This is a genomic window from Pseudomonas sp. R2-37-08W (assembly GCF_003851705.1).
Lineage (GTDB): Bacteria > Pseudomonadota > Gammaproteobacteria > Pseudomonadales > Pseudomonadaceae > Aquipseudomonas.
On sequence record NZ_CP027728.1, the window covers coordinates 470030 to 527283 of the forward strand.

Annotated in this window: 49 protein-coding genes and 1 pseudogene (2 of these 50 running past the window's edge); 15 read left to right on the forward strand and 35 right to left on the reverse strand. The window is 62.0% G+C overall.

Annotation, left to right across the window (positions count from 1 at the left end; genetic code table 11):
• From ligB to C4J93_RS01990, 3 genes are all read right to left on the reverse strand, one after another.
• Positions 1–970, reverse strand: the 5' portion of a protein-coding gene (gene ligB / locus C4J93_RS01980; protein ID WP_124428457.1) for an NAD-dependent DNA ligase LigB. Its footprint begins 692 nt before the window's first position; the window shows 970 of its 1662 coding nt (coding positions 1–970); it begins with the start codon at positions 968–970; its stop codon lies off the left edge, out of view.
• A gap of 270 nt (positions 971–1240) precedes the next feature.
• Positions 1241–2431 (reverse strand): methionine adenosyltransferase, encoded by a 1191-nt coding sequence (gene metK / locus C4J93_RS01985; protein WP_124365518.1) that lies wholly within the window; start codon positions 2429–2431, stop codon positions 1241–1243.
• Between the two features lie 19 nt (positions 2432–2450).
• Positions 2451–3446, reverse strand: coding sequence for a metalloregulator ArsR/SmtB family transcription factor (locus C4J93_RS01990; protein ID WP_124360903.1), 996 nt, complete (start codon positions 3444–3446; stop codon positions 2451–2453).
• A 259-nt stretch (positions 3447–3705) separates the two neighbouring features.
• Here C4J93_RS01990 and tkt point away from each other — a divergent pair, with 259 nt between their 5' ends.
• From tkt to fba, 6 genes and pseudogenes are all read left to right on the forward strand, one after another.
• Positions 3706–5703, forward strand: coding sequence for a transketolase (gene tkt / locus C4J93_RS01995; RefSeq protein WP_124360904.1), 1998 nt, complete (start codon positions 3706–3708; stop codon positions 5701–5703).
• 138 nt (positions 5704–5841) lie between these two features.
• Positions 5842–6896: pseudogene (epd, locus tag C4J93_RS02000) on the forward strand (erythrose-4-phosphate dehydrogenase).
• A gap of 17 nt (positions 6897–6913) precedes the next feature.
• Positions 6914–8077, forward strand: a complete 1164-nt coding sequence (locus C4J93_RS02005; protein ID WP_057014011.1) for a phosphoglycerate kinase — start codon at positions 6914–6916, stop codon at positions 8075–8077.
• A gap of 31 nt (positions 8078–8108) precedes the next feature.
• Positions 8109–8336, forward strand: coding sequence for a hypothetical protein (locus tag C4J93_RS02010; RefSeq protein WP_124365520.1), 228 nt, complete (start codon positions 8109–8111; stop codon positions 8334–8336).
• Positions 8337–8396: 60 nt separating this feature from the next.
• The gene (locus C4J93_RS02015) at positions 8397–8729 is read left to right on the forward strand and encodes an MliC family protein (RefSeq protein ID WP_124428458.1); all 333 of its coding nucleotides are present in this window, start codon (positions 8397–8399) and stop codon (positions 8727–8729) included.
• Between the two features lie 272 nt (positions 8730–9001).
• Positions 9002–10066, forward strand: coding sequence for a class II fructose-bisphosphate aldolase (gene fba / locus C4J93_RS02020; RefSeq protein ID WP_003177554.1), 1065 nt, complete (start codon positions 9002–9004; stop codon positions 10064–10066).
• 231 nt (positions 10067–10297) lie between these two features.
• Here the strand turns inward: fba and C4J93_RS02025 are convergent, their stop codons facing one another.
• Together C4J93_RS02025 and C4J93_RS02030 are read right to left on the reverse strand one after the other, a co-directional pair.
• The gene (locus tag C4J93_RS02025) at positions 10298–11446 is read right to left on the reverse strand and encodes a DDE-type integrase/transposase/recombinase (protein ID WP_124428459.1); all 1149 of its coding nucleotides are present in this window, start codon (positions 11444–11446) and stop codon (positions 10298–10300) included.
• A 133-nt stretch (positions 11447–11579) separates the two neighbouring features.
• Positions 11580–12245: a polysaccharide lyase family 7 protein gene (locus tag C4J93_RS02030; RefSeq protein ID WP_124360908.1), complete on the reverse strand. Its 666-nt coding sequence runs from the start codon at positions 12243–12245 to the stop codon at positions 11580–11582.
• A gap of 310 nt (positions 12246–12555) precedes the next feature.
• Here C4J93_RS02030 and C4J93_RS02035 point away from each other — a divergent pair, with 310 nt between their 5' ends.
• The 3 genes from C4J93_RS02035 to C4J93_RS02045 are packed head-to-tail and all read left to right on the forward strand — an operon-like array spanning position 12556 to position 15518.
• On the forward strand, positions 12556–14661 hold the full coding sequence (locus tag C4J93_RS02035; protein ID WP_124369299.1) for a bifunctional diguanylate cyclase/phosphodiesterase: 2106 nt from the start codon (positions 12556–12558) through the stop codon (positions 14659–14661).
• Positions 14662–14703: 42 nt separating this feature from the next.
• Positions 14704–15204: a M48 family metallopeptidase gene (locus C4J93_RS02040; protein WP_065937088.1), complete on the forward strand. Its 501-nt coding sequence runs from the start codon at positions 14704–14706 to the stop codon at positions 15202–15204.
• A 17-nt stretch (positions 15205–15221) separates the two neighbouring features.
• Positions 15222–15518, forward strand: a complete 297-nt coding sequence (locus tag C4J93_RS02045) for a helix-turn-helix domain-containing protein (protein ID WP_124369301.1) — start codon at positions 15222–15224, stop codon at positions 15516–15518.
• A gap of 104 nt (positions 15519–15622) precedes the next feature.
• Here the strand turns inward: C4J93_RS02045 and C4J93_RS02050 are convergent, their stop codons facing one another.
• Complete coding sequence (locus C4J93_RS02050; protein ID WP_124369302.1) at positions 15623–16075, reverse strand: GNAT family N-acetyltransferase; 453 nt, start codon at positions 16073–16075, stop codon at positions 15623–15625.
• Between the two features lie 199 nt (positions 16076–16274).
• On the opposite strand from C4J93_RS02050, the gene C4J93_RS02055 reads away from it, so the two are divergent.
• Positions 16275–17012: an ABC transporter substrate-binding protein gene (locus C4J93_RS02055; RefSeq protein ID WP_124365528.1), complete on the forward strand. Its 738-nt coding sequence runs from the start codon at positions 16275–16277 to the stop codon at positions 17010–17012.
• A gap of 96 nt (positions 17013–17108) precedes the next feature.
• Here the strand turns inward: C4J93_RS02055 and yccS are convergent, their stop codons facing one another.
• The 7 genes from yccS to C4J93_RS02090 form a co-directional block, all read right to left on the reverse strand.
• The gene (gene yccS, locus C4J93_RS02060) at positions 17109–19292 is read right to left on the reverse strand and encodes a YccS family putative transporter (RefSeq protein WP_124369304.1); all 2184 of its coding nucleotides are present in this window, start codon (positions 19290–19292) and stop codon (positions 17109–17111) included.
• A gap of 222 nt (positions 19293–19514) precedes the next feature.
• Positions 19515–20693, reverse strand: a complete 1179-nt coding sequence (locus C4J93_RS02065) for an NAD(P)/FAD-dependent oxidoreductase (RefSeq protein WP_124428460.1) — start codon at positions 20691–20693, stop codon at positions 19515–19517.
• A 159-nt stretch (positions 20694–20852) separates the two neighbouring features.
• Positions 20853–22190, reverse strand: coding sequence for an ATP-dependent RNA helicase DbpA (dbpA, locus tag C4J93_RS02070; protein WP_256660179.1), 1338 nt, complete (start codon positions 22188–22190; stop codon positions 20853–20855).
• A gap of 130 nt (positions 22191–22320) precedes the next feature.
• On the reverse strand, positions 22321–23748 hold the full coding sequence (gene mdtD, locus C4J93_RS02075; protein ID WP_124428462.1) for a multidrug transporter subunit MdtD: 1428 nt from the start codon (positions 23746–23748) through the stop codon (positions 22321–22323).
• Between the two features lie 35 nt (positions 23749–23783).
• Positions 23784–24674 (reverse strand): alpha/beta fold hydrolase, encoded by an 891-nt coding sequence (locus C4J93_RS02080; protein ID WP_124428463.1) that lies wholly within the window; start codon positions 24672–24674, stop codon positions 23784–23786.
• Positions 24675–24856: 182 nt separating this feature from the next.
• On the reverse strand, positions 24857–26173 hold the full coding sequence (locus C4J93_RS02085; protein ID WP_124428464.1) for a TldD/PmbA family protein: 1317 nt from the start codon (positions 26171–26173) through the stop codon (positions 24857–24859).
• Positions 26173–27615, reverse strand: coding sequence for a TldD/PmbA family protein (locus C4J93_RS02090; RefSeq protein WP_124428465.1), 1443 nt, complete (start codon positions 27613–27615; stop codon positions 26173–26175). The genes C4J93_RS02085 and C4J93_RS02090 overlap by 1 nt, the downstream gene beginning before the upstream one ends.
• A 177-nt stretch (positions 27616–27792) precedes the next feature.
• On the opposite strand from C4J93_RS02090, the gene C4J93_RS27270 reads away from it, so the two are divergent.
• On the forward strand, positions 27793–28101 hold the full coding sequence (locus C4J93_RS27270) for a transposase (RefSeq protein WP_256658866.1): 309 nt from the start codon (positions 27793–27795) through the stop codon (positions 28099–28101).
• 8 nt (positions 28102–28109) lie between these two features.
• The gene (locus C4J93_RS02095) at positions 28110–28940 is read left to right on the forward strand and encodes an IS3 family transposase (RefSeq protein ID WP_256660180.1); all 831 of its coding nucleotides are present in this window, start codon (positions 28110–28112) and stop codon (positions 28938–28940) included.
• 102 nt (positions 28941–29042) lie between these two features.
• On the opposite strand, the gene betA is transcribed toward C4J93_RS02095, so the two are convergent.
• From betA to betI, 3 genes are all read right to left on the reverse strand, one after another.
• The gene (betA, locus tag C4J93_RS02100; RefSeq protein ID WP_124428466.1) at positions 29043–30749 is read right to left on the reverse strand and encodes a choline dehydrogenase; all 1707 of its coding nucleotides are present in this window, start codon (positions 30747–30749) and stop codon (positions 29043–29045) included.
• A gap of 160 nt (positions 30750–30909) precedes the next feature.
• Positions 30910–32382 carry a betaine-aldehyde dehydrogenase gene (gene betB / locus C4J93_RS02105; protein ID WP_124369310.1) on the reverse strand — a complete coding sequence of 491 codons (1473 nt, stop codon included), beginning with the start codon at positions 32380–32382 and terminating at the stop codon, positions 30910–30912.
• 110 nt (positions 32383–32492) lie between these two features.
• Complete coding sequence (gene betI, locus C4J93_RS02110) at positions 32493–33086, reverse strand: transcriptional regulator BetI (RefSeq protein WP_124360922.1); 594 nt, start codon at positions 33084–33086, stop codon at positions 32493–32495.
• 390 nt (positions 33087–33476) lie between these two features.
• Between betI and C4J93_RS02115 the strand changes: the two genes are divergently transcribed.
• Positions 33477–35411, forward strand: coding sequence for a BCCT family transporter (locus C4J93_RS02115; RefSeq protein ID WP_256660181.1), 1935 nt, complete (start codon positions 33477–33479; stop codon positions 35409–35411).
• A gap of 143 nt (positions 35412–35554) precedes the next feature.
• Here C4J93_RS02115 and choV read toward each other — a convergent pair whose 3' ends face one another.
• From choV to C4J93_RS02130, 3 genes are all read right to left on the reverse strand, one after another.
• Entirely contained in the window at positions 35555–36733 is a 1179-nt protein-coding gene (gene choV / locus C4J93_RS02120; protein WP_124428467.1) for a choline ABC transporter ATP-binding protein, read from the reverse strand.
• Positions 36730–37575 (reverse strand): choline ABC transporter permease subunit, encoded by an 846-nt coding sequence (gene choW, locus C4J93_RS02125; RefSeq protein WP_003194913.1) that lies wholly within the window; start codon positions 37573–37575, stop codon positions 36730–36732. The genes choV and choW overlap by 4 nt, the downstream gene beginning before the upstream one ends.
• A 69-nt stretch (positions 37576–37644) precedes the next feature.
• Complete coding sequence (locus tag C4J93_RS02130; protein ID WP_124365538.1) at positions 37645–38592, reverse strand: choline ABC transporter substrate-binding protein; 948 nt, start codon at positions 38590–38592, stop codon at positions 37645–37647.
• Positions 38593–39008: 416 nt separating this feature from the next.
• Between C4J93_RS02130 and C4J93_RS02135 the strand changes: the two genes are divergently transcribed.
• A complete protein-coding gene (locus C4J93_RS02135) occupies positions 39009–40385 on the forward strand; it encodes an L-serine ammonia-lyase (protein WP_124369313.1) in 1377 nt (458 codons plus the stop codon).
• A gap of 35 nt (positions 40386–40420) precedes the next feature.
• Here the strand turns inward: C4J93_RS02135 and C4J93_RS02140 are convergent, their stop codons facing one another.
• Complete coding sequence (locus C4J93_RS02140) at positions 40421–41647, reverse strand: MFS transporter (RefSeq protein WP_372238168.1); 1227 nt, start codon at positions 41645–41647, stop codon at positions 40421–40423.
• A 171-nt stretch (positions 41648–41818) separates the two neighbouring features.
• Here C4J93_RS02140 and C4J93_RS02145 point away from each other — a divergent pair, with 171 nt between their 5' ends.
• Positions 41819–42712, forward strand: coding sequence for a LysR family transcriptional regulator (locus C4J93_RS02145; protein WP_124428469.1), 894 nt, complete (start codon positions 41819–41821; stop codon positions 42710–42712).
• Between the two features lie 164 nt (positions 42713–42876).
• Here C4J93_RS02145 and C4J93_RS02155 read toward each other — a convergent pair whose 3' ends face one another.
• The 15 genes from C4J93_RS02155 to C4J93_RS02225 form a co-directional block, all read right to left on the reverse strand.
• Positions 42877–43272 carry a hypothetical protein gene (locus tag C4J93_RS02155; RefSeq protein WP_124428470.1) on the reverse strand — a complete coding sequence of 132 codons (396 nt, stop codon included), beginning with the start codon at positions 43270–43272 and terminating at the stop codon, positions 42877–42879.
• A gap of 26 nt (positions 43273–43298) precedes the next feature.
• Positions 43299–44525: a beta-ketoacyl-ACP synthase gene (locus C4J93_RS02160; protein ID WP_124402829.1), complete on the reverse strand. Its 1227-nt coding sequence runs from the start codon at positions 44523–44525 to the stop codon at positions 43299–43301.
• Complete coding sequence (gene fabG, locus C4J93_RS02165) at positions 44525–45253, reverse strand: 3-oxoacyl-ACP reductase FabG (RefSeq protein ID WP_124369317.1); 729 nt, start codon at positions 45251–45253, stop codon at positions 44525–44527. The genes C4J93_RS02160 and fabG overlap by 1 nt, the downstream gene beginning before the upstream one ends.
• Entirely contained in the window at positions 45250–45711 is a 462-nt protein-coding gene (locus tag C4J93_RS02170) for a hotdog family protein (RefSeq protein WP_124428471.1), read from the reverse strand. The genes fabG and C4J93_RS02170 overlap by 4 nt, the downstream gene beginning before the upstream one ends.
• Positions 45708–46874: a beta-ketoacyl-[acyl-carrier-protein] synthase family protein gene (locus C4J93_RS02175; RefSeq protein WP_124428472.1), complete on the reverse strand. Its 1167-nt coding sequence runs from the start codon at positions 46872–46874 to the stop codon at positions 45708–45710. The genes C4J93_RS02170 and C4J93_RS02175 overlap by 4 nt, the downstream gene beginning before the upstream one ends.
• A complete protein-coding gene (locus C4J93_RS02180) occupies positions 46871–47353 on the reverse strand; it encodes a hypothetical protein (RefSeq protein ID WP_124428473.1) in 483 nt (160 codons plus the stop codon). The genes C4J93_RS02175 and C4J93_RS02180 overlap by 4 nt, the downstream gene beginning before the upstream one ends.
• Positions 47350–48099, reverse strand: coding sequence for a class I SAM-dependent methyltransferase (locus C4J93_RS02185; protein WP_124428474.1), 750 nt, complete (start codon positions 48097–48099; stop codon positions 47350–47352). The genes C4J93_RS02180 and C4J93_RS02185 overlap by 4 nt, the downstream gene beginning before the upstream one ends.
• Complete coding sequence (locus C4J93_RS02190; protein ID WP_124428475.1) at positions 48096–49343, reverse strand: NAD(P)/FAD-dependent oxidoreductase; 1248 nt, start codon at positions 49341–49343, stop codon at positions 48096–48098. The genes C4J93_RS02185 and C4J93_RS02190 overlap by 4 nt, the downstream gene beginning before the upstream one ends.
• A 33-nt stretch (positions 49344–49376) precedes the next feature.
• The gene (locus C4J93_RS02195; RefSeq protein WP_124428476.1) at positions 49377–51695 is read right to left on the reverse strand and encodes an MMPL family transporter; all 2319 of its coding nucleotides are present in this window, start codon (positions 51693–51695) and stop codon (positions 49377–49379) included.
• Positions 51679–52362 (reverse strand): outer membrane lipoprotein carrier protein LolA, encoded by a 684-nt coding sequence (locus tag C4J93_RS02200; protein WP_124428477.1) that lies wholly within the window; start codon positions 52360–52362, stop codon positions 51679–51681. Before C4J93_RS02200 ends, C4J93_RS02195 begins: the two co-directional genes overlap by 17 nt.
• Positions 52359–52784, reverse strand: a complete 426-nt coding sequence (locus tag C4J93_RS02205) for a thioesterase family protein (RefSeq protein ID WP_124360939.1) — start codon at positions 52782–52784, stop codon at positions 52359–52361. Before C4J93_RS02205 ends, C4J93_RS02200 begins: the two co-directional genes overlap by 4 nt.
• Positions 52777–54318 carry a histidine ammonia-lyase gene (gene hutH / locus C4J93_RS02210; protein WP_124428478.1) on the reverse strand — a complete coding sequence of 514 codons (1542 nt, stop codon included), beginning with the start codon at positions 54316–54318 and terminating at the stop codon, positions 52777–52779. Before hutH ends, C4J93_RS02205 begins: the two co-directional genes overlap by 8 nt.
• Positions 54302–55237 (reverse strand): glycosyl transferase, encoded by a 936-nt coding sequence (locus C4J93_RS02215; RefSeq protein WP_124428479.1) that lies wholly within the window; start codon positions 55235–55237, stop codon positions 54302–54304. The genes hutH and C4J93_RS02215 overlap by 17 nt, the downstream gene beginning before the upstream one ends.
• Entirely contained in the window at positions 55234–55968 is a 735-nt protein-coding gene (locus C4J93_RS02220; RefSeq protein WP_124369328.1) for a glycosyltransferase family 2 protein, read from the reverse strand. The genes C4J93_RS02215 and C4J93_RS02220 overlap by 4 nt, the downstream gene beginning before the upstream one ends.
• 171 nt (positions 55969–56139) lie before the next feature.
• Positions 56140–57254, reverse strand: partial view of an acyl-CoA synthetase family protein gene (locus tag C4J93_RS02225; protein ID WP_124428480.1) — the 3' portion only. Its footprint extends 553 nt past the window's final position; the window shows 1115 of its 1668 coding nt (coding positions 554–1668); the start codon falls outside the window, past its right edge — the gene reads right to left on this strand; its stop codon occupies positions 56140–56142.

The following is a 57254-nucleotide window of genomic DNA, read 5'->3' on the forward strand; positions in this document are numbered from 1 at the left end:
TACGCCCGGTACGCCCGATCCTGAACTGCACTTTGCGCACCAGCGCCAGCGCTTTGGTCGCTGGGTACTTCCAGGCCACCGCCCAGTAAGGTGCACTGGCTTGCCAGCGCTTGGCGGGTGCGCGCGCAGCCTGGTGCAACACCACCCCGTCGCTGGCGAACGGCAACGGATGGTTGTACCAATGTGTACGCCAGCGCGTGGCATCGCTGATGCTGTCGATGGACTGGCTATACCGCTGGCTGTCGGTGAACCCCCACCGTGCCAGCGTGGCCAGGCGCTCGGTGAAGCTCGCCGGGCCTTCGGGCCAGGCCCAGACGAACAACCCGATCCCGCCCGCCTCGGTGTCGCTCAATTGGCGTCGGTTCATCAAGCCAGCCACCTTGCTGCGCGCGTTTAGCCCGCCGTTTGCCGACTGTACGTGGCCGTCGAGGCGCCAGTACAGCTCGCCTTGCAGTACAGCGTCGACGGGGTCCGGCAGTTGCTGGACGATACCCGGCATCTTGCGCGCGGAAACTGTCCAATCGTGACCGAGCAGACCGTCGCCGCGGCTGATGAGTTGGTGCAATTGGCCTTTGCGATACACCAGGGTCACGGCTACCCCGTCGACCTTGGGTTGAATCCAGACGTCCTGGCGGGTGCTGAGCCACTCACCCACATCGGCCGCGTCCAGCAGCTTCTCCAGGCCGGTATGCGCGACCGGGTGGCGCAGTGTGCCGCGTGAGCTTGCCAGCGGGTTGTCATCCCTGGGTGTGGGTTGAAGGTCACATTTGCGCCAATGAGTCAGGCGTTGGCGGGCCTGGTCGTACAGTTCATCGCTGATGGGGGATTGACCCTGTCGATGGTAGACGTCATCCCACTGGCTGACCTGCCTGGACAACGTGTCGATTTGGGATCGGGCGTCCTCGGGACAGTCATCGGCCCAGGCCCAGCACGGCAGAAAGCCAATCAGGAGAACCATTAACGCGCGCATCGGGAGCATCCTTGCTCGAAAAGGGCGTTCAGCCTAAGTGATCCGCACGGCCACAAAAAAGCCCTGACCGAGCGGGGCTTTTTACCGGGTGTTTCTGCCTGCTTGAACCAGCCGTCCAACGCGTCCGGCGCGTCGTGGTTATCAGCCTCGGCCGCCCGATTTGCTGGCCCGCGTCGACTTCGGCCTCGGTTTCAACGATTTTGTTGCAACCTTTGAAAATCAAAAAGCCCCGCCGGGCGAACCTGGCGGGGCTTTGGCAGCCGCGAACGATTACAGACCGGCAGCGGTACGCAGGTCGTTGGCGCGGTCGGTTTTTTCCCAGGTGAAGGTGGTGAAGGTGTCGTCGCCGACCGTCTTCTGCGCAGGGGTACGACCGAAGTGGCCGTAGGCTGCGGTTTCCTGGTACATCGGATGCAGCAGGTCGAGCATGGTAGTGATCGCGTAAGGGCGCAGGTCGAAGATCTCGCGCACCAGCTTGACGATCTTGTCATCGCTGATCTTGCCGGTACCGAAGGTATTCAGCGAGATCGAAGTAGGCTGGGCCACACCAATGGCGTAGGACACCTGAATCTCGCAACGTTCAGCCAAGCCGGCGGCGACGATGTTCTTGGCCACGTAACGACCGGCGTAGGCAGCGGAACGGTCGACCTTGGATGGATCCTTGCCGGAGAACGCGCCACCGCCGTGACGGGCCATGCCGCCGTAGCTGTCGACGATGATCTTGCGACCGGTCAGGCCGCAGTCGCCCACCGGGCCGCCGATGATGAACTGGCCGGTCGGGTTGATGTGGAATTGGGTGTCCTTGCTCAGCAGCTCGGCAGGCAGTACGTGCTTGACGATCAGCTCCATCACGCCTTCGCGCAGGTCTTTGTAGGAGACATCCGGGTTGTGCTGGGTGGACAGTACGACGGCGTCGATACCCACCACTTTGCCGCCTTCGTAGCGGCAGGTGACCTGGGACTTGGCGTCCGGGCGCAGCCACGGCAGCAGGCCGGATTTACGTGCTTCGGCCTGGCGCTGTACCAACTGGTGAGAGAAGGTGATCGGCGCGGGCATCAGCACCTCGGTTTCGTTGCTGGCGTAGCCGAACATCAGGCCCTGGTCGCCAGCGCCTTGATCTTCAGGCTTGGCGCGGTCGACGCCCTGGTTGATGTCAGGGGACTGCTTGCCGATGATGTTCATCACGCCACAGGTCGCGCCGTCAAAGCCGACGTCGGAGCTGTTGTAGCCGATGTCGGTGATCACGTCGCGCACGATCTGTTCCAGGTCGACCCAGGCCGTGGTGGTGACTTCGCCGGCGATGATCGCCACGCCCGTTTTCACCAGAGTCTCGCACGCCACACGGGCGAACTTGTCTTCAGCAATGATGGCGTCCAGCACCGCGTCAGAAATCTGGTCGGCGATTTTGTCCGGATGCCCTTCAGACACGGACTCGGAGGTGAAAAGGGAGTATTCGCTCATCTCGATGTTTTCCTGATATTTACCGATGGTGAGTGTCGCCAGCCGGTCGCTGAAAATGGCGGACCTGAATCTGGAAACCATTACGTAAACCTACATAGAGGCTTTCCCCGGGAACGAGTCCCGCAGCGGTGGCCCAACGGGCCAGATCGTCCTGTTCAAAACCCAACCAGAGATCACCGCAGGCCTCCCTGGCCCAATTCTGGTTGTGGCTGCATAAATCCGTTACCAGCAGGCTGCCGCCGGGGTGCAGCAACCCGGCCATTTGCTTGAGCGCGTCGGCGGGGACGGCAAAGTGGTGCAAGACCATGTTCAGCACCACGCAATCGGCCCGCAGGCGGGTGTCGCTCAGGGCGTCGGCCAGTTGCAGGCGGACATTGCCCAACGCCTCGCGTTCACACAGCTGGCGCGCCAGTTCAAGCATCGCCGGGCTGTTGTCCAGTGCCGTCACCTGGCCAAAGCGCCGCGCCAGGTCCGGCAGGAAACCGCCGTCGCCAGGGCCGACTTCCAGGGCCGTGGCCTCATTGCTGAAGCTCAGCTTGTCCAGCAGCGCCAGTACGCTTTCGCGGTATTGGGGCAAGCCGGCGATCAGGTCTTGCTGAGCACGAAATTTCTCGGCAACCCGTGCGAAAAAATCCTGGCTGGCAGCGGCGCGTTGCCCATGAACCTGACTGACGCGCGACTGTACGTCGCTCGGCAGGTCCAGGCTGTCCACTTCGTCAAGCAGGGCGGCGTGCAGTTTGCCGCCGAGCAACTCGGTGTGGGGCAGGGCGCGACGGTAAAAAATTGCATTGCCTTCGCGGCGGGTCGCCACCAGGTCGGCCTGGGCCAGTACCTTCAGATGATGGCTCATGCCGGACTGGCCGATGGCGAAGATCTGCGCCAGTTCCAATACGCCGAAGGAATCGTTGGCCAGTGCGCGCAATACGTTCAAGCGCAACGGATCACCTGCAGCCTTGCAAAGGGCAGCCAGTTCATCGCCGTCGTCAGGACGCAGGGAGGGCACGGGTAGGTTCATAAGGCCAGCAGTCTAGTGACGGGTGATAATCGCCGCAAGGCCAATATCAAAAAGTTTTGATATTGATCGATAAGTGGCAGTTATAAGCGGGCGCTATAACCTTTGGACGAACCGGCATCCGAGTTCTGCAAGGGATTGGCGGGCAAACCACAGGAAAAACCGCTTCAAGTGACTATCTGTCATTGCCCGCAGGCGGTGGCTGAGGGAAAATGCCGGTCCTTTTTTCCGTTTCTTTGTTCAAGCCCCCAGGAGATCAGCGATGCCCAGCCGTCGTGAGCGTGCCAACGCCATTCGTGCCCTCAGCATGGATGCCGTGCAAAAAGCCAACAGCGGCCATCCCGGTGCCCCGATGGGCATGGCGGATATCGCCGAAGTACTTTGGCGTGACTACCTGAAGCACAACCCGAGCAACCCGTCGTTCGCCGACCGTGACCGTTTCGTACTGTCCAACGGCCACGGCTCGATGCTGATCTATTCGCTGCTGCACCTGAGCGGCTACGACGTCACCATCGATGACCTCAAGAGCTTCCGCCAGTTGCACAGCCGCACCCCGGGCCACCCGGAATTCGGCTACACCCCAGGCGTCGAGACCACCACCGGTCCCCTGGGCCAGGGCCTCGCTAACGCGGTTGGCTTCGCGCTGGCTGAAAAAGTCTTGGGCGCGCAGTTCAACCGCCCCGGCCACGATATCGTCGATCACCACACCTACGTATTTTTGGGTGATGGCTGCATGATGGAAGGCATTTCCCACGAAGTCGCTTCCCTGGCCGGCACCCTGGGCCTGGGCAAGCTGATTGCCTTCTACGATGACAACGGCATTTCCATCGACGGCGAAGTCGAAGGCTGGTTCACCGATGACACCCCCAAGCGTTTCGAAGCCTACAACTGGCAGGTGATCCGCAACGTCGACGGCCACGATCCGGAAGAAATCAAGATCGCCATCGACACCGCTCGCAAGAGCGCGCAGCCGACCCTGATCTGCTGCAAGACCACCATCGGCTTCGGCTCGCCGAACAAGCAAGGCAAGGAAGACTGCCACGGCGCCCCGCTGGGTGACGCGGAAATCGCCCTGACCCGCGAAGCGCTGAAGTGGAACCACGGCCCGTTCGAGATCCCGGCCGACATCTACGCCGAGTGGGACGCCAAGGAAAAAGGCCTGGCCACCGAAGCCGAGTGGGACCAGCGCTTCGCTGCCTACTCCGCCGAATTCCCTGAGCTTGCCAATGAGCTGGTACGCCGCCTGGCCGGTGACCTGCCGGCCGATTTCTCGGAAAAAGCCTCGGCCTACATCGCCGAAGTCGCCGCCAAGGGCGAGACCATCGCCAGCCGTAAAGCCAGCCAGAACACCCTGAACGCCTTTGGCCCGCTGCTGCCTGAGTTCCTCGGCGGTTCGGCCGACCTGGCCGGTTCCAACCTGACCTTGTGGAAAGGCTGCAAAGGCGTGTCGGCCGAAGACGCCAGCGGCAACTACATGTACTACGGCGTGCGCGAGTTCGGCATGAGTGCCATCATGAACGGCGTGTCCCTGCACGGCGGCCTGGTGCCTTACGGCGCGACCTTCCTGATGTTCATGGAGTACGCCCGCAACGCGGTACGCATGGCCGCGCTGATGAAGAAGCGCGTGATCCATGTCTATACCCATGACTCCATCGGCCTGGGCGAAGACGGCCCGACGCACCAGCCGGTCGAACAATTGACCAGCCTGCGCACTACGCCGAACCTGGATTGCTGGCGCCCTGCCGACGCGGTGGAATCCGCCGTGGCCTGGAAGCACGCGATCGAGCGCAAGGACGGCCCTTCGGCGCTGATCTTCTCGCGCCAGAACTTGCAACACCAGGTGCGTACCGACGCACAGATCGCCGACATCAGCCGTGGTGGCTACGTGCTCAAGGACTGCATCGGCGAGCCGGAGCTGATCCTGATCTCTACCGGTTCCGAAGTGGGCCTGACCGTTCAGGCGTACGACAAGCTGACCGCGCAGGGCCGCAACGTTCGCGTGGTGTCCATGCCGTGCACCAGCGTGTTCGAAGCCCAGGACGCCGGCTACAAGCAATCGGTATTGCCGTTGCAGGTCAGCGCGCGTATCGCCATTGAGGCGGCTCACGCCGACTACTGGTACAAGTACGTAGGCCTGGAAGGCCGCGTGATCGGCATGACCACCTACGGTGAGTCGGCGCCGGCGCCCGCCTTGTTCGAAGAGTTCGGTTTCACCCTGGAAAACATCCTGGGCCAGGCTGAAGAGTTGTTGGAAGACTAAGCCAGTCTGCGTTGTCTGCACTGACGCCATCGCGGGCAAGCCCACTCCCACATTTGGATTGCGGTCCAATGTGGGAGGGGGCTTGCCCGCGATGGCGTCAGAACATTCAACACCGAACTAACCTTGATCGAGAACCCCATGCCCCAACCGCGTCCCTACAAAGTTGCACTCAACGGCTACGGCCGCATTGGTCGTTGCGTCTTGCGTGCTCTGTTCGAGCGAGGGGCGGCGGCAGGGTTTGAAATTGTTGCGATCAACGACTTGGCCGACATGGCCAGCATCGAATACCTGACACGTTTCGACTCCACCCATGGCCGCTTCCCTGGCGAAGTGCGGGTCGAGGACGATTGTCTGCATATCAATGGCGACTGCGTAAAAGTACTGCGCAGTGCCACCCCGAGGGCATCGACTGGGCGGCGTTAGGCGTCGACCTGGTGTTGGAATGCTCCGGTGCCTACCACACCCGTGCCGACGGCCAGCGTTTTCTTGATGCCGGCGCTCCGCGCGTGCTGTTTTCCCAGCCGATGGCCAGCGAGGCGGATGTGGACGCCACCGTCGTCTACGGCATCAATCAGGACTGCCTGACCGGCGCCGAGCTGCTGGTGTCCAATGCCTCGTGCACCACCAACTGCAGCGTGCCGTTATTGCGCCTGCTGGACCAGGCGATCGGCCTGGACTACGTGTCGATCACCACGATCCACTCGGCCATGAACGACCAACCGGTGATCGACGCCTATCACCACGAGGACCTGCGCCGCACGCGTTCGGCGTTCCAGTCAGTGATTCCGGTGTCCACCGGCCTGGCGCGTGGCATCGAGCGATTGCTGCCGGAACTTGCCGGGCGAATCCAGGCCAAAGCGGTACGGGTGCCGACGGTGAACGTGTCCTGTCTGGACATCACCATGCAAACCGTGAGCGATACCGATGCGGCGCAGGTCAACCGGATATTGCGCGACGCCGCCACCAGCGGCCCGCTGAAAGGCTTGCTGGCCTACACCGAGTTGCCCCACGCCAGCTGCGATTTCAACCATGACCCGCATTCGGCGATTGTCGATGCCAGCCAGACCCGCGTTTCCGGCCCGAGGCTGGTGAACATCCTGGCCTGGTTCGACAACGAATGGGGCTTTGCCAACCGAATGCTCGATGTTGCAGAACACTATCTGCAAGTAGCTTCCAAACAACCTCAACAGTAATTCAGGAACTGCGACCCATGACCGTGTTGAAGATGACCGACCTCGATCTGCAAGGTAAGCGCGTACTGATTCGCGAAGACCTCAACGTCCCAGTCAAGGACGGTGTTGTCACCAGCGATGCGCGAATCCTGGCCTCGCTGCCGACCATCAAGCTGGCCCTGGAAAAAGGCGCGGCCGTGATGGTCTGCTCCCACCTGGGTCGTCCGACCGAAGGTGAGTTCTCCGCCGAAAACAGCCTCAAGCCGGTGGCCGAATACCTGAGCAAGGCCCTGGGCCGCGACGTACCGTTGGTGGCTGACTACCTGGGCGGCGTTGACGTCAAGCCTGGCGACATCGTGCTGTTCGAAAACGTGCGCTTCAACAAGGGCGAGAAAAAGAACAGCGACGAGCTTGCCCAGCAATACGCGGCGCTGTGCGACGTGTTCGTGATGGACGCCTTCGGCACCGCCCACCGCGCCGAAGGCTCGACTCACGGCGTGGCCAAGTTCGCCAAGGTCGCCGCTGCCGGCCCTCTGCTGGCCGCTGAGCTGGATGCGCTGGGCAAGGCCCTGGGCGCTCCGGCGCAACCGATGGCCGCCATCGTGGCCGGTTCCAAAGTCTCCACCAAGCTGGACGTACTCAACAGCCTCAGCCAGATCTGCAATCAGCTGATCGTCGGCGGCGGCATTGCCAACACCTTCCTGGCCGCAGCCGGCCATCCGGTGGGCAAGTCGCTGTACGAGCCGGACCTGCTCGACACCGCCCGCGCCATCGCCGCCAAGGTCAGCGTGCCGCTGCCGGTGGACGTGGTGGTCGCCAAGGAATTCGCCGAAAGCGCCGAAGCCACCGTCAAGCTCATCGCTGACGTGGCCGACGACGACATGATCCTGGATATCGGCCCGCAAACCGCAGCCAACTTCGCTGAGCTGTTGAAAGCCTCCCAGACCATCCTGTGGAACGGCCCGGTCGGCGTATTCGAGTTCGATCAGTTCGGCAATGGCACCAAGGTGTTGGCCAAAGCCATCGCTGAAAGCTCGGCGTTCTCCATCGCGGGGGGTGGCGACACTCTGGCGGCCATCGATAAATATGGCGTTGCTGATCAGATCTCCTACATTTCTACCGGTGGCGGTGCGTTCCTCGAGTTCGTCGAGGGCAAAGTGCTGCCGGCCGTGGAAGTGCTGGAAACCCGAGCCAAAGGTTAAGGCGCGCGTGATCAGGAAAAAGGAGCGTCCCATGATCAAGTCGTTGGCACTGGTGATAGCAGTGGGCCTGTTGGCCGGCTGCAGCAGCACGCCAAGCGCGGCGCCGGAAGCTGAAAAGCCGGGGCCGGTGCAGAAGAAAAGCTGCTACCAGGCCGACTGGCAAGCGGAAACCATGCCGGTGATCAACAAGCGCATGGGCAATGACCGGCTGGAGAAATACGACTCCGCGCCCAACGGTCAGGAACAGGGTTGCCCTTGACGGGTCTGATCCACTAACCCACAGCAATGGCGGCCTCAGGTCGCCCTGCGAGGATTGGCAATGAAAGGCGCTATCGCCCTGGCAACCCTGGCTTTGTTAGCCGGTTGCAGCAGCATGAACATGTTCGACAAGGCTGGGCCGGAAGGTAAATGGACGACGTGGACCTGCGACAGCAAGGCCGAGGTCAATTGGCGCTTCGCCAACCCGGCCCGCACTGAGTTGGATGTACGCCTCGGCGGTTCCGACCAGGTTTATCGCCTCAAGCAGGACGTGGCGGCTTCGGGCGTGCTGTACAGCGATGGCCAACTGGCCTTTCATACCAAGGGTGAGGAAGGCCTGGTCTACTGGGTGGCCACAGATGATCTGATTGGGCGCGGCTGCAAGGCCCAATAAGATTTCGAATTTGATGAGATCCAAATGTGGGAGGGGGCTTGCCCCCGATTACGGTAGGTCAGCCAGCACACAGGTGTCTGGCAAACCGCTATCGGGAGCAAGCCCCCTCCCACATTAAATCCGGTTCCAAAGTGACATAGGTTGTGAGCCGGACACTGCAATAACGATTCAGCAGCACAAGCTCAACCCCTTGATCTGCAATAACTTGAATAGCAGCCGCCGCTACGGCAGGCTTGCACGATTAACGACCCTCGACCGGGAGAGACAACACAATGGCACTTATCAGCATGCGTCAAATGCTGGACCACGCAGCCGAGTTCGGCTACGGCGTCCCAGCCTTTAACGTCAACAACCTTGAGCAGATGCGCGCCATCATGGAAGCCGCTGACAAGACCGACTCCCCCGTGATCGTCCAGGCTTCGGCCGGTGCCCGCAAATACGCCGGTGCGCCGTTCCTGCGTCACCTGATCCTCGCAGCCATCGAAGAATTCCCGCACATCCCGGTGTGCATGCACCAGGACCACGGCACCAGCCCTGACGTGTGCCAGCGCTCGATCCAGCTGGGCTTCAGCTCGGTGATGATGGACGGCTCCCTTGGCGAAGACGGCAAGACCCCAACCGACTACGAGTACAACGTACGCGTTACCCAACAAACCGTGGCCATGGCTCACGCCTGCGGCGTATCGGTTGAAGGCGAGCTGGGCTGCCTGGGTTCCCTGGAAACCGGCATGGCCGGCGAAGAAGACGGCATCGGCGCCGAAGGCGTGCTGGATCACAGCCAGATGCTGACCGACCCGGAAGAAGCCGCCGACTTCGTCAAGAAGACCCAGGTAGATGCCCTGGCCATCGCCATCGGCACCAGCCACGGCGCCTACAAGTTCACCAAGCCACCGACCGGCGACGTGCTGGCCATCGACCGCATCAAGGAAATCCACAAACGCATCCCCAACACCCACCTGGTGATGCACGGTTCTTCCTCGGTACCGCAAGAGTGGCTGGCGATCATCAACCAGTACGGCGGCGACATCAAAGAAACCTACGGCGTACCGGTTGAAGAAATCGTCGAAGGCATCAAGTACGGCGTGCGCAAGGTCAACATCGACACCGACCTGCGCCTGGCCTCCACGGGCGCGATGCGTCGCCTGATGGCGACCAACCCGAGTGAGTTCGACCCGCGTAAATTCTTCGGCGCCACCGTGACTGCAATGCGTGATGTGTGTATTGCACGTTATGAAGCGTTTGGTACTGCCGGTAATGCTTCGAAGATCAAGCCGATCTCGTTGGAAGCGATGTACCAGCGGTATTTGAAAGGTGAGTTGAACGCTAAGGTCAATTAAGCCTCAGCGTTTAAAAGGAAGCCCGCAGTGATGCGGGCTTTTTTGTGCTTGGAGAGGGCCGGCCGCAACGGAGCCGTAGGACGAGCGCCGCATGCTCAGGCTACGCGATCCAAATGTGGGAGGGGGCTTGCCCCCGATGGCTGTGTATCAGCTAACACATTCAGAGACTGACCCACCGCTATCGGGTGTAGAGCCGTAGACATCGTTTACATCTGAAACCGGGGACATCGTTTACACATTTGAGGCTTGGACGCGGGTCATACCTCGCCCAAGCCTTCCCAGGGGATAATCACACAAGTACAAATCCCAAACATCATCCTCAGCCTCTTTAAGCCCTATCTGCTCCCCTGACAGCGCCTCGCTGATAAATACCAACTTGCCTTTCCACTTGATCGACCCGTCCTGCCTGACGCTTCGAACCTTCATTTCGGACGGATACGCCACATCCGGCAAGCATCCTGGGTAAATCCGGGTAGACGGCACATACACGTCCCCTGGACGCTTCATACCGAGCGCTTCATGAGGGCGCACGTAATTGAACTCATGCCTGAAATGCTCCAGCAAAAGCTGCTGCTCGATTAAGTTTTCTCCTAAGGGCAGCTCCAGTTTCAAGCTACGGTGCATCCGCTCATGGCGACCATTTTGGGCCGGTCTTCCTGGCATGGTGCGCTCCGGATAGATGCCCAGACGTATCCACCAAACTGCCAGCGTGGACATTCTTGCCAGGCCAGGAGAGGCAAACGGAACACCGTTGTCCGACCGAATAACTTCGGGCATGCCGTACTCCTCAAATAGTCTCTCAAAGGCGTGTTTAACAGGTTCAGTCTTGATCTTTGAATGAGCCCTGCACGCCAAAATCATCCGGGACGCGTGGTCTGTGATGGTCAAAGGGAAGCACATCTGCGCGTTATGCATTTTGAATTGCCCTTTGTAGTCGGCGCACCATGTCTGGTTAGGTTCGTTGGCCTCGCGCATTACTACAGGGGAAGTACCGTGTCTGCGCTTGAAGCGCCGCTTTTGGACGAGCCCAAGTCGATCAAGCCATTGGCCTGCTGTACTTGGGGAAGGCCAGGCGATGGAGGGATCTTCAAGTCGCAATAGCTCGAGAAGCTTCTTCGGACCCCATTTATCGTGCGCCTCCTTCATCGCCACCACACGGGCCAGGATTTCATCGTCGGTTTTATTGGGGCTGTTGTGAGGGCGTCGGGACAGTTCGGCTAACGACTTTAAATCGCCATTGTGCCGGCCGATCCATTTGTCGACGGTAGGCCGACTTACGTTAAAGCGGCGCGCCAGCTGGCTTTTGGTGTAATTACCAGAAAGCCAGTCAGCGACCAGTCTGATTCGTTGATTCATCGGAGACTCTTGGTTCCAGGGCATGATCAGTTACCTCCTGATCATGCGTATTAACCTGTAAACCATGTCCCCGGTTAGAAATGTAAACGATGTCCCCGGTTTGTACCGGGGCAAGCCCCCTCCCACAGGGTTCATCGGAACTTGCCTACTCACGATTTTACTCGTGATCAATATCCAACTTCGCAAACGTCACCTTAGCCCCTTCCTTGCTATCGCCACTGTTGTCCTGCACATACACCCCCGCCTTGAAGTACAGCGGCTTGTCGGCCCAGGCTGCGCCGATGCGTTCATTCCACTCACTGTCGGCCGCGTACACGCTGAGCAGCCCGGCTTTGTTGAGGTTGATCACATAGGTGAAGGTCTTTTCCAGTGGCACATTGGAGGCGACGATGATTACCCGGCTTTCAGATTCGTCCGGGCGCATGCGCACTTTGGCGACGATGTTGCCGGTCTGGGTTTTTTCCTTGAACTGGTACTCCAGTTTGATCAGCGGTTTCTGGCTGTCGTAGGCGTGGATCTGGCCGATCACCACCTTGCCGGTGGACGGTACCTGGTTGACGGTGAGCGTGGCGCGCAGGAAGTTATCGGCTTCGGGGTAGGTCCAGTTGCGCAAGCGCCCGTCGGCGTAGGTTTCGCGCAGTTCGCTGCGCGGGTAGATGGCGTTTTCCGTGCGGGTGCCGGTGACAGGGGTCCAGAACTGCACATCGCTGCCTTCGGCCTGGAAATACTGGTCATTGAAGCCGTTGAGCAGCTTCGGGGTTTCGATGGTCGTGGGCGGGGAGCCGACCGGAATGCTCAGGTTCCAGGTGGAAAGGTCGATCATGGTGTTGGCCTTTTACGAGGGGTGAAAGCTTTAGCCCGAGGGCTGCACAGGTTCTTTATAGGTGGTGTTAACCAAGTTGTTAACACTGACTGGCAATTTATTGGCGTCAGAGGAATGCCAAAAAGCCATGTTGCCCATGGTACGCGGGCTACAGAGCCTGACCGTTAGTCGGCTGACTCGGCTTTGGCGCAATGATGGCATCGACGTTACTTCTGCTTTTTTATAACCGGGGCTAGAGTGAGGCCTCATTATTTGTCCGGTTTAAAGTACCCGAAGTGACCGGTGCAGTTCCTTAAGGAAGAGACGTAGCATGGATTGCGCTCCAAACCTCGGCGACGGCAGTTCAGTTCTCTTGGTGGTCGATGACTACCCGGAAAATCTCGTCAGCATGCGTGCAGTGTTGCAGCGCGAAGACTGGCGAATCATTACCGCCGCTTCCGGTATGGAGGCCCTGGAATTGCTACTGGTCCACGACGTCGATCTGGTATTGCTGGACGTGCGGATGCCCGGTATGGATGGCTTCGAGGTGGCACGCCTGATGCGGGGCAGCCAGCGTACGAGCATGACGCCGATCATCTTTCTCACCGCCGATGCACAGTCGCCCGACGCGGTGCTCAAAGGCTATGCCAGCGGTGCGATCGACTACCTGTTCAAGCCCTTCGACCCGCATATCCTCAAGCCCAAGGTGCAGGCGCTGTTGGAGCATCAGCATAATCGCCGCGCCCTGCAGCGGTTGAGTCATGACTTGGAAGCCGCCCGCGCCTTCAATGCCTCGGTGTTGGACAACGCCGCCGAAGGCATTCTGGTGGTGGGCGAGGGCAGCGTGATTGAGTATGCCAACCCTGCGATCTCCAGGCTGCTCAACGCCACGATGGCGGAGTTGCAAGGCGAGAGTTTCTTGAGCTTCCTGCAAAAACCCCATGTGCCCGCCTGGTTGGGGTTCCCGATGTACGAGGCCTATCGCAAAGGCGAAACGTGGCGCTTGCACGATGCCATCTTGCGCACCAGCCGTGGTCAACAGGTGCCGGTGGCGTTGTCCTGCGCGCCGTTGCCCGCAGAGCAGAAGGCGATGGTGGTGACGGTGCTGGACATGTCCGAGGTGCGTCACTTGCACCAGCAACTGGAGTTCCAGGCGGTGACCGACCCGTTGACCGGGCTGCTGAATCGTCGCGGCTTCTACCAGACAGTGGGCAACATGTTGTCGCGCAGCGAGCGCAATGAGCAGTCGCTGGTGTTGCTGTACCTGGATCTGGATGGCTTCAAACGAGTCAACGACACCTTGGGCCACGACGCCGGTGATCGCGTGCTGCGCTGGGTCTCCGAGCAGATGCAGGCGTGCCTGCGCTCCTACGACATTCTGGGACGCATGGGCGGGGATGAATTCACTGCCTTGCTGGAGCTGGAGTTCCCGGAGCAGGCGGCGAAGATTGCGGAAAAACTGATCGAACGGGTGTCGGTGTGCCAGCAGGTCGACGGTCTGGAGGTGATGCTTGGGGTCAGCATCGGTATTGCGACCTTCCCCGACTGTGGCTCGGACCTGAGCGGCCTGTTGCGAGCGGCGGACATCGCCATGTACGAAGCCAAGCGCGCCGGCCGTCAGCAGTATCGCTATTACGACCAGGAAATGAACGGCCGAGCCCGTTCACGCCTGATGCTGGAAGACAGTGTGCGCACCGCGATTCAAAACAAGGAATTTACCTTGGTGTACCAGCCGCAGGTGTCGCTGGAGGACGGGCGCTTGCGCGGTGTCGAGGCGTTGCTGCGCTGGCAGCACCCGAGCGTCGGCGATGTGTCGCCGGGTCTGTTTTTGCCGTTGCTGGAAGAGGCGCGCTTGATCAGCCAGTTGAGCACGTGGATTTACCAGCAAGTCGCCGCCCAACGCCAGGCCTGGCAAGCGGCGTTCGATGAAGAGCTGGTGCTGAGCGTGAGCCTGAGCAGCAGCCAGTTCAATATGCCCAACCTGGCCAGTCAACTGCGCCAGGTCCTCGAAAGGCACGGGTTACAGGGGCGGCAGTTGGAAGTGGAAATCAGTGAAGACTGCCTGATGAGTAACCTTGAGGAATCGACCAAGCAGCTCAAGCTGTTGCGTGGGCTTGGGGTGCGTATCGCCCTGGATGACTTTGGCTCAGGGCGGTGTTCCCTGGCGCATTTGCGCGACCTGGCGTTCGACACCCTCAAGCTGGACCCGCAATTGGTGGCTCGCCTGCCAGGCTCGGCACGGGATGCAGCGATGGCGCGCAGCATCATCGAGCTGTGCGGGCATTTTGATGTGCTGGTGATCGCCGAGGGCGTGGAAACCCTTGAACAGTCGCAGTGGCTCAAGGCCCATGGCTGCTCGTTCATCCAGGGCACCTGGGCGGCGGCGCCGCTGATGGCCGAGGACGTTGTCGGTTGGTCGCACCCTCACGCGCTTTGAATTCGCTACACTGGCGCCCGTCCGAACCACGTTGCAGACCCCATGACCGCGTTGAAATACCTCCAGGCCTATCCCGCTGCCCTTCAGGAGCAAGTTCGCCAACTGATCGCCAAGGATCAGTTGGGCGCCTACCTGGAGCAGCGTTATCCCGAGCGGCACGCCGTGCAGAGCGACAAGGCCCTGTACAGCTACGCCCTGGCCTTGAAGCAGGAACACCTGCGCAATGCGCCGTCGATCGACAAGGTGCTGTTCGATAACCGCCTGGACCTGACCCACCGCGCCCTGGGCCTGCACACCACGATTTCCCGAGTGCAGGGCGGCAATCTCAAGTCCAAGAAAGAGATCCGCATCGCTTCGTTGTTCAAGGAAGCGGCCCCCGAATTCCTGCGCATGATCGTGGTGCACGAGCTGGCGCACTTCAAGGAATCGGACCACAACAAGGCGTTCTACAAACTCTGTGAACACATGATGCCCGGCTACCACCAGGTGGAATTCGACCTGCGGGTGTACCTCACCTGGCGCGATCTGCAAGGCAAGCCCTAATCACAAGGCGATTGACCATGGATGTGAGCAAGACCAAGAGCAGCTTCTACCGCCGCCTGTATGTGGCGTATTTGATCGACAGCGGGCTGGCCAGCAGCGTCCCCGCCCTGACCGATGCCACTGGCATGCCCCGGCGCACGGCGCAGGACACGATTGCGGCGTTGGCCGATCTGGATATTGTGTGCGAGTTCGAGCAGGAGGATGGCGCCCGTAACCATGCCGGGCGTTATCGGATTCGTGATTGGGGGGCGATTGATCGACGGTGGATCGAGGGGAATCTGGTGTCGATCAAGCGGGTATTGGGTTATCCCTGAAGGCTTGCAGTGCCTGGCCTGACGCTATCGGGGGCAAGCCCCCTCCCACACTTGATTTGTGAATACATTCAAATGTGGGAGGGGGCTTGCCCCCGATGAGGCCCTCAAACCCGCCGCATCCCGATATGTGGAATATCGTCTTCCAGGTATTCCTCTCCCGCCACCACAAACCCGTACCGTCCGTAATACCCCTGCAAGTGCGCCTGGGCTGACAGAAAAATCGGTGTCTCGGGCCAGATATCCTCGATCTGCTTGAGGGCTTTTTCCATCATCAAATGCCCCAGCCCGGTGCCGCGTGCCGATGGTGCGACGATCACTCGACCGATCACCACATCGCCGCCCTGGGTCTCTGGGTCCAGCAGCCGCAGGTAGGCCACCAGCTCATTGTCGTTCCAGGCCATCAAGTGGTGGGTATCGCCTGACAGGTCCTGCCCGTCAATGTCCTGGTAAACGCATTTCTGTTCAACGACAAACACCTCGCCGCGCAGGCGCAGGATGGCGTAAAGCTGTTCTTTGCCCAGATCGTCGTGATGTTTGCAGACCCAATCAACCGTCATGATGTGCGCTCTTGTCAAAGGCTTGGCAGGGATAGTAAGCGCGACCGGCGCTGCTGTCTAAAACCGGCTATTTTGTGAATGGCGTCAATTTGCCATCATTCAGTGCATGCACGGCCGACTTCTTTGTGTAATAAGCAATGCACGCTCATTGATGAGCTACTGTTATCAGGCCATCGCCTGCCCGCCAAGGATTTTAAGCATGCCGCGATTGTCTCGTGCCGTTGCTTTGATTGCAGTGTTACTGCTGGCTCAACCGGTGGTGGCGCAGCGTCTGCGCCTGGTGGCGGATGGCTGGCCACCGTTCACCGATGTCACCTTGGTCAACGGCGGGCTGGCCACGGATATCGTCAGCACCGCGCTGGCTCGGGCGGGGTACGCCAGTGATTTTGAGCAGGTGCCTTGGGCGCGCGCGCTGAAGGGTGTAGGCGATGGGCGCTACGACGTGCTGATCAACGCGTGGTACGACGATGCCCGCACGCAGCTGGGGCAGTTTTCCGAGCAATATCTGGTCAACCGTGTGCGTTTTATCAAGCGTCGCGACGACGCTATCGATTATCAGAGCCTGGAACAGTTGCACGACGAAAGCATCGCCGTGGTGCGCGGCTATGCCTATTCGGCGGCGTTCGACCAGGATGCGCTGTTACAGAAAGTCCCGGTGCATAACTTTGCCATGGCCGTGCGCATGCTGGCGGCGGGCCGTGTGCGGCTGACCCTGGAAGACGAGTACGTGGCGCGTTACTACCTGGCGCGGGAGTCGCCGAGGGTGCGCAATGCCGTGGAGTTCCTGGGCAAGCCGCTGAGCGAGAACAGCCTGCATATTCTGGTCAGCCTGAAGAACCCCGAGCATGCGCAGATCGTGGCCGGCTTTGATCGGGAGATTGCCAGGATGAAGGCCGATGGCAGTTATGCCAGGTTGATGAAGGCCCATGGGATGTAGTGCCTGTGAGGGCCTCATCGGGGGCAAGCCCCCTCCCACACTTTTGATTTGTGAACACAGTCAAAATGTGGGAGGGGGCTTGCCCCCGATGGCGTTCTAAGCCGCGCGGGTATCCTTGATCAAATGCGCCGCCAACGTCCGCAACGGCCCCAACTGCCGACAGATCAACGCCAACTGCGTCTGCACCAGCCGCTGGCCTTCGTCGATCTCATCCGGCATCTGCTCAAGCTGCGCCGCCAGTGCTTCCTCCTCATCACTCTGAATCGCAATCGGCTGTTTATTCGCCAGCCCACTGGCGATCTCGTCGATGCTCAACGCCAGGGCGTGCCCGGCACCGTCGATCAACTGCTCCCGCACCTCGGCCGGCAGCTGGGTGTCGCGGTGTGCGCCAAGGCCCGACAAGTAGCTGAGCAGGGTGTGCGACAGCACCAGGAACCTGAAGCCCACATCCGCTTCCTTACGGAAATGCCCCGGTTCCATCAGCATGTTCGCCAGGGTGGTGGACAGCGCCGCATCGGCGTTGTGCGCGTTGCGACGGGCCAGGCGGTAGGCCAGGTCGTCGCTCTTGCCAGCGGCATACTGCTGCATGATCTGGCGCAGGTAGATGCTGTTGCAGGTCAGGGTATTGGCCAGCACTTTGTTTAGGCGCCGGCCTTGCCAGTCCGGCAGGAACAGGAACACCGCCAGGCCCGCGATCAGGCTGCCGAGCAGGGTATCGAACAGGCGTGGCAGGAACAGTCCGTAGCCATCGCCCACTTGGTTGAAGCAGAACAGCACCATCAGGGTGATCGCTGCTGTGGCCAGGGTGTAGCGCGTGGTGCGGTTGATAAAGAACACCAGGCCGGCGGCGATGGCGAACATCGACTGCACCACCGGGCTGGGGAACAGGTCGAACAGCGCCCAGGCCACCGTGAGCCCGATGGCGGTGCCGATGATCCGCTGGCCGAGCTTGCGTCGCGTCGCGCCGTAGTTCGGTTGGCAAACAAATAGCGTGGTGAGGATGATCCAGTAGCCTTGGGACGCGTGGATGGCATGCAGCGTGGCGTAGCCGACGGTCAGTGCCAGGGACAGGCGCAGGGCGTGGCGAAACAGCAGCGAGGTCGGCGTGAGCTGGGTGCGCAGGCGCGTCCACATTTCCTTGAGGTTGCGCGGGGCGCGGTCCAGCAGGTTGCTGTCGGTGGCGTCGGCCAGGGCGTCGGGGTTGCTCGCGTCGCCGAGCAGGCGGTCGAGGGTGGACAAGTTGGCGGCCAGGGCGCGCAACGAGCGCAGCAGGCCGCGCCAGGCCGGGTTGCTCTGGATGCGCAGGTGTTCCAGGGAGGCGTTCAAATCGCCCAGGGCTTCGGCGAAGCTGTCGTCATAAATGAACGGCTGGCGCAGCTGGATCGACTCGGCCAGGGCCTGGCACGCCTTGCCTTGCTGGCGCAGCAGGCGTTGGCAGCGGAACAGCACGTCGCTGTGGAAGAAGGCTTCGGCCAGGGCGTTATACGGGTAATGGGACGAACTGGCGCGCTCGTGGATGTCTTGCGCCAGGAAGTACAGCTTCAGGTACCGGCTGACCTTCGAGCCTGGGCGACCATTGCCGACGCGGTGCAGGATAATTTCCTTGGCGGCGTTCAAGGCGGCGACGACCCGGCCATTTTGCTGGGCCAATTCCAGGCGCCGCGCCTCTACGTCCAGCTGGCGGATCGGTTCGAACAGCGACGACTTGAGCTTGAGATAACGCCCCAGCTCGCGGAACAACCGCGCCAGGCTCTGCTGCACCGGCTGGTTGGAAAACAGCGCCTGCCACAGCACCGACAGCACGCCGTACCAGGCCGCACCCGCCACCAGCAGCAAGGGCTCGTGCCAGAAATCACTGACGGCACCGCCACGCTGGTCCACGCCGATCATGGTGTAGACCGACAGAATCAATGTGGCCGAGGCAATCGCGCCATAGCGTTCGCCGAGCGCGCCGAGCATGGTCAGGCCGAACGTGGCCAGGGCCAGGGAGGCCGCGAAAATCCAGGGGTAAGGGAACAGCAGTTCCACCGACAGCGCCGCGATGCTGAAGCACACCAGCGTCACCGCCAGGGCGTTGAGGCGGCCTTGCCAACTGTCATCGGTCTCGGCCAGGGCGCTGGCGATAATCCCCAGGAACAGCGGGATCAACAGCGTCATTTCATCCTGATACCAGCACAGCGCCATGCTGCCGGTGAGGGCGATGAATACCCGAATGCTGTAGCTGAATTTATCCAGTGCCCACAGGCGCCGCAGGGACTGCTTGAACGAGGTCGATGACATGAAGTCGGGAGTCTTCCGGGACGATGCCGCTAAATTGAGCTATCAAGGACGCCACGGCAAGGGTGGTGATCACATCGATGCGCAAAATATTTCCCTGGCTCACCGCCAAACAAAAGGTGGGAGGGGGCTTGCTCCCGATGGCGGTGTATCAGTCAGCTAATGAGTTGACTGTGCTGCCGCTATCGGGAGCAAGCCCCCTCCCACATTTTTTACCGTGTCGTGTCAGACATATTGCGCAGCCGCATAGCCTGACGCCCAGGCCCACTGGAAGTTGAACCCGCCCAAGTGCCCGGTTACATCCAGCACTTCACCGATAAAGTACAACCCTGGGCTTTTCAGCGACTCCATGGTCTTGGATGACACTTCCCGCGTGTCCACCCCGCCCAATGTTACCTCGGCAGTGCGATAACCCTCCGTGCCCGCCGGTACCAACTGCCAGTTGCCGAGCATCGAAGCGATGTCGGCAATTTCGGCATGGGTGTACTGCTTCATCGGCTTGGACGCGAACCAGGTCTCCGCCAGCAGATTGGCCATCTTCTTGGTGAAAATCTCGCCCAGCAGGGTTTTCAGCTCGCTGTTGGGGCGCTCGGCCTGTTGCTGTTGCAGCCAGGCGTGGGCGTCGTGGTCGGGTAGCAAATTGATTTCCACGGTGTCGCCGGATTCCCAGTAGGAGGAAATCTGCAGGATCGCCGGCCCGCTCAGACCGCGATGGGTAAACAGAATATTTTCGCGAAAGCTCTGGCCGTTGCAGCTGACCAGGCAGTCCACCGAGGTGCCCGACAGCTCGCCGCACAAGTCCTTGAGCTGATCGGTGATGGTGAACGGCACCAGTCCCGCGCGGGTCGGCAGCAGCTCATGGCCAAATTGCCTGGCCACTTGATAACCGAAGCCGGTAGCGCCGAGGGTCGGGATCGACAGGCCGCCCGTGGCGATCACCAAGGACTCGCAGCGCAGTTCGCCCAGGGTGGTCTGCAACTGGTAGCCGTTGTCGACCTTGGCGATGGCTTCAATCGAGGTGTCCAGGTGCAGGCTCACGCCGGTCTGGATGCATTCGTCGAGCAGCATGCCGAGAATGTCGCTGGACTTGTTGTCGCAGAACAGCTGGCCGAGTTTCTTTTCGTGGTACGGCACGCCGTGCTTGGTTACCAACCCGATGAAATCCCACTGGGTATAGCGCGCCAGTGCCGACTTGCAGAAGTGCGCGTTGTGCGAGAGGAAGTTGGCCGGCTCGGTGTACAGGTTGGTGAAATTGCAGCGGCCACCGCCGGACATCAGGATCTTTTTGCCGGCCTTGTTCGCGTGGTCGATCAGCATTACCTTGCGCCCCCGCCCGGCGGCGGTCAGCGCACACATCAAGCCTGCGGCGCCGGCGCCAATGATCACAACTTCGGTCGAGCGCACAGCAATGTCCTCATACAAATTCTGAATTGGAATACAGTCAAATGTGGGAGGGGGCTTGCTCCCGATGGCGGTGTGTCAGTAACAGATGTACTGACTGACACACCGTAATCGGGAGCAAGCCCCCTCCCACATTGGATCTTCATTGGATCAACGGTTGTGTTACAGAATCCGCACGCGCAACGAACGGCCCTTGATCTTGCCGTCGTTCAAACGCTGCAGCGCCTGCTTGGCGATTCCGCGCTCCACGGCGACGAAGGCCTGGAAGTCAAAGATCGCGATCTTGCCGACCTGGGCCCCCGGAATGCCGGCATCGCCGGTCAGTGCGCCAAGGATGTCGCCTGGGCGAACCTTGTCTTTACGCCCGGCGGCGATGCACAGGGTGCTCATCTGCGGCAGCAGCGGGCCGCCGCTCTGCGGCTTGAGGTTGTCCAGCTGGTCCCAGTTCAAGGGCGACTTTTGCAACTGCTCGATGGCTTGGGCACGGTGCGCTTCGGACGGCGCCACCAGGCTGATGGCGATGCCGGTCTCACCCGCGCGACCGGTACGGCCGACACGGTGAATATGGATTTCCGAGTCGCGGGCCAGTTCGACGTTGATCACCATGTCCAGTGCGTCGATGTCCAGGCCACGGGCGGCCACGTCGGTGGCGACCAGTACCGAGGTGCTGCGGTTGGCAAACATGGCCAGCACCTGGTCACGGTCACGCTGCTCGAGGTCGCCATGCAGGCCCACGGCGGAAATGCCCTTGGACGTCAGGTGATCGACGGTCTCCTGCACTTGCTGCTTGGTAAAGCAGAACGCCACGCACGACGCCGGGCGGAAATGCGCCAGCACCTTGGTCACGGCGTCCATGCGCTCTTCCGGCGAGATCTCGTAGAAACGCTGCTCGATCTGGTCGTCGGAGTGGAAGGCTTCGGCTTTCACCTGTTGCGGCGCGCGCATGAACTTGGAGGCCAGCTGCTTGATGCTCACCGGGTAGGTGGCCGAGAACAGCAGAGTCTGGCGGCGCGGCGGGGTCTTGCTGATGATGTCTTCGATGGCGTCGTAGAAACCCATGTCGAGCATGCGGTCGGCTTCATCGAGGATCAGCGTGTTCAATCCGTCCAGTACCAGCGAGCCTTTGCGCAAGTGCTGCTGGATACGCCCCGGGGTGCCGACGATCACGTGGGCACCGTGCTCAAGGGAGGCGATCTGTGGGCCGAGGGACACGCCACCGCACAGGGTCAGCACCTTGATGTTGTCTTCGGCGCGGGCCAGGCGACGGATTTCCTTGGCAACCTGGTCGGCCAGCTCGCGCGTCGGGCACATCACCAGGGCCTGGCAACCGAAGTAGCGCGGGTTGATCGGGTTCAGCAGGCCGATACCGAACGCGGCGGTCTTGCCGCTGCCGGTCTTGGCCTGGGCTATCAGGTCCAGCCCCTTGAGGATCACCGGCAAGCTCTGCGCCTGGATCTGCGTCATCTCGACATAACCCAGCGAGTCGAGGTTAGCCAGCATGGCGGCGGACAGGGGCAAAGTATTAAAAGCGGTGGCGATGGTGGTCACGGGACTGGCTCTGCAAAACAAAATGTCGCGCAGTGTACCAGTCTCGTGGGAATTTCCCCGCAAGTTCTAGACGAGCCGCCGTTCAATGCTCCAGGTCGTGCTCGCGGCTGACCACGCGTTTGCCGTCTTTTGGCGACAATTGCAGGAAGATCGCCGCCGCCAGCATGGCCATGATGCCCACCGTGAGGAACGTCAGCTGGAACGCGCCCAGTACCGTATTCACCCCATCGTTGCCGGTCTCCAAGGTAAAACCGCCGAGCAGCGCACCGGCACAGGCCACACCCAGGCTCAGGGACAGTTGCGCCACCACCGACAGCAAACTGTTGCCGCTGCTGGCCTGGGCGTCGTCGAGGTCGATCAGCGTCACGGTGTTCATCGCGGTGAATTGCAGGGAGTTGATCGCGCCCAGCACCGCGAGCATGCCCAGTAGCACGGGATAGGGCGTCTGCTCGCTGACCAGGCCCATGCTCGCCAGCATCGCGCCCAAGGCCAGGGTGTTGCCGGTGAGCACCACGCGATAACCCAGGCGCTCGATCAGCGGCCGGGCGATGGACTTGGCAAACATCGCCGCCGCCGCAAGCGGCAGCATGCTCATGCCGGCTTCCGACGGTGAATAACCCAACGCCACCTGCAACAGCAAGGGCACCAGAAACGGCAGGGCGCCGCTGCCCAGGCGTGCGAACAGGTTGCCGAGGATGCCCACGGCAAAGGTGCGGGTCTTGAACAGCACCGGCGAGAACAGCGGGTTATCGATATGCCCGGCGCGCAGCCAATATGCCGCCAGGCACGCCAAGCCACCGAACAGCAGCAGCATCACCCGCAGGTGCGGCAAGTGCAGTTCGCCCAGGCCTTCCATGGCGATGGTGATCAGCACCATCGCCGCGCCGAACAGCACAAAACCCAGGCCATCGAAGCGCGTGCGCTCGCTGCCGCGCAGGTCGGGAATGAATTTCCACACGGCATAGCAGCCGATCATGCCCACCGGCAGGTTGAGCAGGAAGATCCAGTGCCAGGTCAGGTATTGCACCATCCAGCCGCCCATGGTCGGGCCGAGCAACGGGCCGAGCAGGCCGGGGATTGTGATGAAACCCATGATCCGCACCAGCTCGGAACGGGGATAGGCGCGCAGTACCACCAGGCGCCCGACCGGCAGCATCAGCGCCCCGCCCAAACCCTGGATCACCCGCGCACCCACCAGCATGCTCAAGCTGCTCGACAGCGCGCACAGTAATGATCCGATGCTGAACAGCAAGATGGCGCCAAAGAAGATTTTCTTGGTGCCGAAGCGGTCGGCGATCCAGCCTGACGCCGGAATCAGCAAGGCGACGGTGAGCATGTAGGCAATGACTACGCCCTGCATGCGCAGCGGGTTTTCCGCCAGGTCCCGGGCCATGGCCGGCAAAGCCGTATTGAGGATCGTCCCGTCCAGCGACTGCATGAAGAAGGCAATCGCTACCACCCAGGGGAGCCAGCGGGCGGTCTTGGCGTCGAGAGGGGCACGATTCGGCATGGGAACCCTTTTGTTAGCAGGCTATGTGTTGGCGATTATGCGCCATCCGTCGCTGCTTTTCCCACTGGCGGTTCGTCTAAGTCCGACATTGAAGCGTGCTCGCCCACCAGAAAATCCAGCAAGACGCGATGCACTGCCAGCGCCGCCTCGCGGGATTCCAGGTCAAGCAAATGGCCAGTATGTTCGGCCACGGCGAAACTGCTGCGCCTCACGTAACTGCCGAACAGTTGTGCATCGGCGGCGGGGGTGTATTCGTCCAGCGTACCGTTGAGAAAGTGCACCGGCGTTTCAATCTGCCTGAGCGCCGGCAGGTAGTTGCCGTCGCCCAATGCCAGCACCTGATGGATATGAAAGCGCGCCTGGCGATACTCGGTGGTGGCCATGTTCGCCAGATGGCGGTGGTTGTTGCGCTTGAGGCGGGGCGACAAGTATTTCCCGACCGTCTCGTTGAGCAGATGGCCGACGGCGGATTTGTCATCGGCCTCGATCAACACGCGTACGCGCTCCACATACTCGAGCATCGCCTGGTTGAGGTTGGGCGCCAGGGCCATCACCACCGAGCTTTCGATGGAGGGCGGGTTATGGGCCAGGGTCAGCAGCGTGGAGATGCCACCCCATGAGGCCGAGACCAGATGGTTGACCGCAAAGCGCTGCACCAGCGCCCGCAGGATCTGCACTTCGTCATCCTTGGTGACCAGGTCGAGGTCGGTATTGTGCTCGCGGGAAAAGCCGGAGAAGGGCAGGTCGAACAGCAGCACATTGAAATGCTCGGCCAGGCATTTACTGGTGCGGGCAAAGGAGCGCGTGGTGGACAGGGCGCCATTGACCATCAGCACGGTTTTTCTGTGTGGGTCGTTGCCCAGTTGCTCTACGTGGACGTTGTAGTGCTTGTACAGCTTGTCTATGACAAAACTTGCCTGGGTCATCGCAACACTCCCTGTCGTGTGGCGGTATGCCATTAGCTTTTATAACGAGGTTTATTGCGGGCGACAACAGGCTGCCCGGAGTATGGGATTGAACGGTAGGAAGGGGCTCAGCGAAGTGTCCGAAATCAACACAGGACAATGTGGGAGGGGGCTGGCCCCCTCCCACAGGGGATTTTCTTGGATTACAAGGTCAGTGTCAGGCGCTTGACCAAGGCGCCTGGCAGCAGGTTGGACGCGGTGTTGCGCTGGCCATACGTACTCGCCGACAGCAGCAGTTCCCGATCAGCGGTCAGCGCTTCCAACTGCGAGCCCAGCAGGCTGTACACGCTGTCATCAAAGCGCATGGTGCTGACCGGCGCCTTGATCTCGCCGTCTTCCACCCAGAACGTGGCGAAGCGGGTCATGCCGGTCAGGCGCGCCGCCGGCAGGTCGGAGTAGTTCAGGTACCACAGGTTGCTGATGTACAACCCGGTGCCCAACTGCTTGAGGATATCGGCCTGGGCCAGGTTGCCGGCAGCCATTTGCAAGGCGCTGGGGGACTCGTCGCTGCTGGCGCCATTGGCGCTCAGGCCATATTCGGCGGCGCTGCGCGAGTTGACCAATTGGCCTTCGGCCTGGCCGGCATGGATCAACGTGACGTCATTGCGCGGGTAGCCTTCGGTGGAAAATGCCTGGCTCAGCGAACCGCTGATCTGCTCGGTTACGGTTACCAGCGGGCTCAGGTGTTGTTCCCCGGCATACAGGCGTTGCAGCGAACTGCCTTTGCTGGCGATGGCCTGCGCGGAAAAACCGCCCCAGGTCACGATGCTGATGATTTCTTCGAGTGCCGCTGGAGCGAGGTAGGCGCGGTATTGTCCGGGTGCCAGCGAGTGCAACGGTCGGCCGAGGAAGTGAAGCTGGTCGCGGGCCTGCTGGACGCGCCGGGCGAACTCGGCACTGTCCCAGGTGTGCCCGGCGTAGCTGGCCTTGACCGCTTCGCCATTGGCATGGAACAGACTGAAGTCGAAGTTGAAGCTGTTGGCCTGGTGCCAGCCGAACGCGCCGTCGGAGCTGGCAAAGCCACGGCTGATCGGGCCGGCGGCATAGAAGCCGACCAGGTCCACGCCTTCGGCGGCCTGGCTGATGTCTTGCAGCACCTGGGTCAGTTCCGGCAAGGGTCGCAGTTGTTCGTTGTGGCTTTGCCAGGCGTTGTGGTTCAGCAGCAGGTAGGGGTCTGGCGGCAGCAGCGGCAAGGTTTCGCGCAACTGTTGCAGGCCTGTGGCGAGGCGTTGGCGGTCCAGTTGCGGATCACCCGCCAGGGTAATGCCGAGGTCGGCATGGCGACCGGCGTTGATCAGCTTGAGGTTGAGGCTGGCCTGTTGCACCTGGCCGGCCTGGCGTACCTGGGCGTGGTTGAAACGCACGAACTCGGACGCTTCAGCAGCATAGCCGAGGTGAAACTGTTCCTGCTCGGTGATGGCCTGTTTAAGCCAGTCCACCAGTGCCTTGAAGTCGTTCATCAGGCATCTCCCCCAAATACGTCGACGTTACTGAACACACACGCCGGCGAAGCATGGCCGACGCGGATCACCTGGTTGGGTTCGCCTTTGCCGCAGTTCGGTGTGCCCAGCACCTTGAAGGTACTGGCATCGCCGACCGCGCTGAGCTTGCGCCAGAACTGCGCGGAAATGGCGCGGTAGTTGGGGTTCTTGACCACGCCTTTGAGTTCGCCGTTTTCGATCAGTTGGCCCCATTCGCAGCCGAACTGGAATTTATTGCGCGCGTCGTCGATGGACCAGGAGCGATTGGTCGACATCAGGATGCCGTGTTCGATACCGCCAATCAGCTGGGCCAGGCTCTGGTCACCCGCCTCGATATTGAGGTTGGCCATGCGGTCGATCGGCGGACGGTTCCAACTGCTGGCACGGCTGTTGGCTACACCGCCGAGCCCCGCGCGAAATTGCGACAGCGCGCCGCCCAGGGGCTTGAGCAGCAGCCCTTCGCGGATCAGGAACTGCTTGCTGGCGCGGGTGCCGTCATCGTCATGGCTGTAGCTGGCGAGCTGTTCGGGGATGTCCGGGTCGAACGTCACGTTGAGCAGGTTGGAGCCGTATTGCAGATGGCCGAAGTCGCTGGCCTTCACGAAGCTGGTGCCGGCGTAGTTGCGCTCATCGCCGAGAATCCGGTCCAGCTCCAGCGGGTGGCCGATGGACTCGTGGATCTGCAGGATCATCTGGTCGGGCATCAGCAACAAGTCACGCGGACCCTGGGGCGTGTTCGGTGCCAGCAGCAGTTGCAGGGCCTCATCGGCCACACGCGGCGCGGCGCCGATCAGGCCGAAGCGGCTGATCACGTCAAACCCGCCTTGCTGGCCGAAGTTGCTGCCGCCAAGGGTGCGGGTCTGGCTGTCGTTGCCATCGAAGGCGGTGACGTTGACGCCGGGAAACACAAAGCGCTGGGCCTGGCGCAGTTGCGCGCCGGCGGTGTTGAGGTAGATCTGTTCGACCGTGGTCTGGCCGAGGCTGACGTCCCAGCTCACCAGGCGCTCATCCCTGGGCACGGCGGCCGACTCATCGCCGAGCAGTTGGTAGCAGTCGCTCAGGGACGGGAAGGGCTGGTCGAAGTCGGGAGACAGGTAGTCGGCAACGTCACTCGACACCGCTTGCTCGCGCAGGTCGAGCAGGGCGTGGGGCTTGATCCGCCGGGCCTGCTGCTCGGCACGTTCGAGGGCGGCTTGCAGGCCGGCCAGGGACAGATCATTGGTCGCGGCGTAAGCTTCGACGCCGTTGAGACGCACGGTGAGCATGGCGCCTTCGTCATGGCTCAGGTGTGGCGGCTCGGCGACGTTCTTGCGCACCGACAGGTACCGGCCGGATTCGCGCACATAGCGCAGGGAGAAGAATTGGGCGGTGGTGCGCAGGGCACTGAAGTGTTGTTTGAGCGTGGCGTGGTGTTCGAACATGGGTCCTTCCTTGTGGGCAGCTCAGCGCGGGGCAGGCCAACAGAGTAGGCCGGGGCTGGGGGGCTGATCAAGGAGGTGTGTGGTGTTTGTTGGGGCCTCATCGGGGGCAAGCTGAACTGGCCTAATGATCCCGGACACCTCTTAAGGGCGATATGATTCGCCCAATCAGGAGGTTCCATGCAACAGCGAAAGACCTACACCCACGAGTTCAAGCAACGTGCTGCAAGCATGGTTCTTGATGATAACTGCTCAGTTCCCGACGTCTGTGCATCGATGGACGTTGGCCCTACGGCTCTGCGCCGCTGGGTTGATCAGGTTCGTAAAGAGCGTCACAAAGGGCAGCCAGTGGCAGGTACCAAGGCTATCAGCGACGAACAGCGAGAGCTTCAACAGCTACGAGCCAAGGTCAAGCGCCTGGAGAGTGAGGCTGAAATCTTAAAAAAGGCTACGGCTCTCTTGATGTCGGATCCCGATCGTTTTTCCTGATCGAGGAACTGAGAGAGTCGAACTCATATCCGACCAGCCTGCTTTGCAGTGCGCTAGGCGTTTCTCGCAGCGCGTTTTATGACTGGATTAAGCGTCGCTCAGCGCCAAATACCAAGCGTGACGCGCTTAGAGCAAAAGTCGTGCAACTGCATGTCGAAAGCCGAGAAAGCGCAGGCGCGCGGATGATCTCTCAGCGCCTGAAGGCCCAGCAGATCAAGGTGGGAAGGTATTTAGTCGCAAGACTCATGGCGGAAGCAAATCTGGCCAGCAGGCAGCGCCGCCGCCATCAGTATCGCTCTAGAGGCGTCGAAGCATTTGTGGCCAAAAACCTGCTTGAGCGTAACTTCGAGCCAACCGCAATTAATCAAGTCTGGTGCGGCGACGTTACCAGCCTAATGGTTGGGAAACGCTGGTATCACTTGGCAGTGGTCATTGATCTGTTCGCCCGCCGAATCGTTGGCTGGGCGTTTTCTCTGATCAATGACGCCAACCTGGTTAGCAAGGCGCTGAGAATGGCGGTGGAGGTTCGAGGCAAACATGCAGGCTTGATGTTTCATTCGGATCAAGGCTGCCAATACACCAGCCAGCACTTTCAGTCCGAGCTGCTGGGACATGGGATAACGCAAAGCATGAGCCGTAGGGGGCAGTGCTGGGACAACGCGCCAACGGAGCGTTTCTTCGGGACGCTCAAATCAGAGTGGGTGCCCACCAAGGGCTATATGACAGTTGAAGAAGCCAAGCAGGATATGACCAGCTTCTTCATGCGATACAACCGAATCAGGCTCCACAGCTACAACAACTACCTGTCGCCAATAGCCATGGAGCAGGAGGCGGCTTGATCACCGTAATCGGTGTCCGGAAAAACTTGACCAGAACAAGCCCCCTCCCACAGGGGAACGCATTCCAAATGTGGGAGGGGGCTTGCCCCCGATGGCGGTGTATCAGTTATTGCGCAGCGGCCCCACTTCACGCAGCGGCTTGCCACGCACTGGCGCATCGCCTGCTACGTAGTAGTCGGCGGTGCTGCGCGGCAGCGGCTGGCGGCCGCGGATCTTGTCGGCGATTTTCTCGGCGATCATGATCGTGGGGGCGTTCAGGTTGCCGGTGGTGATGATCGGCATGATCGACGCATCCACCACACGCAGGCCCTGCATGCCATGCACGCGACCCTCGCCATCCACCACCGCCATCTCGTCGGTGCCCATCTTGCACGAGCAGGACGGGTGGAACGCGGTCTCGGCGTGCTCGCGGATAAACTGGTCGAGCTGTTCATCGGTTTGCACCTCGACACCCGGGCTGATTTCGCGGCCACGGTACGGGTCCAGCGCCGGCTGCTGCATGATTTCACGGGTCAGGCGGATGCCGTCGCGAAATTCCTGCCAGTCCTGCTCGGTGGCCATGTAGTTGAAGAGGATGCTCGGGTAGTCCCGTGGGTTCTTCGACTTCAACTGCACACGGCCACGGCTCGGCGAACGCATGGAGCCCATGTGTGCCTGGAAACCGTGCTCTTTCACCCCGTTGCTGCCGTTGTAGTTAATCGCGACCGGCAGGAAGTGATACTGGATGTTCGGCCATTCGAATTCCGGACGCGAACGGATAAAACCGCCGGCTTCGAACTGGTTGCTGGCGCCAATGCCCGTGCCGTTGAACAGCCACTCGGCACCGATGGCCGGCTGGTTGTACCAAAGCAGCGAGGGGTACAGCGACACGGGCTGAGTGCACGCATATTGCAGGTACAACTCAAGGTGGTCCTGCAGGTTTTCGCCGACGCCTGGCAGGTCGTGGACCACCGGGATGTCGAGGCTTTCCAGCAGTTTGGCCGGGCCGACGCCAGAGCGTTGCAGCAGCTGCGGCGAAGCGATCGCGCCGCTGCAGACCAGCACTTCTTTACGCGCACGGGCTTCGACACGCTCTTCAGCGGCGCCGATCAGGTAACGCACGCCGACCGCACGCTTGCCTTCGAACAACACTTTGTCGGTGAGGGCGTGGGTAACGATGGTCAGGGTCGAACGCTTCTTGGCGACGTCCAGGTAACCGCGTGCGGTGCTGGCGCGACGACCGTTCGGCGTGACGGTGCGGTCCATCGGGCCGAAGCCTTCTTGCTGGTAACCGTTCAAGTCTTCGGTACGCGGGTAGCCGGCCTGCACGCCGGCTTCAACCATGGCGTGGAACAGCGGGTTGTTGCCGGCTTTGGGCGTGGTCACGCTGACCGGGCCTTCGCCACCGTGGTAGTCGTTGGGGCCGATGTCGCGGGTTTCGGCTTTGCGGAAATACGGCAGGCAGTCCAGGTAGGTCCAGTCTTCCAGGCCCGGCAATTTCGCCCAGTTGTCGTAGTCCATGGCGTTGCCGCGGATGTAGCACATGCCGTTGATCAGGGAAGAGCCACCCAGGCCCTTGCCGCGACCGCATTCCATCCGGCGCCCGTCCATGTGTGGCTCAGGATCGGTCTCGTAGGCCCAGTTGTAGCGACGGCCTTGCAGCGGGAACGCCAGGGCGGCGGGCATCTGGGTACGGAAGTCGAGGCGGTAGTCCGGGCCACCGGCTTCCAGCAACAGGACGGTGACGCCTTCGTCTTCGGTCAGACGGGTCGCCAGGGTGTTACCGGCAGAGCCGGCACCCACAATGATGTAGTCGTATTCTTGGGACATTGAATGCACCCTCTTTGATGTGTGGTCAGGTCGGGCCTCATCGGGAGCAAGCCCCCTCCCACATTTGACTGTATTTACACATCTAGACTTGTGAACACAGTCAGTGTGGGAGGGGGCTTGCCCCCGATGGCGGCCTCAAAGGCACTACAAGGCTCGGTTCTTAAAACACCGAGGCGTAATCGCCCAACTCAACCTGTACCGATTTAATGCGCGTAAAGTTATTCAGCGAACTGATCCCGTTCTCACGGCCCACACCGGATTGCTTGTAGCCGCCGACCGGCATCTTCGCGTCGGACTCGCCCCAGGCGTTGATCCAGCAGATACCCGCTTCCAACTGGTGAATCACACGGTGCGCGCGGTTCAGGTCTTTGGTCACAAGGCCCGCAGCCAAACCGAAATCGGTGTCGTTGGCACGGCGGATCACTTCTTCTTCGGTTTCATAGGTGAGGATGCTCATCACCGGGCCGAAGATTTCTTCACGCACGATGGTCATGTCATCGGTGCAGTCGGTGAACACGGTCGGTGCCACGAACGCGCCCTTGGCCAAGTCGCCGTCGGTCAGGCGGTCGCCGCCGCACAGCAGGCGTGCGCCTTGCTCTTTGCCTTTGGCGATGTAGCCCAGCACGCTCTCCATGTGCGCGAAGCTGACCAGCGGGCCGAAGTTGGTGTTGTCATCTTGCGGGTCGCCCACACGGATGCGCGCAACACGTTCAAGAATCTTGGCTTCGAACGCCGCTTGCAGGTGCTTGGGCACGAACACACGGGTGCCGTTGGTGCAGACCTGGCCGGAGCTGTAGAAGTTGGCCATCATCGCGATGTCGGCGGCGCGATCCAGATCGGCGTCTTCGAACACGATCAGCGGCGACTTGCCGCCCAGTTCCATGGTCACTTCCTTGAGCGACGAGCTCGAAGCGCTGGCCATGACCTTTTTGCCGGTGTCGGTGCCACCGGTGAACGAGACTTTCTCGATGCGCGGGTGCTCGGTCAGCCAGGTGCCGACTTCACGGCCGCTGCCGGTCAGTACGTTGAACACACCGGCTGGAACGCCGGCTTCGGTGTAGATCTCGGCCAGTTTCAGGGTGGTCAGCGAGGTGACTTCGCTTGGCTTGAAGATCATCGCGTTGCCGGCGGCCAGGGCCGGTGCGGATTTCCACAGGGCGATCTGGATCGGGTAGTTCCACGCGCCGATACCGGCGACCACGCCCAGCGGCTCGCGGCGGGTGTAGACGAAGGACGTGTCGCGCAGCGGAATCTGCTCGCCTTCGATGGCCGGCACCAGGCCCGCGTAGTATTCCAGCACGTCGGCGCCGGTGACGATGTCCACGTACTTGGTTTCGGAGAAGGCTTTGCCGGTGTCCAGGGTTTCCAGGGCGGCCAGCTCATCGTTGCGCTCGCGCAGGATGTCGACGGCGCGACGCAGGATGCGCGAACGCTCCATGGCGGTCATGGCGGCCCAGATCTTCTGGCCTTTTTCAGCGCTGACCACGGCACGCTCGACGTCTTCCTTGGTGGCGCGTTGCACTTGGGCGAGAACTTCACCGTTAGCCGGGTTGATGGCTTCGAAGGTGGCATCGCTGCCAGCGTCGCTGTAGCCGCCGTCAATGTAGAGTTTTTGCAGGTCGAAACGGGCCATAAAGTCCTCGCAAGTGCGTAAGTGGTTGGCGTTACCCGTCGAACAGTGGGCCATGGGGATGTGGCAATACTGCGCGGCGGACGTTCAGGGGTTGAGCGTTTATAAGGGCTCTAACTCACCTGCTTGGCCAATTGGAAATCCATGTAGTCGTAAGCGATCCGTTGCGCCTGTTCCGTGTCGAAAGCGTCTCCCGACAAGGCACCGCGCAACCACAAACCGTCGATCAGGGCCGCCAGGCCTCGAGCTGCGCTGCGTGCCTCGGGTAACGGCATCGCACGGCGGAACTGGCAGCACAGGTTGGAATACAGGCGGTGATCGTTGATCCGCTGCAACCTGTGCAAAGACGGGTGATGCATGCTGGTGGCCCAGAAGGCCAACCAGGTTTTCATTGCCGGGCCGTTGACCTGGCTGGCGTCGAAGTTGCCTTCGATGATCACCCGCAGATGCGCCCGTGGGCTGTCATCGTTCAGGGCACGCCGGCGTTCCTGGACGTTCTCGATCAGCGCGTTCATCAGGTAACGCATCGTCGCTGCGATCAGGCCGTTCTTGTCCTGAAAATAGTGACTGATGATGCCATTCGAGACACCCGCCAGACGGGCGATCAGCGCAATGCTGGCATCTCCCATCCCAACCTGATCGATGGCCGTCAAAGTGGCTTCGATCAACTGCTGGCGGCGTATGGGTTGCATACCGACCTTGGGCATGTAGCACCTCTCCTTTGGCCTGCCGACAGGCGATCCACGTCCGTCGGCTTGAGGGCCAGTCTATTTTGTTTTGATTGAACGTTCAATCAACAAAGAATAAGCTCTGCGACAAATGGTCGCTGCCTACAGATATTTCCTACCTGGGAGCCGCGCCCTCTGACACCTGCGAAAACCCCTGAAACAGGCCGTATCAGGGCCTGGCTACCGCTTCGGCGGGGTTGGGGATTTTCGGGGTGTCTTTATAACACCCGTCCGTCGACTGCCGAAAAATCGATGTCCCGGGATAACCGTTGCCTTGTGTTTCTCTCTCGCACTGCCCGGAGCATCTGCGCCATGAGTTCTGCCTCTCTTATAAAGACCCCGCCGGAAAAGGTCCGGGTCAACGGTTGGGTGTTCTACACCTCCACCGCGCTGATTCTGTTGTTGACCGCCATCCTGATCATCGCCCCGCAGGAGGCCGGGCGCATGCTCGGCGTCGCCCAGGCCTGGCTGTCGAAAAGCTTCGGCTGGTACTACATGGTGGTCATCGCCGCCTACCTGGTGTTCGTGGTCGGCTTGGCGTTTTCGTCCTACGGCAAGTTGAAACTGGGCAGCAAGGACGACACCCCGGACTTCAGCTACGGCGCCTGGGCCGGCATGCTGTTTTCGTCGGGCATCGGCATTTCGCTGCTGTACTTCGGCGCCTCTGAGCCCCTGGATCACTACTTCAACCCGCCCGAAGGCACGGCCGCCAGCAATGGCGCGGCACGTCAGGCGCTGCAACTGACCTTCCTGCACTGGGGCCTGCATGGCTGGGCGATCTATGCGCTGGTCGGCCTGGCCGTGGCGTACTTCGCGTACCGCCACAACCAGCCGCTGGCCCTGCGTTCGGCGCTGTACCCGCTGGTGGGCGAGCGTTGGGTGAAGGGCGCGGCCGGCCATGCGGTGGACGGTTTCGGCATGTTCGTGACCCTGCTGGGCCTGGTGACCAACCTGGGGATCGGTTCGATGCAGGTGTCGTCCGGGTTGGAAAACCTGTTCGGCATGGCGCACAGCAACACCAACCTGCTGATCGTGATCATTGTGATGAGCACGGTGGCGACCATCGCTGCGGTGTCGGGTGTGGAGAATGGCATTCGCCGCCTGTCCAACCTCAACATCGTGTTGTTCAGCGGTTTGCTGATCTTCGTGCTGCTGTTCGGCCCCACCCTGCACCTGCTCAACGGCCTGGTGCAAAACACCGGTGACTACCTCAACGGCATCATTCTGAAAACCTTCGACCTCTATGTGTACGAAGGCGACGCCGACAAGACCGAGCGCTGGATGGGCCTGTGGACCCTGTTCTACTGGGCCTGGTGGATTTCCTGGGCGCCATTCGTGGGCATGTTCATTGCGCGCATTTCCCGTGGCCGCACCGTGCGCGAACTGGTCGCCGGCGTGCTGCTGATCCCGCTGGGCTTCACTCTGGCGTGGTTGTCGATCTTCGGTAACTCGGCGTTGGACCTGGTGCTGAACCATGGTGCGGTGGAGCTGGGCAAGACTGCGCTGGAACAGCCGTCCATGGCCATCTACCAGCTGCTTGAGCATTACCCGGCGTCGAAAGTCGTCATTGGCGTGTCGATCTTCGTGGGCTTCGTGCTGTTCTTGACGCCTGCGGATTCCGGCGCGGTGATGATGGCCAACCTGTCCTGCAAAGGCGGCAACGTGGATGAAGATGCGCCGCACTGGCTGCGGATCTTCTGGTCGGCGGTGATCACCCTGGTGACCATCGGCCTGCTTTTCGCCGGCAACTTCGAAGCCATGCAGACCATGGTGGTGCTGGCGGGGTTGCCGTTCTCGGTGGTGCTGATTCTGTTCATGTTCGGTTTGCACAAGGCCATGCGTCAGGATGTGGCCATCGAACAGGAGCAGGCGCAGTTGGCTGAACGCGGGCGCCGGGGGTTCAGCGAGCGCCTGACCGCGCTCGACCTGCAACCGAGCCAGGGCACCGTGCAACGCTTTATGGACAAGCACGTCACGCCGGCATTGGAAGAAGCCGCCACAGCGTTGCGCGAGCAGGGATTGGAAGTGCAGACCTTGCTGGGCAAATCCAAACGCTGCATCGGTGTGCGGATCGAGATGGAAGAGGGCAACCCGTTCGTCTACGAAGTCAGCCTGGATGCTTATTCCTCGGCGCCCACTGACCTGCCCGAAGAAGAACGCACCCGCTACTACCGCGCCGAGGTGTACCTGCACAACGGGCCGCAGGAATACGACCTGATGGGCTTCACCCAGGAGCAGATCAGCCGTGACGTGCTCGATCAGTTCGAAAGCCATCGGCAGCTCCTTGGCCGGGTCTATAGCTGAAGCCAGGCAATGCTCTAAATGTGGGAGGGGGCTTGCTCCCGATAGCGGTGTGTCAGTCAGCACATTTGATGCTGATACACCGCAATCGGGAGCAAGCCCCCTCCCACATTGGCCCGGTTCCTTCAGTTGTTTTGCGGTGTTGGTCAGCCCAGGTTTTTGCCCAGGAGGGCGTGATACAGCTCGCTGTCGCCCAGGATCCCCACCACCTTGTTGTTGTCATGCAACACCAGCTTGTTCCCCGTCTGATAGCGAATCTGCAGCGCGTCACGCATGCCGATATTGGAATCCACCAACGTCGGCACCCGGTCCAGGCCTTCTACCGCTTGCCCCGGCGCCCAGTTCTGCAGGTTCATCACCACGCCATTCTGGCGTGCGCCCTGGATAGTGTTGCCATCGGCCAGGTCCAGCCAGGAGTCGGCGCCTGGGTCCAGGCATACCGAACCGTTCACCCGCGTGCAGTTATCCAGCGTGCGCATCAGGCTGCGACCGCACAGTACGTTCAGTGGGTTGGTGTGGGCGACGAAGGTGCGCACATAGTCGTCCGCCGGGTTCAGCACGATTTCTTCCGGCACGCTGTACTGGATGATCTTGCCGTCTTTCATGATCGCGATGCGGCTGCCCAGCTTGAGGGCTTCGTCGAGGTCGTGGCTGACGAACACGATGGTTTTGCTCAGCTTGCGTTGCAGCTCCAGCAGCTCATCCTGCAGGCCCTGGCGGATCAGCGGGTCGAGGGCGGAGAAGGGTTCGTCCATCAGCAGGATATCGGCGTCCATCGCCAACGCACGGGCCAGGCCCACGCGCTGTTGCATGCCGCCGGACAGCTCATCGGGCTTCTTGTTGCGCCATTGGCTCAGGCCCACCAGCTCGAGTTTTTCATCGACCAGGGTGCGCCGTTCCTTCTCCGGACGGCCCTGCATTTCCAGGCCGAAGCTGATGTTCTCGCGCACCGTCAGCCAGGGCATCAGGGCGAACTTCTGGAACACCATGGCGATGCGTTTGGTGCGCATCATTTTCAGCTCGGCGGGAGTGCAGGACGCGATGTCGATCTGGCGACCTTCATGTTCCACGAACAACTGGCCACGGCTGACGGTGTTGAGGCCGTTGATGCAGCGCAGCAAGCTGGATTTGCCGGAGCCCGACAGGCCCATCAGCACGCAGATCTCGCCTTTCTCCACATCCAGGCTGGCGTTTTCAACGCCGACAATCTGCCCGGTTTTCTTCAGGATTTCGTTACGGCTCATGCCCTGGTCCAGCAGCTTGAGCGCTTCGCGTGGGTCTTTGGAAAAGATCACGTCGACTTTGTCGAATCGGATAATGCTCATGCATCACCCCCTACTTTGGCATCGGGTTGTTTGCAGATACGGTCGAGCATGATGGCCAGCAACACAATGGCCAGCCCGGCTTCGAAGCCCAGGGCGATGTCAGCGGTGTTGAGTGCGTTGACCACCGGTTTGCCGAGGCCATCGGCGCCGACCAGCGCCGCGATCACCACCATCGACAACGACAGCATGATGCATTGGGTAATACCGGCGGCAATGCTCGGCATCGCGTGGGGCAGTTCAATGCGCGAGAGCAACTGGCGGCGCGAGCAGCCAAAGGCCTTGCCGGCATCCATCAACTCTTGCGGTACATCGCGGATGCCCAGGTAGGTCAGGCGGATCGGCGCGGCAATCGCGAACACCACCGTGGAAATCAAGCCGGGCACCACACCCAGCCCGAACAGGGTCAGGGTAGGGATGAGGTAGACGAAGGTCGGCACGGTCTGCATCAGATCGAGTACCGGCCGCATCATGGTGTAGAACATCGGCTTGTGCGCGGCAACAATGCCCAGCGGCACGCCGATGACCACGCAGACCAGGGTGGCGAACAGCACCTGCGCGAGGGTTTCCATGGTTTCCTGCCAGTACCCCAGGTTGAGGATCAGCAGGAAGGAGGCGATGACAAAGACGGTCAGGCCCCATTTGCGTTGGATAAAGTGAGCCAGCAGCGCAATCAGACCGATCAATGCCAGCGGATTGAACCAGGTCAGCGCAAACGTCACGCCGTGGATCATCGTTTCCAGTGTCGATGCGATCGCGTCGAAGTAGTTGGCACCGTGTTGGGTCAACCAGTCGACGAAGGCAGCGATGTACTGGCCTAGTGGGATTTTCTGTTCAGTCAGCATGGTAGTGAATGTCCACATGCGAAGAGGGAAACATCCCGGGGCAGCGCACCGCCCCGGGGTCAGCGGGTGCTATTTGGCGAGGTAAGCTTTAACGGCATCGAGACCTGGTTGGCCATCAACGGTGGTGACACCGGCCAGCCAGGTGTCGAGGATTTGCGGGTTCTTCTGCAGCCAGGCCTTGGCGGCAGCATCGGGCTTCATTTTGTCGTCCAGGACGTTGCCCATCAGGGTGCTTTCCATGTTCAGCGTGAACTGCAGGTTTTTCAGCAACTGGCCGACGTTGCTGCATTCCTGGGTGTAGCCCTTGCGGGTGTTGGTGTAGATGGTGGCCTGGCCGTAGTTGGGGCCGAACGAATCGTCACCCCCGGTCAGGTACTTCATCTTGAAACGGGTGTTCATCGGGTGCGGTTCCCAGCCGAGGAACACGATGGCCTGGCCGCGCTTGGTGGCGCGTTCAACCTGGGAGAGCATCCCCGCTTCGCTGGACTCGACCACTTTGAAACCGGCTTTCTTGAGGCCGAAGGCATCCTTGTCGATCAGCGTCTGGATGGTGCGGTTGCCGTCGTTACCCGGCTCGATGCCGTAGATCTTGCCACCCAGCTCATCCTTGAATTTGGCGATATCGGCGAAGTCTTTCAGGCCCTTGTCATACAGCGCTTCGGGCACCGCCAGGGTGTACTTGGCGTTTTCCAGGTTGGCGCGTACGGTTTCCACGGTGCCGGCATCGCGGTACTGCTTGATGTCGTTTTCCATGGTCGGCATCCAGTTGCCGAGGAAGATATCCATGTTCTTGCCGTCAGCCAGCGACTTGTAGGTCACGGGGACCGAAATCATCGTGGTGCGTGGCTTGTAGCCCAGGCCCTTGAGGATTTCGCTGGTGGTCGCGGTGGTGACGGTGATGTCGGTCCAGCCGACATCGGAGAAGTTGACGGTCTTGCACTGTTCCGGTTCTGCAGCGTGCGCCATGACCGGCAGACTCAGCATGGCGGCCAACAACAACGAGGGTGAACCTTTCATCGGGGTAGACTCCTGTGTTTTTTCTGGCGGCATTCGCCGCGCTTTATAGGTGCTGCTATTGGAGTATGCGTCGGACAGCTCTGGCACGGTGCCTTGCAAACGAGTCGAGACTGATCATGTACCAGTGAAAATCTGACGCCTACAGGGGGCGTCGTATCCAGTACAGGGAGGGTCGCATCCAGTGTCGGTGACGTCGCTTACAGATTTTTACCACAGTGAAACTGCAGTTTTTACTCATCTGCACCGCTAAAAACGGCCAAAACAGGCGATCGCACGTTAGCGACGCTGGTGAGCATGGGTGCGTCGGTGTGAGACGCCGTGACGGCGGATAAAAGCTGGATGATGCCGCCATCTGGGCGATCTGAGCGTAGCACCTCGTTCAAGCCTGGCCGCGCTTATCGAGGAGTTTCAGGTTAATGGCTATCAGCGTTTTCGACTTGTTCAAGATCGGCATCGGGCCCTCCAGCTCTCACACCGTCGGCCCCATGCGCGCTGCGGCGTTGTTCGTTCAAACGTTACGCGAACGTGGCCTGTTGGAACAGGTTCGGCGTGTCGAAGTGCAACTCTACGGTTCCTTGTCGGCCACCGGCATCGGCCATGGCAGCGACACCGCCACCATTATGGGGCTGATGGGCGAGTGGCCGGACGCAATCGACCCGTCCCAGATTGGCGTGCGCATCCACACGCTGCGCGAAACCGACACCCTGTTGCTCGACGGTCGCTTGCCGGTGCCGTTCATATGGTCACGGGACATGCGTCTACTCGACGAAAACCTGCCGTTCCATCCCAACGCCATGACCCTGGTGGTGTTCGATGCTGACGGCGAGTTGCACCGCGACACCTACTATTCGGTGGGCGGCGGCTTTGTGGTGGATGAAGCCCAGGCCCAGAGCGGCGTGGCGGACATGGACCGCACCGAGCTGCCGTATGACTTTTCCAGCGCCGCAGAACTGTTGCAGCTGTGCAAGACCCACAACCTGCGCGTCGCCGAATTGATGCTGGCCAACGAGAAGGTCTGGCGCTCCGAAGAAGAAATCCGCAGTGGCCTGATGACCCTGTGGCGTGCCATGCAAGCATGCGTGGAGGAAGGCCTCAAGCATGAAGGCATCTTGCCCGGTGGCTTGAACGTGCGCCGTCGCGCCGCCAAATTGCACCGCAGCCTGCAGGAGTTGAACAAACCCAATGTGATCGGCTCGACCTTGAGCGCCATGGAGTGGGTGAACCTGTTCGCTCTGGCGGTCAATGAAGAAAACGCCGCCGGTGGGCGCATGGTGACGGCGCCCACCAATGGCGCAGCGGGGATCATTCCGGCAGTGCTGCATTACTTCATGAAGTTCAGTGAAGAGGTGACCGAGGCCAACGTGGTCGACTACCTGCTCGGCGCGGCGGCGGTGGGCATTCTGTGCAAAAAGAACGCCTCGATCTCCGGCGCCGAAGTCGGTTGCCAGGGTGAAGTCGGTTCCGCCTGCGCCATGGCCGCGGCGGGCCTGGCTGAAATTCTCGGCGCCACCCCCGAGCAACTGTGCAACGCCGCGGAAATCGGCCTGGAACATAACCTGGGCCTGACCTGCGACCCGGTGGGCGGCTTGGTGCAAGTGCCGTGTATCGAGCGCAATGCGATTGCGGCGGTCAAGGCGATCAACGCCGCGCAAATGGCCTTGCGTGGCGATGGGCAGCATTTTATTTCCCTGGACCGGGTGATCCGCACCATGCGCGATACCGGTGCGGATATGCATGACAAGTACAAAGAGACGTCGCGGGGCGGGTTGGCGGTGAGTGCGGTTGAGTGCTGAGACCGGGTCACCTGCATCGGCAGACGCAGGTGATCTCAGGCCTTTACATGGCCCAACGGCGCCAGCTTCGCCAACCTCAACGCCACCAGCAACGCGCCGATCAGCAACGCCAGGATAAATGCGCCTATCCCATTCCATCCGGCAAAGTGCCAGAAGAACCCGCCCGCCGTCCCGGCAATGCTTGAACCTGCGTAATAGCAGAACAAATACAGCGACGACGCCTGTCCCTTCGCCTTCACCGCACGACGGCCGATCCAGCTGCTGGCCACCGAGTGGGCGCCGAAGAAGCCGAAGGTAAAGATCAGCATGCCCGGCACCACCAGCCATAGCGGGCTGAAGAGCGTCAGGGTCATGCCGACGAGCATCAGCACAATGGTGCCCCACAGCACGCGGCGGCGGCCCAGGCGGTCGGCGAGCGAGCCGATTTTTGCCGAGCTGTAGATCCCCGACAGATACACCAGCGACAGCAGGCCGACCACGGCTTGGCTCAGGTCATACGGATCGGCCAGCAGGCGATAGCCGATGTAGTTGAACAGCGTGACAAACGCGCCCATCAGCAGGAAAGCTTCAAGGAACAGCCACGGCAGGCCCGCATCCTTGAAGTGCATGACAAAGCCGTCCAGCAGGTTGCGCGGCTTGAGGCTGCTGGCGCGGAAGTTGCGCGATTCGGGGAGGATTTTCCAGAACACCGTCGCGGCGATCAGCGCCAGGCCGCCGATGATCAGCATTGCGGTGTGCCAACTGACAAAGTCGATCAGCACGCCGATGATCAGGCGCCCGCTCATGCCGCCAATCGCATTGCCGCCGATGTACAGGCCCATGGCCAGGCCGATGTGCTGCGGGTGGATCTCTTCGCTCAGGTAGGTCATGGCCACGGCGGCCAGGCCGCTCAGGGACAAGCCCACCAGCGCCCGCATCAGCAGGATGCCTTCCCAGCTCGGCATCAAGCCGCTGGCAATGGTGGCCAGCGCTGCGCAGAACAGCGCGGCGACCATTACCGGCTTGCGCCCCAACCTGTCGGAAATCGGCCCGGTAATCAGCAGGCCGAAAGCAAGCATCGCCGTGGCGACCGACAGGATCAGGCTGCTTTGTGCGGCATTGATGGAAAACTCGTGGGACAGCGCCGGCATCATCGGCTGCACGCAATACAACAGGGCAAACGTGGCAAAGCCGCCGGAGAACAGCGCCAACACCGTGCGCATGAACATCGGTGTGCCTTTTTCGATGTACTCGTCGTTGAGCTGCGCGACGACCTCATCCAGGGCAGTGGGCGGGGCTTCTTGAGCGTGTGCAGCAACAGCAGATTTCACGGTGACCTCGGGGAGGAAAGACTGCCACGGCCGGCAATACGAAAAAGAATATAGCTGGCTAATGATTCTTTCCAATATATTGTTCGACCTGTTTGATAGCTTTAGCGACCTAATGAGGCTTGCATGGAATTACGTCACCTGCGGTACTTCATCGCCGTCGCCGAGGAGCTGCATTTTGGCCGCGCCGCGCAAGTGCTGGGTATTTCGCAACCGCCGTTGAGCCAACAAATTCAGGCGTTGGAGCAAGACGTGGGCGCGCGCTTATTTGAGCGCACCAATCGTCGGGTCGAGCTGAGCGAAGCAGGGCGACTGTTTCTGCACGAGGCGCGCCTGGTGCTGGCGCAGGTCGATAAAGCGGCAGACGTCGCGCGACGTGCGCAGCTGGGAGAGCTTGGAGAGCTGAAAATCGGCTTCACGTCGTCGGCGCCGTTCAACGCCAGCATCCCGCAGGCGATCTTTGCGTTTCGCCAGGCGTTTGCGGCGGTGCATTTGAGCCTGCAAGAAATGAGCAGCACCCAGGTGGCCGAATCGTTGCTCGATGAGTCGATCCAGGTCGGGCTCATGCGACCGTTGCCGTTGCCGGATTCCCTCAGTGTGATCGAACTGATGCGCGAGCCGTTGGTGGCGGTATTGAGCGCCGGGCACCCGTTGGTCCAAGGCAGCGAGGGCGGTTTGCATCTGGCGCAATTGGCTGACGAGCCCTTTGTATTTTTCCCGCGCAGTTATGGCAGTGGTCTCTACGCACAACTGCTCAATCTGGCCCGCGACGCCGGGTTCAGCCCGCACTTTGCCCAGGAAGCAGGCGAGGCGATGACCATCATTGGCCTGGTGGCCGCAGGGTTGGGCGTGTCGGTGCTGCCCGCGTCTTACCAGCGTATCCGCATCGATGGCGTGGTGTACCGCACTTTGCTGGACCCGGAGGCGGTGACGGCGGTGTGGCTGGTGCAGCGCAAGGGCGCGCAGTCGCCGATGGCGCAGGCGTTTGTGGAGTTGTTGACGCGTAAGGCGCTGGTGTAGGCCGGGTCACATCCGATCGTTCCCACGCTCCGCGTGGTAATGCATCCCGTGACGCTCCGCGTCACCCAGGTGACGGGGACTGCAACCGTGCACTCGCGGCGGGACGCAGAGCGTCCGAGGGAGCGTTCCCACGCGGAGCGTGGGAACGATCCAAACAATCGGCGTTACTGCATTCCCGCCGAGCGCAACCCGGCCATGATGTCGCGGTCCAGCATGCTGATCCAACGGTTGTAGTTGCGATGGATCTTGCCGTCCTTGTAGCCCAGGTCGCGGCTGTCGCGGTAGGTGATGGCGTAGCTGTTGCGGGTGTAGCGGATGTCGATGGCTGCATAAAACTGGTTGCGCACGGTGATCTCGGCCTGCACCAGTTGCGGGCTCAGGCGTTGTACCGTCCACTCGCGTTTTTGCAGGGCGGCGACGATCACCTGTTTCATTTTTTCTTCGTTGACCTGAGTGGTGGCCGGCAGTTCGTGCTGGGTGTTGAGTACCGGTTTGTTGGTGCAGCCGGCGGTGGTCAGCAGGGCCAGGGTGATTAGGGTCGCGCGTAGCAGGGAAGACATTCCGTTTTCTCCAATTGATTTAAAAGTCAGGACCAGCGGCGGAAGATCAACGAGGTGTTGACGCCGCCGAAGGCAAAATTGTTGTTCATCACGTAGTCGTGATGCATCTCGCGAAAGCCACCTTGCAGGTAATCCAGCTCGCCGCAGTGCGGGTCGACGGCGTCCAGGTTGAAGGTGTGCACGTATTGGTCGCGGTTCATCATCTCGATGCTGAACCATGACTCCAGCGCCCCACACGCGCCCAAGGTGTGACCAAGAAAACTCTTCTGCGAACTGATGGGCATGCGAGGGCCGAACAGGCTGCTGGTGGCCAGGGTTTCGGCGATGTCGCCCTGGTCGGTGGCGGTGCCGTGGCCGTTCACGTAGCCGATGGCGGACGGCTCAAGCCCGGCATCCTCCAGCGCCAGTTCCATGGCGCGACGCATGGTTTTCTGCTCCGGACGGGTAGTGTGCTGGCCGTCGGCATTGCTGCCGAAACCAACCAGTTCGGCGTGGATATGCGCACCACGCGCCAACGCATGTTCCAATTCTTCCAGCACCAGCATGCCGCCGCCTTCACCGATCACCAGCCCATCGCGGCCGCTGTCGTAGGGGCGCGGGCTGGTTTGGGGCGCGTCGTTTTTCAGGCTGGTGGCGTAGAGCGCGTCGAATACCATTGCCTCGGTGGGGCACAGCTCTTCGGCGCCTCCGGCCAGCATCAACGGCAGGCGGCCGAACTTGATCGCCTCGTAGGCATAACCGATGCCCTGGCTGCCGCTGGTGCAGGCGCTGGACGTGGGGATCAAACGGCCAGTCAGGCCGAAAAAGATGCTGATATTCGCCGCCGTGGTGTGCGGCATCATGCGCACGTAGGAGTTGGCATTCAGGCCCTCGGCCACCGAATTCAGCAGCATATTGCCGAACGCTTTGATCTCGTCGGTGCTGCCGGTGGACGAACCACACGCCACGCCCATGCGCCCGTCCTTGATCGACGCGTCGCCGAGCAGGCCGGCATCCTGCAACGCCTGCTCCGCTGCCCACACCGCCAGGCGCGAGACACGGCCCATGCTGCGCAGCTGCTTGCGCGTCCAGTGGGCGGGCACGACGAAATCGTCGATCGGCCCGGCCAGGCGCGTGTTCAATTCGGTAAAACGGTCCCACTCATCCATGCGCCGGATGCCGCTGCGGTTGGCGCGAAAGTTGGCCGCGATGGTGTCCCAATCGCTACCCAGGGAGGTCATGCCGGCCATGCCGGTGACGACGACGCGCTTCATCAGCACAAGCCCCCGTTCACGGCCAACACCTGGCGCGTGATATAGCCGGCCTCGGCCGACATCAGGAAATTCACCGCCCCGGCGACTTCTTCCGGGGTGCCCATGCGCTGCGCCGGGATCATCTTCATCAGCTCTTGCACCGGTACGTTTTCATCCAGCATGGCGGTGTCGATCAAGCCTGGTGCGACACAGTTGACGGTGATCTTGCGCTTGCCCAGCTCGATAGCCAGCGCCTTGGCTGCGCCGATCAGGCCCGCCTTGGAAGCGCTGTAGTTGACCTGGCCACGGTTGCCGATCAGCCCGGAAACCGAGGTGATGCACACGATGCGCCCGGCAGCACGCCGACGAATCATCGGCATCATCACCGGGTGCAGCACGTTGTAGAAACCGTCGAGGTTGGTGCGCAGCACCACGTCCCAGTCCTCTTCCGACAGGGCCGGGAAGGCGCCGTCGCGGGTCAGGCCAGCGTTGAGCACCACGCCGTAATAAGCACCGTGCTGCTCCACATCGGCTTCAAGGATTGCCTTGCACGCGGCGCGGTCTGCCACATCGAACTGCAGGACCCGCGCCTGGCGGCCAAGGGCTTGGATCTCGACCTGTACCGCGTCGGCTTCGGCCCGCCCGCTGCGGCAATGCAGCACGATGTCATGCCCGGCCTGGGCCAGGCGCAGGGCAATGGCGCGGCCGATGCCACGGCTGGAGCCGGTGACCAGTACGGATTCAGTCATGGCGTTTCGTCCTTCGTTTCAGCTAAATAGTTGGCCGCCTGGGGCGGTCGAAATACGTTCAAGCGTGCGCTGGCCTGGATTCCATCGCCAGTGAGGTGGCATTCGAACACCCCCATGCCATTGTCGTCTTCCAGGGAGCGCAGGCCGTGGATGTTCAGCTCGGCGCCGGCGGGGAAGTGCTCCACGTTGCACTCGAACTTGCGCGTGCCCAACAGGAAACCCAGTTCTACCGCCAGGCCCTGCTGGCGCGCGCGACAACCGGCATAGGCGGCGACGCTTTGAGCCATCAACTCGACACCGACCCAGGCCGGCAGGCTGCCGTCTGCGCGGTTGAACAGGCCACCAGGCTTGACGGTGAGGCGGGTATGCACCTGCTCTTCATCGAACGACAGCACCTGGTCGATCAGGATCATGTCGCCCGCGTGGGGCAGCAGTTCGGCGAGTGGCCAATCGATCATGGGGCCTCTCCAATAATCAGGCTGACGTTGTTGCCGCCGAAGGCAAACGAGTTGCTCATCAGGCAGGGTTTTTCCAGGGTGTCGCCCTGTTGCGCCCACTGCAACGCGGGCAGCGCCGGGTCAACGTGGTCGTCCCACACATGGGGCGGAACAAGGCCGTGAGTCAGGCTCAACCAGCAGAACGCCGCTTCCAATGCGCCCGCCGCGCCGAGGGTATGGCCGCTCATGGGTTTGGTCGACGAACAGGCCACGCCGCCCGGAAACAGGCTGGCGACCGCCTGGCTTTCCATGGCGTCGTTGTGCTGGGTGGCGGTGCCGTGCAGGTTCAGATAACCGATCTGCGCAGGGGTAAGTTTCGCGCTGGCCAGGGCCTTGCGCATCGCCTGCAACGCACCCTTGCCGCTGGGCTCGGGCGCGGAGATATGGTGCGCGTCGCAACTGGCGCCGCTGCCCAGCAGGGCGACCGGCGACGCCTCGCGGCTCATCACGAACAACACCGCCGCTTCGCCGATATTGATGCCGTCGCGGTTCACCGAGAACGGATTGCAGCGCTCGGCAGACACGGCTTCCAGCGCGGTAAACCCGTTCAGCGTCAGCCTGCACAGGCTGTCGACGCCGCCGCAGAGCACCGCATCGCACACGCCCAGGTCGAGCAGGCGCTGGGCGCTCATCAACGCGCGGGCGCTGGACGTGCAGGCGGTGGAAATCACATAGGCCGGGCCGCTCAACTGCAGCCAGTCGGCGAGGAAATTCGCCGGAGCGCTGAGTTCCTGCTGCTGGTAGTCGTAGTCGCCAGGAAACGCGTGATTGCGCAGGTAGTGGGCAATGCCGCGACTGGCTTCGTCGATGCCCGAAGTGCTGGTGCCCAGCACAACGCCCACCCGTGAGGCGCCGTAGGTGTCGATCACCTGGCGAATCTGCGCCTCGATCTGCAACGCCGCTTCCAGCAGCAGCTGGTTATTGCGGCTGCTCTGCTGGCCCAATTGCACCGGAATGGTCGCCAGCTCGCCGCGCACCGCCGCGACCGGCACCACGCGCTCCGGCACCCAGCCGCTCTCGGCGCGCATGCCGCTGCAGTCACCGGCAAACAGGCTGCGGCTGACCTCGGCCTGGCCGCGCCCGAGGGCACAGATCACGCCGAGGGCATTGAGGTAAGCGGTCATCGGCCGACTCCCAGCGGAGTAATGCGATAGCTCAACGGTTGGCCCGCCATGTTCACGCTGAACACCTCCGAGGACTGATAGACGATTTGCCAATGGCCCGGCAGCGTTCGCGTGAGGTCCATGGCCTGGGCCGAAGGATACAGCGCACGCACGTCATCCGCCGAGGCCAGGGCAAACAGCAGCGCGGCGAACAGCGCTCGCGCCTGGGGATTGGGCGGCAGCAAGCCATCGGCCTGCCATTGCCCGTCGATCAGCTTCTGCCGGGCCTGGGGAATGCCCAGCGGATCCATCAACGACCAACGAATCGCCGCGCCTTCACGCTGGATCACCAACAGCCAGTCCTGGCTGCGCTCGCCCTCCAGGCGTTGCACATGCAATTGCATCGGCAAGGCCAGCGCCGGGATTTTCTCGGGTAACGGCGCCTGGCTGGCGCACGCGCTGAGCAGCAACAGGCAGCCCATCAACAGCCAGCGCATCATGAGCTCGCGGCCTCTAACGGTTTGCGCGCCACACAGTTGACCAGGGTTTCCTCACGCTGGCCCACCGGCGGCGCCTTGCGCAGGCCCCAGCGTTCCAACAGGCCGAAATCGCTGGAACGGCTCCACCACAAATAGGGATACGAGACGTTCCGCGCGCCGAATTCAAAGCCTTGCTCGCGCAGCATCTGCAAATACTCCTCGGCGCTTTTCTGCACGTGCATTGGGTGGCGGAACAGCCAGCGGATTACCCAGGTGTCGATATAGGCTTCGGTGGACTCGGCAAACAGCAAATAGCCGCCCGGCTTGAGTACCCGGTAGAACTCCTTGAGTGCGCGATGTTGCTCGACCAGGTGGTGAAAAGTCTGGTGGCAAAACACGATATCGACGCTGGCGTCGGGAACGTCTAGGGTGGCGCAGTCGCTGCCGATCAACTCCACGGCCAGGCTCTGGCGAGCGGCTTCTTCGCGGCTCAGCGCCAGGCTGTGAGGGTCGGCATCCAGGCCGATCAAACGCGAGGGCGCGAAGACCTGCTGCAGCAAGTTGAAGGATTTGCCCTGGCCGCAGCCGGCGTCGAGCAACACCGGCGCCACCGGCAGCGGTTCGCTGAACAGGCTGCGCAGGTCGTTGATCGCTACGCGCAACACATGGTGCTGCCAGGTGTGGCTGCGCAGGAACCAGAAGCCGAACCGGGTTTCTTCAACGTAGTTCTTACTCAGGTAGTTTTTTTCAACGGCAGGGCTGGTCATACCGTCTCACTCGCGCAGATTTGCGACAACATGCGCAGGCGCCGCTTGGGCTCGCTGACAAACGGGTTGCGTTCATCCCAGGCGTAACCGGCGAGAATCGAACTGATCATGCGGCGAATCTCCGGCGAACTGCCGGCGTGGAAAATCACATCCTGGAACGTCCCGGCGTACCAGCCCTCGACGTAGCAGCGGAAAGTGTCGACGCCGCGCTTCAACGGTTCGGCGAACTCGGTTTGCCAGTCCACCGTTTCGCCTTGCAGTTGGCGATGCAGCAAGCCGGCGGCCATGCTCGCCGAGCGCATGGCGATGGTCACGCCGGAAGAGAACACCGGGTCGAGAAATTCCGCCGCGTTGCCCAGCAGCGCAAAGCCCGGACCGTGCAGGGTTTTGACGTTGGCCGAATAGCCGCCGATGCTGCGCGCCGAGGTGTCCCACACGGCGTTTTGCAGCACGCCGGACAGGCTCGGGGTTTGCTCGATAAACCCGCGCAGGCAGGCGTCGAGGTCGCCGTCGTGGCCGTCGAAGTGCTCCTTGGCCGCGACCACGCCCACCGAGCAACGGCCGTTGCTGAACGGGATGGTCCAGAACCAGATATCGCGCTTCTCGGGATGGGTGGTCACCAGAATCTTGGTGCGGTCGAAGCCTGGGTGTTCGATGCGGTCTTCGACGTGGGTGAACACGGCCTGGCGCAGCGGGAAATTCGATGGGGCTTCAAGGTCCAGCAGGCGCGGCAACACGCGGCCATAGCCGCTGGCATCCAGCACGAATTTGGCCTTGAGGTGGTACTCGCTGCCATTCTCGCGGCGTACGTGCAGGTAACGACACTCGCCGGAAAAATCCACGCCGACGATGCTTTCGCCGTAGCGGATTTCCACACCCTGCAGTGCCGCCTGATCGGCCAGCAGCTTGTCGAACTCGGCGCGCTGCACCTGGAAGGTCGTCGGCTTGCCGTTGCTGAAGGTGTCACCGAAATCGAACGCGCTGTAGCGCTCGCCCCAGGCGAACGCGGCACCGGTTTTCAGTTGAAAGCCGGCCGCCTGTACGGCGTCGAGCATGCCGGCTTCTTCGATAAAGTCGATGCAGTGCGACAGCAGGCTTTCGCCAATCGAGAAGCGCGGAAAATGCTGGCGCTCGATAATCAATACATCATGCCCTTTGCGCTTGAGCAGCGCGGCCGCGATGGCCCCGGACGGCCCGGCACCGATCACCACCACTTGGCGACGTTCCATTTCAACTGTGGGCACGAAGGCTCCTTGCCGCTTTGGCGATAATCACATTCATAAGGCGTGTTTCTGTTGCCCGGCCCAGGGCGCCAGCATAAAGCTGAATGCCAGGCCGAGGCTGACCGACAGGCCGAAATTGCTCACTGCCGGGGTACTGGAGACGGCCAGCAGGCCGAACGATAACCAAGTGGTCAGCGCGGCCAGTAAGGTTCCCAGCAGGCTCACGGCAGCACCGCCGATCTGTTCGCGCATCAGGATCGCATAATCGACGCTGATGGCCGTGACCAGCAGCAGGCCGAACAGGCTGAACAGGGTCAGCGGCTGGCCCAGCCAACCGAGGCTGGCCAGGCTGCACAGCGCCGCCAGCAGCGGCAGCGCGACGATGCGCAAGGCGCCGGTGAAGCCGAAGGGCAGCATCAACAGCACCACGATCAGCACACAGGACAGCAACTTCAATTCGGCGGCGCTGATTTGGGTGTCGGCAAACACACGGTTCAAGTCACCCAGGCGATCCACCAGTTGCACGCCGGGCAAGTCCACGGCCTGCACCCGCAGCAAGGCTGGGTTGTTCAGGCCTTGCAGGCTGACCATCGCCGCCACGCCGCCGTCTACCGGGCCCAGCCACAGCGTACGCCATGGCTCGGCCAGCGGGCCTTTAAGCGCGGCGTCGATGTCTTCGGTGGGCAGCGCCTGCAACTGCGCGACTTCGGCCTGCAGCGCTGCGGCGGGCACGCCGAGGTCCAGCAGCGGTTGCCAATGCTGCGCGAGTGTATCCAGCGCCGCGCGCAGTTGCTGCTGCTCGGCGGGCAGGTTGACCAGCTGATTCAGCGCCAGGTAACCCTGCAGCTTGTCCATGTTCACCAGTTGATCCAGGCGCTGGCCGAGGGCGGCCTGGCGCTCCAATAACTGCTGCTGAGTGTCGGCGCGCACCAGGAAGAACTGGCTGGTGGGCTGGAACCCGGTGATGCGCGCCACGGCCTGGGCCTCCTGCAGCAATTGCGGCGGTGCGCCGATCCACTGGCGGATATCGTTTTTAGTGTTCAACTGCCACAGGCCACCGGCGCAGAACAACAGCACCCACACCAGCAGCACCGAGCCTGGTACGCGCTTGATCAATGCAGCCCGCCATTGCCACAAGCGTTCGGCGATGCGCAGCGGCCATTGTGCCGGGCGCAGCTCCACACCGTTGAGCAGCGCGGGCAGCAGGCACACGGCCGAGAGATAGGCGCCGACCAGGCCGGCTGCGGAGAACACCGCGATTTGCGTCAGCGCCGGGAACGGCGTCCAGGCCAGCGCCAGATAGCCGATGCAACTGGTGGCCAGGCTCAGGCTCAGCCCTGGCAGGGTCAAGCGTAATGCCGGCCAACTGCGCCAGGGTTGCAGGCTCCAGCTTTTGGATAGGTAGTGCAGCGGGTAATCCACCGCCACGCCGATCAGGCTCGAGCCCAGCACCAGGGTCATCACATGCATATGGCCGAACAGCGCCACACAGGCCACGGCGCCAAACAGCATGCCGACTACGACCGGCACGAACGCCAGCAGCACCCGCCAGCGCCGGAACGCCAGCAACAGCAACAGCAGGATGCCCACGGTTGCGCCGCCGCCGACCCAGGTGATTTCCCGCGTGGCTTGCTGCTGCCCATTGGCCGCATAGAGCAAGCCGCTGGCGGCGAGCAGTTGCACACCTTGCTTGCCTGCCTCGGCGCGGCTGGCCTGGAGCAGATCGGCCACTTGCAGCGGCAGTTTCATATCGAACGCATTGCCGGTGGTGCGCGCCCGCAGTAGCACCCAGCTTTTGCCGTCGGCGTCGGCGATCAGCGCGCCGCTGCCGATATCCAGCTGTACCGCGCCGTGTTGCGGCTGGCTGTTCTGGATGCGCCCGGTCAGGCCCAGCCAGTCGTCCTGGCTCGGCACCAGGCTGAAGCCGGTAAAGGGGTCGAACAGCGACTGCACACGCTGCTGGATAAAGGCCTCAGGCTGTTCGATCAGTTGCTCGCGGTCCTTGGCCGCCAGCATCGCCAGGCGGCCGCGCAGCAGCTGTTCGCGCAGCGCCGGCAAGTCGGCTTGCAGGTTCCATTGCACCTTTTCAAACAGGCCGCTGGCTTGCCAGCGCTCGGCCAGTTGCTGCGCCACGGCCAGCGCTTGCTGGCGGTCGGCATGCCCCACCAGCACCAGCATCTCGCGGTTCAGCGGCTCCTGCATGCGCTGCTCGGCTTGCAGCTCCAGGGCGTCCGGCGTACTGCCGGGCACCAGCTCCATCAGGTTGGCCGACAGCGGCGCACCCTCGCGCCACTGCCAGCCGGCCAGGGCCAATACGGCCACCAGCAGGATCAGGAACAGGCGCGGCAGCAGGCGCTCACTGGGCAAAGTCATGTTGCTCGGCAATGCTCAATGGCTGGTTGGCGTTGCTGTCCTGCATGCGCAGCAGCGTGCTGTCGCCCTGGGTTTCCAGCAGCTCAATGGTATTGACTAGCTCGCCGCCGTCGATATTGATCTGGGTGAACACCTGCTTGAGCAGCAGCGAACGCGGGATCAGCGTCAGCTTCCATTGCTGGGCTTGCCCTTGCAGTTGCAGTTCGAAGTCACGTTGCAAGCCACTGCTGTCGCCCTGCAGCACCGCGAGGAACAGGCGATTCTGCTCGGCGCCGGCGCTCTTGTTGGGCAGCAATTGCCAGCCGTTGGCGTCACGCCGAGCGATGCCCTGGGCGCTGATGCGGTAGTCCTGTTGCAGCGGGGTCTTCAACAGCCACAGCAAACCATGGTCCTTGGCCAGCACGAAGGTGCCTTTGCTGACCAGCGGCTGGGGCAGGGCGCGCAGGTGTTTTTCCTGGATGAAGTTGCCGTGGATCACGCGGGGTTTGGCCAGTTGATCGCTGAGCTGTTGCAGGTCGAAGGCGTGGGCGCTGAAGCTCAGCAACGCGGCGGCCACTGTAGGAGCGAGCTTGCTCGCGAAAAACCTGAGGGCCCTGCGGGGTGTCAGGTGCTGCGCGTTATCGTTGGTGATCTTCGCGAGCAAGCTCGCTCCTACAGGGGATCTCATTTCAGGGCCCTTTCTACGGCGTCGGTGAAGACTTTGGGCGAGGCCAGCTGCATCTCGCGGCTGGCGATCTCTACCGCCACTTGCACGGTGCTGGCGCGGGTCAGGCGTTCGCCGCTGGCGAGGTCGGTGATCAGGTAATTCACCTTCAAGCGATTCTCCCACTCCACCAGGCTGGCGCGCACGTTGAGGGTTTGGCCGAAGGTCGCGCCGCGCACATAGCGCAGCTGCATGTCGATGATCGGCCAGGCGTAGCCGGCTTCGAGCATCGCGGTGTAGTTGTGGCCGATCTTGTCCAGCAGCGCGCAGCGCGCCACTTCCAGGTATTTCACGTAATGCCCGTGCCACACCACGTTCATCGAGTCGATATCGAAAAACGGCACGAGGATTTCAGTGTCGCTGTGCAATACGCCGGGACTACGCATGCAGCCTCCAGTGTTGCGCGGCAATACGTTGCAGGCACAGGCGCAGTTCGCCTTCCAGGGCGCGGTCTTCAATGACCGGCGGGAAATCCTTGGCCAGCGCTTCATGCATCGCCGCCAGCGCCGGCGGCAACGGCCGGGCATCGTCGGCCTGGGCGCGCAGCCATACTCCTTGGTTGGCGGCGAGCAAGGTGGCGGCGGCAACCTGCTCGGTCAACTCCAGTACGCGGATCGCATCGCGGGCGGCGATGGTGCCCATGCTCACTTTGTCCTGGTTATGGCACTCGGTAGAGCGCGAAAACACGCTGGCCGGCATGGTGTTTTTCAGCGCTTCGGCGGTCCAGGCGCTGGTGCCGATCTGCACGGCCTTGAAGCCATGGTTGATCATCGCGCGGTCGGCCGGCGCGCCCGACAGGTTACTCGGCAGGCCGTGGTTGTAACGTACGTCCACCAGCAGCGCCAGTTGGCGGTCGAGCAGGTCGGCGACGTTGGCCACCAGGGTTTTGAGGCTGTCCATGGCAAAGGCGATGTGCCCGCCGTAGAAGTGCCCGCCGTGCAGCACGCGTTCGGCTTCGGCATCGATGATCGGGTTGTCATTGGCGCTGTTCAGCTCGATTTCGATAAACGAGCGCAACCAATTCAGGCTGTCGGCCAGCACGCCGAGCACATGGGGCGCGCACCGCAGCGAGTAGCGATCCTGCAGGCGGTGCAGCGGCGCAGTCGGTGCATCGATAGCCAGGTCCTGGCGCAGCCAGGCGGCGACTTGCATCTGCCCGGGGTGGGGCTTGGCGGCGAACAGGCGTTCGTCGAAGTGTTCCGGGTTGCCTTGCAGCGCCACCACATTGAGCGCGGTGATGCGCGTGGCCAGGTGCAGCAGGTAGTCGGCGCGGGCGAAGGCCAGGCAGGCAATGCCCGTCATCACCGCAGTGCCGTTCATCAACGCCAGGGCTTCCTTGGGCCGCAGTACCAGCGGCTCCCAGCCGAGTTCGCGGTGCACGTCGGCGGCTTGGCGCCGTTCGCCACGAAACAGCACTTCACGCTCGCCGGACAAGGTCGCCGCCACATACGACAGCGGCGTCAGGTCGCCGCTGGCGCCCACCGAGCCTTCTTCTGGAATCAGCGGCAGCACATCGTGTTCGAGGAAACCCTGCAGGCGCTCCAGCAGTTCCACGCGCACGCCCGACACGCCATGGCACAGCGACTGCAAGCGCGCCGCCAGCACGGCGCGGGTGGCTTGGGCGTCGAGCAATTTGCCCAGGCCGCAACCGTGGAAGGTGTAGAGATGACGCGGCAGCGCTTCGACATGGTGCAACGGCACCGCGACCACGCACGAGTCGCCGTAACCGGTGGTCACGCCGTAGATCACGCCTTCCTTGTCCAGCAGCGAGTCAAGAAACTGCGCGCCCTTGGCGATGCGCTGGCGATACGCGGCATCGTTCTGCAAGCGGGCAGGCACCTGACGGTTGGCCAGGGCCAGTACGTCTTCGATGCGCAGGGGGCGTTCGCCAAAGGTGATCGGCTCAAGAGGCGTCGTCATCGGTCTTCCAGAAAGGGTAAAAGTTGAACCACTGTTGAGGCGCCTGCAGGCAGAACTCACCCAGGCGTGCGGCGTAGCGCGCGGTCCACAGGGCGATGACCTGCTCGCGGGTGCTGCGCTTCCATTCGATCGATTGGGCGAAGGGCTCGATGGTCAGGCGATAGCGGCCCTGATGCTTGAGGCACATCAGCAGATTGACCGGGCATTTGAGCAGGCCGGCCAGCAGCCACGGACCTTGGGGGAACGCGGCTGCATGCCCGAGGAAATCCACGCACACCGTGCGCCCGCCGTGCAGCGGGATGCGATCGCCGGCAATCGCCAGCCATTCGCCGTCGTCCAGGCGCTGGCTGAGCAGCAGCATGGTGGCCGGGTCCAGCTCGCTGACCTGGATCAGGCGCAAGTGGGTCGCGCCCGCTTCGCCCAGCAGGCGATTGAAACGCTCGGCATGCTTGGTGTGCACCAGCACATTCATGGTCACGCGTTCGCCGATTTCCGCCAGGGCGCGGCACACTTCCAGGTTGCCCAGGTGCGCGCCCACCAGCATCTGCCCGCGCTCGCCTCGCAATTGGCCGCGTAAGTGCGCCGGGTCGTTGATGTCGATCTGTTCCAGGCGCAGCTTGCCGTTCCACACGTCCAGCTTGTCGAGCAGTGAGTCGGCGAAGGCCATGAACTGGGCAAAGACCGTCCTGTGGCTCGGCAGCAGGTCATCACGCCCGCTCCACTGCGCCAGGCGCTGCTGGTAGTGCCAGGCGCTCTGGCGCGCGGTGCGGCCGAACAGGAAAAAGTACAACACAATGCTGTAGAGCAACGGGCTCAACAGGCGGCGGCCGAGGACTTTTGCCGCGACCGCCGTGAGTTTCATCAACCAGAAGCTGCCGCGCTCCTCGCGATCGGCCCAGTGTTTGCCGCTGTCGCTCATGCCTGCCACCGGCGCCACAGGATGGCCGGCGCCCGCACCAGCATGCCGAAGAACAGCCGCGTGTGCATGGCGCTGATGCGCAGGTTGTCGCGGAACAGGCGGAAGTGCGACAGGCCGTCGGCGGGGTAATGCACCTGGGTCGGCAGCCAGCGCATGGGCTGGTTGCGCCAGGCCAGGCGCACGAGGATGTCCGAGTCGAAATCCATGTGTGTGCCAATGTAGGCCGAGTCCATCAGCGCCAGCGTGGGGGCCAGCGGGTACACGCGAAAGCCGCACATCGAGTCGCGAATCTGCAGCGACAGGGTGTTGATCCATACCCACACGTGGGTCAGGTAGCGTGCGTAGAGGCGGCCTTTGGGCACGCTGTCGTCGTATTCGGGGTAGCCGCAGATGACGGCGTCGGGGTGCCGGCGCGACGTGTCGATGAAAGTCTCGACTTCGCGCAGGTCATGCTGGCCGTCGGCATCCACCTGCAGGGCATGGGTGTACCCCAGCCGCGCGGCTTCGCGAAAGCCCGCCATGACCGCGCCGCCCTTGCCCTGGTTGCGGGGCAGCGTCAGCAGGGTGACATGTTCCAGCGTCGCCAACTGGGCCAGCACCGCCGCGCAGGCCGCGCTGCTGCCGTCGTCCACCAGCAGGCAGGGCAGGCCGCTGTCCAGCAGGCTGTGGACCACTGCGGGCACGGCCGCTTCATGGTTGTAGACCGGGATCAGGGCGCAGGGGTTATGCATGGTGGACCTTCTCAAGGTTGTCGCTCATCTTGTGGCGAGGGAGCTTGCTCCCGCTGGGCTGCGAAGCAGCCCCAATGCAGGCGAACGAATTCATCCTGGCAAATGGCGGTGCCTGAGTCGGGAGTGCTGCGCACTCCAGCGGGAGCAAGCTCCCTCGCCACAAAAGCCTATTCACTTGGCAGGCTCCAGCACTATCCGGCCACTGGAGCAGGCGGCGGCGCCATTGCGGTAGGCGAAGTACAACTTGCTGCGTTCGCGGTCAAAGCGCAGGTGCAATTCGATGTGATCACCGGGGCGCACCAGTTGCTGGAACTTGAGCACTTCCATACCGGCGAACGTCGCCGGCAGGTCGAGCAATTGCTGGCCCAGATTGAAGGCCCATTCCACCTGCACCACCCCCGGCAATACCGGCGTCACCGGGAAATGCCCGCTGAAATAGGCCAGGTCCGGCGGCACGCTCAGTTGCAACGTCCATTCGCCGTCGGTTTCGACCTGCGCCAGCACCTCCGGCGCCTTGGGGCGCGGCGCCAGCAACAGCGCCTCGGTATCGGCCTGGGGCAGCTTGCCCTGGCTGTTGAGCGGCAATTGGCGCAGCAAACGCCAGCGGCGGGGCAAGGCCAGGGCTTCGCAATGCTGGCTCAGGTGCTGGCGCAGGGTTTGGGTCACCGTGCGCCGGCCCTGGTTGCGCAGGGCATGCAGGCCCTCGGCACTCAGCACCACCAGGGCGCCGAGTGAGGCGCGATTTTCCTGCACCACGCCCAGGCGGGTGTCGGCAACCCATGGATGGTTCATCAAGGCCTGTTCGAGCATCGGCAAGGCGATGCGTTTTTCTTCCAGCTTGACGATGCGGTCCAGGCGCCCGAGCAGCTCGAAACGGCCATCGGCATGGATGCGCGCGGCGTCGGCGGTCTGTTCGATATGCCCCTCGGGCAAGTAAGGCGAGGCAATGCGCAGGGCACCGTCGGCATCCTGGCTCAGCTGTACATCGGTAAACGGCTGCCACGGCTGGGCACCCTGGCGCCAGGCGATACCGCCGGTTTCCGAGCTGCCGAGGATTTCCGTGGGCCATTGCTGCAAGCGGTCGTAGAGGCTGGCGGCGGCGTCGACGGGCAAGGCACCGCCGGAGGAAAACACCCGGGAGACCTGGCTCAGCGCCGGCCAGTCGAGGTTATCGCCCATGCGTTTGAGCAGCGCCGGGCTGGCCACCCAGGCGAAGTGCGGATGCTCGCGACTGGCGCGCTGCAGGTCCTCGGGGAATGCCAATTGCCTGCGCACAAACGTGCGAC

Bases quoted from the DNA above. Each gene is read 5' to 3' on its own strand.
- metK (WP_124365518.1), bottom strand. From the start codon at position 2,431: ATGAGCGAATACTCCCTTTTCACCTCCGAGTCCGTGTCTGAAGGGCAT.
- C4J93_RS01990 (WP_124360903.1), bottom strand. From the start codon at position 3,446: ATGAACCTACCCGTGCCCTCCCTGCGTCCTGACGACGGCGATGAACTG.
- tkt (WP_124360904.1), top strand. From the start codon at position 3,706: ATGCCCAGCCGTCGTGAGCGTGCCAACGCCATTCGTGCCCTCAGCATG.
- C4J93_RS02005 (WP_057014011.1), top strand. From the start codon at position 6,914: ATGACCGTGTTGAAGATGACCGACCTCGATCTGCAAGGTAAGCGCGTA.
- C4J93_RS02010 (WP_124365520.1), top strand. From the start codon at position 8,109: ATGATCAAGTCGTTGGCACTGGTGATAGCAGTGGGCCTGTTGGCCGGC.
- C4J93_RS02015 (WP_124428458.1), top strand. From the start codon at position 8,397: ATGAAAGGCGCTATCGCCCTGGCAACCCTGGCTTTGTTAGCCGGTTGC.
- fba (WP_003177554.1), top strand. From the start codon at position 9,002: ATGGCACTTATCAGCATGCGTCAAATGCTGGACCACGCAGCCGAGTTC.
- C4J93_RS02025 (WP_124428459.1), bottom strand. From the start codon at position 11,446: ATGCCCTGGAACCAAGAGTCTCCGATGAATCAACGAATCAGACTGGTC.
- C4J93_RS02030 (WP_124360908.1), bottom strand. From the start codon at position 12,245: ATGATCGACCTTTCCACCTGGAACCTGAGCATTCCGGTCGGCTCCCCG.
- C4J93_RS02035 (WP_124369299.1), top strand. From the start codon at position 12,556: ATGGATTGCGCTCCAAACCTCGGCGACGGCAGTTCAGTTCTCTTGGTG.
- C4J93_RS02040 (WP_065937088.1), top strand. From the start codon at position 14,704: ATGACCGCGTTGAAATACCTCCAGGCCTATCCCGCTGCCCTTCAGGAG.
- C4J93_RS02045 (WP_124369301.1), top strand. From the start codon at position 15,222: ATGGATGTGAGCAAGACCAAGAGCAGCTTCTACCGCCGCCTGTATGTG.
- C4J93_RS02050 (WP_124369302.1), bottom strand. From the start codon at position 16,075: ATGACGGTTGATTGGGTCTGCAAACATCACGACGATCTGGGCAAAGAA.
- C4J93_RS02055 (WP_124365528.1), top strand. From the start codon at position 16,275: ATGCCGCGATTGTCTCGTGCCGTTGCTTTGATTGCAGTGTTACTGCTG.
- yccS (WP_124369304.1), bottom strand. From the start codon at position 19,292: ATGTCATCGACCTCGTTCAAGCAGTCCCTGCGGCGCCTGTGGGCACTG.
- dbpA (WP_256660179.1), bottom strand. From the start codon at position 22,190: ATGCTGGCTAACCTCGACTCGCTGGGTTATGTCGAGATGACGCAGATC.
- mdtD (WP_124428462.1), bottom strand. From the start codon at position 23,748: ATGCCGAATCGTGCCCCTCTCGACGCCAAGACCGCCCGCTGGCTCCCC.
- C4J93_RS02080 (WP_124428463.1), bottom strand. From the start codon at position 24,674: ATGACCCAGGCAAGTTTTGTCATAGACAAGCTGTACAAGCACTACAAC.
- C4J93_RS02085 (WP_124428464.1), bottom strand. From the start codon at position 26,173: ATGAACGACTTCAAGGCACTGGTGGACTGGCTTAAACAGGCCATCACC.
- C4J93_RS02090 (WP_124428465.1), bottom strand. From the start codon at position 27,615: ATGTTCGAACACCACGCCACGCTCAAACAACACTTCAGTGCCCTGCGC.
- C4J93_RS27270 (WP_256658866.1), top strand. From the start codon at position 27,793: ATGCAACAGCGAAAGACCTACACCCACGAGTTCAAGCAACGTGCTGCA.
- betA (WP_124428466.1), bottom strand. From the start codon at position 30,749: ATGTCCCAAGAATACGACTACATCATTGTGGGTGCCGGCTCTGCCGGT.
- betB (WP_124369310.1), bottom strand. From the start codon at position 32,382: ATGGCCCGTTTCGACCTGCAAAAACTCTACATTGACGGCGGCTACAGC.
- betI (WP_124360922.1), bottom strand. From the start codon at position 33,086: ATGCCCAAGGTCGGTATGCAACCCATACGCCGCCAGCAGTTGATCGAA.
- choV (WP_124428467.1), bottom strand. From the start codon at position 36,733: ATGAGCATTATCCGATTCGACAAAGTCGACGTGATCTTTTCCAAAGAC.
- choW (WP_003194913.1), bottom strand. From the start codon at position 37,575: ATGCTGACTGAACAGAAAATCCCACTAGGCCAGTACATCGCTGCCTTC.
- C4J93_RS02130 (WP_124365538.1), bottom strand. From the start codon at position 38,592: ATGAAAGGTTCACCCTCGTTGTTGTTGGCCGCCATGCTGAGTCTGCCG.
- C4J93_RS02135 (WP_124369313.1), top strand. From the start codon at position 39,009: ATGGCTATCAGCGTTTTCGACTTGTTCAAGATCGGCATCGGGCCCTCC.
- C4J93_RS02145 (WP_124428469.1), top strand. From the start codon at position 41,819: ATGGAATTACGTCACCTGCGGTACTTCATCGCCGTCGCCGAGGAGCTG.
- C4J93_RS02155 (WP_124428470.1), bottom strand. From the start codon at position 43,272: ATGTCTTCCCTGCTACGCGCGACCCTAATCACCCTGGCCCTGCTGACC.
- C4J93_RS02160 (WP_124402829.1), bottom strand. From the start codon at position 44,525: ATGAAGCGCGTCGTCGTCACCGGCATGGCCGGCATGACCTCCCTGGGT.
- fabG (WP_124369317.1), bottom strand. From the start codon at position 45,253: ATGACTGAATCCGTACTGGTCACCGGCTCCAGCCGTGGCATCGGCCGC.
- C4J93_RS02170 (WP_124428471.1), bottom strand. From the start codon at position 45,711: ATGATCGATTGGCCACTCGCCGAACTGCTGCCCCACGCGGGCGACATG.
- C4J93_RS02175 (WP_124428472.1), bottom strand. From the start codon at position 46,874: ATGACCGCTTACCTCAATGCCCTCGGCGTGATCTGTGCCCTCGGGCGC.
- C4J93_RS02180 (WP_124428473.1), bottom strand. From the start codon at position 47,353: ATGATGCGCTGGCTGTTGATGGGCTGCCTGTTGCTGCTCAGCGCGTGC.
- C4J93_RS02185 (WP_124428474.1), bottom strand. From the start codon at position 48,099: ATGACCAGCCCTGCCGTTGAAAAAAACTACCTGAGTAAGAACTACGTT.
- C4J93_RS02195 (WP_124428476.1), bottom strand. From the start codon at position 51,695: ATGACTTTGCCCAGTGAGCGCCTGCTGCCGCGCCTGTTCCTGATCCTG.
- C4J93_RS02200 (WP_124428477.1), bottom strand. From the start codon at position 52,362: ATGAGATCCCCTGTAGGAGCGAGCTTGCTCGCGAAGATCACCAACGAT.
- C4J93_RS02205 (WP_124360939.1), bottom strand. From the start codon at position 52,784: ATGCGTAGTCCCGGCGTATTGCACAGCGACACTGAAATCCTCGTGCCG.
- hutH (WP_124428478.1), bottom strand. From the start codon at position 54,318: ATGACGACGCCTCTTGAGCCGATCACCTTTGGCGAACGCCCCCTGCGC.
- C4J93_RS02215 (WP_124428479.1), bottom strand. From the start codon at position 55,237: ATGAGCGACAGCGGCAAACACTGGGCCGATCGCGAGGAGCGCGGCAGC.
- C4J93_RS02220 (WP_124369328.1), bottom strand. From the start codon at position 55,968: ATGCATAACCCCTGCGCCCTGATCCCGGTCTACAACCATGAAGCGGCC.